The sequence below is a fragment of the Arthrobacter echini genome, assembly GCF_004803505.1.
Lineage (GTDB): Bacteria > Actinomycetota > Actinomycetes > Actinomycetales > Micrococcaceae > Arthrobacter_D > Arthrobacter_D echini.
This window is the reverse complement of record NZ_SSWH01000011.1, coordinates 1-56,900: the sequence shown is the minus strand read 5'-3', so window position 1 is coordinate 56,900 and position 56,900 is coordinate 1. Positions and strand designations below refer to the sequence as shown.

The following is a 56,900-nucleotide window of genomic DNA, read 5'->3' as shown; positions in this document are numbered from 1 at the left end:
CGTGGTGACGGTGCTCATCTGGCAGACCTCGCCCGTGCTCGGCGTCGTGGTGCTCATCGGCGTCCCCGTGTGCTGTGCCCTCCTGCTCTTCGTGGTGCGGCCCCTGCAGACGCGCCAGCGCGAGCAGCGCGAGGCCGCAGGGACCATGACGGCGGTCGGCGCTGACACCGTGGCCGGGCTGCGCGTGCTGCGCGGCATCGGCGGGGAGCACATCTTCGTGGACCGCTATCGCGTGAAGTCCGCGGCGACACGCGACTCCGGCATGCGGGTGGCACGCTCCCTCGCCGATCTGGAGGCCTCGCAGGTCTTCGTCGCCGGGACCTTCAGTGTGGTGTTCACCTGGGTGGGAGCCTCGCTGGTCATCGCGGAGGAGATCACACCCGGTGAGCTCGTGGCCCTGTACGGCTTCTCCATCTTCCTCATGACGCCCATCCGGGCGGCCGCGGACTCGGTGGCTCGCTTCATCCGCGCCCATGTCGGCGCCCGCAAGGTCATCGCGGTCCTCTCCGTCGACGCGAACGTCGCGGAGAGCACGGCTCCGGTCCCCGCTCCGCCGATCGGCTCTCCGCTGGTCGACGAACGCTCCGGCCTCGTTGTCGGACCCGGACTCCTGACCGCGGTGGTCTCCGGCGAACCCGCGGAATCGGCCGAGGTCCTCACGCGTCTCGGCCGCTTCGAGGACGGACCCGGTGCGCCCGCGGTCCGCTGGGGGTCTGCGGACCTGCGCCACGTGTCCCTGGCCGACATCCGCGACCGCATCGTGGTGAGCGAGGCGGCCCCGCAGCTCTTCAGCGGCCCACTGCGGCGCCAGCTCGACCCGCACGCGCAGCACGACGACGGCGCGATCCTCGCAGCCCTCGACGCGGCCAGCGCCCTGGACATCCTGGACGGCCTGGAGGGCGGCCTCGACCACGAGGCCACCGAGCGCGGGAGGAGCTTCTCGGGCGGCCAGCGCCAGCGCCTCGTCCTGGCCCGTGCCTATCTCACGGACGCGGAGAATCTCCTCCTGGTCGAACCGACCAGTGCCGTCGACGCGCACACCGAACAGCGCATCGCCTCCCGTCTGCCCTCCGTGCGGACGCGCCCGGGGCTGACCACCGCGATCGTCACGGCGAGCCCCCTGCTCCTGAGGACCATGGACACCGTGGTGTTCCTCGAGGACGGACTGGTGAGCGCCCAGGGCAGTCATCAGGAGCTCATGGAAAGCAGTGCCGCCTACCGGGACGTGGTGATCCGCAGTGAGTAGTACCACCGCGCTTCCCGTCGCGGACGCGCGATCGGTGCGCGGCGAGGCCGCCCGGCTGATCCGCCATCACCGGCGCGGCCTCGGCGTCGTCATCGCCCTGTACATCGGCTCGGCCGTGGCGGGGCTCGCCGGTCCGCTGCTGCTCGGAACCCTCATCGACGCCCTCTCCGCGGGCACCACCATGACGTTCGTCGCGCTCGTGTCGCTGGGCATGCTCGGCTTCCTCCTGGTGCAGGCGGTGCTCCGGCGCTACGCGGTCCGTTCGGGCATGGTCTTCGGTGAGCGCGTCTTCGCGCAACTGCGCGAGGACTTCATGCGGGACGTGACGGCGCTTCCGCTGTCCACCGTGGAGAAGGCCGGGACGGGCGATCTCGTGGCCCGCACCACGAACGACATCGACGCCGTGTCCCACACCGTGCGCTTCGGCGTCCCGCAGGTCGTCGTGTCGGTGGTGACCATCCTCCTCACCCTGGGGATCGCCGTCGTCACCTCTCCCGTCCTGTCCCTGGCCCTGCTCGTGGGCCTTCCGCTGCTGTGGGCGGTGACGCGCTGGTACCTCGCGCGCAGCGCCCGGGGCTACATGCGCGAGCGCGAGACGTACGCCGTGGTCAACGGAGCCATCACCGAGACCATCGAGGGTGCGCGGACCGTGGATGCGCTCGGCCTCGGTGCGCTGCGCCGCGAGGAGATCGACGCCGCCCTCACCAAGAGTTTCCAGGCGGAGCGCTACACGCTGTGGCTGCGGTCCATCCTCTTCCCGGCTGCGGACATCGCCTTCTGGCTGCCCGCTGCCGGAGTGCTGCTGTGGGGCGGGTGGCTCGCGGGCCAGGGCATCGTCACCCCGGGTGCGGTCGCCACCGTGGCACTGTTCGCAGTGCGACTGATCGATCCGGTGGATCTGCTCATCATGTGGACCGACGAGATCCAGGTCGGTGCCGCGTCACTCGCCAGGATCGTCGGCATCAAGGACGTGGAACCGGACCGCACGGCCACGGCGGCGGAGCCGGCCGACGACGACATCGTGGTCGCCGGCGCCAGCTACGCCTACCGCCCGGGTCACACTGTGCTGCACGGCGTCGATCTGACCCTGGTGCGCGGGGAACGCCTCGCCGTCGTCGGCCCCTCGGGTGCCGGGAAGTCCACACTGGGGCGCCTGATCGCGGGGATCCACCCGCCGACGTCGGGCACCGTCACGGTGGGAGGCGTGCCCCTCGTGGACCGCCCGCTCGACGACCTGCGCCGCGAGGTGGCTCTCGTCACGCAGGAGCACCACGTGTTCGTGGGATCGGTCTCGGACAACGTACGCCTGGGCCGCGCCGATGCGGCCGACGCCGAGATCGAGGATGCGCTGCGCAGCGTCGGTGCGCTCGACTGGGTCAAGCAGCTGCCCGAGGGGATGGGGACGGAGGTCGGCTCCGGCGCCCACGAACTGACCCCTGCCCAGGCCCAGGAGCTCGCCCTGGCACGGCTGATCCTCGCCGATCCGCACACGCTGGTGCTCGACGAGGCCACGTCCCTGATCGATCCGCAGGCCGCCCGGGACCTCGAGCGTTCGCTGAACGCGGTGCTGGAGGGCCGGACCGTCGTCGCGATCGCCCACCGCCTGCACACGGCGCACGACGCCGACCGGGTGGCCGTCGTGGAGCACGGCCGCATCATCGAACTCGGCTCCCACGAGGAGCTGATCCTTCTGGACGGAGCGTACGCCTCGCTGTGGAACTCGTGGCGGAGCGAGTGAACGCAGGCAACTGACCGAGTGAACTCCCCGCCGGGCTGCAGCGCCGCTGGACTACCGGTCCAGTGGTCTAGTGGTCGAAGAACACCAGGGAGGAATTGATCAGCTCGGCGATCACCTCGGCGTCGTGCGCCCGGCGCAGGGACTCGCGGAAGTTCTCCTTGAAGAGGCTGCGGGCGGTGGTGGCCAGCACTTCGAGGTGCTCGGAGAAGGACTGGGCCGGCGTGGCCATCAGGAGCACGAGGGTGGCCGGTCCGTCCACGGCGCCGAAGTCGATGCTGTAGCCGAAGCGGGTCACCCCCACGGCGATCGAGGTCCGGTTCACGTACTCGCTGCGCGCGTGCGGCAGACCGACGCCCCCGGGCAGTCCCGTGGCCAGCTGGTGCTCGCGTGCGTTGACCTGGCCGAGGAACCCGTCGAGGTCGGAGATACGCCCGGCCCGGTGGAGTCGCCCCGCGAGCTGGGCGGCGGCGTCCTTCCTGGAGTCCGCCTCCATCTCCAGGATCACGAGATCCGGGGTGGTGATCTCGACGTCGTAACGCTCGGGGAACGAATCACTCACTGTGTACCTTTCGAAGCAGGTTCCTCGGGTCCCTCGAGCTGATTCGGCCGGCCGGTCAGTCGAGCGAGGCGTAGGGCGAGAGGACCACTTCGACCCGCTGGAACTCCTTGAGGTCGGAGTAGCCAGCGGTGGCCATCGCACGGCGGAGTGCTCCGACGAGATTGGAGGTGCCGTTGGTGTGGTGGGACGGACCCCAGAGGACCTCCTGCAGCGGACCGACCGAACCGACATCGACGCGGTCGCCGCGCGGCAGCTCCCCGTGGTGGGCCTCCTGGCCCCAGTGCCAGCCCCTGCCGGGCGCCTCCTCGGCGCGCGCCAGGGCCGAGCCGAGCATGACGGCGTCGGCGCCCATGGCGATGGCTTTGACGATGTCCCCACTGGCGCCCATGCCGCCGTCGGCGATGACATGGACGTAGCGCCCCCCGGATTCGTCCAGGTAGTCCCGGCGGGCTCCTGCGACGTCGGCGATGGCCGAGGCCAGTGGCGAGTGGATGCCGAGCGCCCTGCGGGTCGTCGTCGTCGCTCCTCCCCCGAACCCGACAAGGACGCCGGCCGCGCCCGTGCGCATCAGGTGCAGTGCGGGCGTGTATCCGGCGGCCCCGCCGACGATCACGGGGACGTCGAGCTCGTAGATGAACGTCTTCAGGTCCAGGGGCTCCTCGTTCCTGGACACGTGCTCCGCGGAGACAGTGGTGCCGCGGATCACGAAGATGTCCACGCCGGCGGCGAGGACCGTGCGGTAGAACTGCTGGGTGCGCTGCGGGGTGAGCGAGCCGGCGACCGTCACTCCGGCCTCGCGGATCTCCGCGAGGCGGCTCGTGATGAGCTCGGCCCGGATGGGCGCCTCGTAGATCTCCTGCAGGCGACGCGTCGCCGCCGGGCTGAAGTTCTCGGTACCCAGGTCCGCGATCTCGTCCAGGACGGGCTGGGGGTCCTCGTAGCGGGTCCACAGCCCCTCGAGATTCAGCACACCCAGCCCCCCGAGCCTGCCCAGGGCGATCGCCGTGGCCGGGGACATCACCGAATCCATGGGAGCTGCAATGACCGGCATCTCGAACTGGTAGGCGTCGATCTGCCAGGACACCGAGACGTCGCGCGGATCGCGGGTGCGCCGGGACGGGACCACCGCCACGTCGTCCAGCGAATATGCCCTGCGCCCGCGCTTGGCCAGGCCGATCTCGATCTCGTAAGTCACTGCTCCAGATTAGCCCAGCGCCGGGTGCCGCATCGGCGGCGGCTGCGGTGGAGGCAGCGGGCCCGGCTTACCGGCCCGATCCCGCTCAGGCCTCCGGCAACTGGCTCTCGAACATGCGGTAGTACCGTCCCCGCAGTGCGACGAGCTCGCGGTGCGTACCCGATTCGACGATCCTGCCGTTCTCCAGCATGTACACGATGTCCGCCTTCTCGATCGTGGCGAGCCGGTGACTGATCGCGACGATGGTCCTCGAGCGGTCCGCGAAGAGCTGCGAGAAGATCCGGTTCTCCGCAAGGGCGTCGATGGCCGACGTCGGCTCGTCCATGACGATGAACGGCGCATTCCGGTAGAGGTTCCGTGCCATGGCCAGGCGCTGCCACTGCCCGCCGGAGAGCCCGCTGCCCTTCCGGCCGCGCGGATCCTCCATCCAGTTGCTGACGTAGTTCTCGAACCCGCTGGGCAGCTTCTCGATGAACTCGGCGGCCTCCGCATTCCGGGCGGCCTCGCGGATGCGGTCGTCGTCGCGGGGCCCGTGCACGTCGCCGAAGTAGATGTTGTTCGCGGCGGTCGCGAACTCGTAGCGCAGGAAGTCCTGGGACATCACCGCCAGGTGCTCGTGCCAGTCGTCGATGCGGATCCCGCGCAGATCGCGGCCGTCGAGCAGCACCGCTCCCTCGCTGGGCTGGTAGAGCCCCGCGAGGATCCGCACGAGGGTGGACTTCCCCGCGCCGTTCTCCCCGACGATCGCCACGTGCGTGCCCCGCTCGAACGCCATCGAGATCCCCTTGAGCACTTCCGCCTCGGAACCGGTGTAGGTGAAGTGGATGTCACGGAGCTCGACGGCGGACGGCGCGCCGTCCAGCCGGCCCGTGGCGGTGGTGGACAGCGGGAATTCCATGAACTGCTCGTAGTCCTTGAGATTGGCCAGGTCCTCGTCGATGGAGCTCAGGGACGAGACGAGACTGTTCGCCGTGGTCAGCGCCCGGCTGACGATCTGCTGGATGTAGAGGAACTGGCCCACCGGTTGCGCCCGCGCGACGATCTGGCCCACGACCCACACGAGAGCGAGCAGCTGGGCGCCGTACTGCAGTGCGTCGGCCAGGAGCTGCTTGGGGATGTAGCGCTTCTGGAAGTCGAGCCGGCGCTTCTCGTCGACGTCGCGCAGCTTGGAGCGCAGATTCATCAGATACCGGACGATCCCGTAGAGGCGCATCTCGGCGATGTTCTGCGGCTTCATGAGATTCGCCTCGATCATGCGCCGCTGCCTGCGGGAATCGACCTGGGTGTTCCAGTGCGCTATCTGCTCGCGGGAGAGCTTGAACTGCAGGTAGACGCTGGGGATGATCGCCACCAGGACGATCAGCGCGATCCACCAGCTGACCAGGAGCAGGGCTCCGATCGCGAGGACCACGGACACCAGTTGCGTGAAGATCGCCGCGATCCGATCCAGCACCCGCGCGTAGGAGTCCGAGAAGCGGCGCGCGCGGTCGTAGAGATCAACGGTCTCCTTGTCGTCGTAGCGCCAGAACTCCAGCGCCAGGAAGCGCTCGTACATGCGGTCCCCGACGATGGCGCCGACCCGGAAGCTCAGCACCTGCTGGATGTAGCGGTCCACGCTCGTGAAGGCTCCCCACAGCAGTCCCAGGACCACGGTGATGACCACGTAGACGATGGCCGACCGTCCGGCGTCGGCCTCACCCGCATAGGCGTTCGCGAGCGCCGTCGTCGTGAGGGCCGCGAAGTACGTGGTCACCAGGGGCAGCACCGCGGAGATGAGGGAGCCGCCGATCTTCATGGCGACCGCGCCCGGCGACGCCTTGGCGCTGACCGAGAGCACCTGCCCGACGGCGTGTGCGTACGGGCGGAGCCGGAGCTTGCGGCGGGCGGTGGCCTCGGGTTGGGTGAGTCCGCTCATGGCACACCTCCTTGTACGAGGACGTGTCTCACGAGCGTGCGGGGATGATTACTTGGAGCCGTAGTTGGGTGCCTCTACTGTCATCTGGATGTCGTGCGGGTGGGATTCCTTCAGGCCCGCGGCCGTGATGCGCACGAACTTGCCCTTGGCCTTGAGCTCGGGGATGGTGCGCGCGCCGGTGTAGAACATGGTCTGGCGCAGGCCGCCGACGAGCTGGTGGGCCACGGAGGCCAGCGGCCCGCGGTAGGCCACGCGCCCCTCGATGCCCTCGGGGATCAGCTTGTCGTCCCCGGCGACGTCGGCCTGGAAGTAACGGTCCTTGGAGTACGAGGTGTTCTTGCCCCGCGTCTGCATGGCACCGAGTGAGCCCATGCCGCGGTAGGTCTTGAACTGCTTCCCGTTGACGAAGACCAGCTCGCCCGGAGCCTCGGCCGATCCGGCCAGGAGGGACCCGAGCATCACGGTGTCGGCGCCTGCGACGAGGGCCTTGCCGATGTCCCCGGAGTACTGGAGCCCGCCGTCGGCGATCACCGGCACGCCAGCGGGGATGGCGGCCTTCGCGGACTCGTAGATCGCGGTGATCTGCGGGACACCCACGCCCGCCACGACGCGCGTGGTGCAGATGGAGCCCGGACCCACGCCCACCTTGATGCCGTCGGCGCCGGCGTCGATCAGCGCCTGTGCTCCTGCACGGGTGGCTGCCTGCCCGCCGATGATGTCGACGTGCGCTGCGGACTTCTCGCCCTTGAGGCGGGCGATCATCTCGAGGACGCCCGCGCTGTGCCCGTTGGCGGTATCGACGAAGAGGGCGTCCACACCGGCCTCGACCAGCGTCATGGCGCGCTCCCAGCCGTCGCCGAAGAAGCCCATGGCGGCCCCGACGCGGAGGCGCCCGTCGTCGTCCTTCGTCGAGAGCGGGTACTGCTCGGCCTTCGTGAAGTCCTTGACGGTGATCAGGCCGCGCAGGAGTCCCTCACCGTCCACGAGGGGGAGCTTCTCGATCTTGTTGGCCGCGAGGAGGCCGATGGCGTCGTCACCGCTGATACCCACCTGCCCGGTGATCAGCGGCATCGGCGTCATGACGGTGTGGACGAGTGTGCGGGGGAAGTCACTCTCGAGCACGAAGCGGGTGTCCCGGTTGGTGACGATGCCGAGGAGGCGGCCGTCGTCGTCGACCACGGGCAGGCCCGAGACGCGGTAGTGGCCGCACAGGGCGTCGAGCTCCTGGAGGGTGGCGTCGGGGCCGATGGTGAGCGGATTGGAGATCATGCCGGACTCGCTGCGCTTCACGCGGTCCACCTGGTCGGCCTGATCCTGGATCGAAAGGTTACGGTGGATGACGCCGAGCCCGCCCTGGCGCGCCATGGCCACGGCCATCCGCGACTCCGTCACGGTGTCCATCGCCGAGGACACCAGAGGAGTCCTGACGGTGATGCGCCGGGAGACGCGCGACGACGTGTCCGCCTCCGAGGGGATGACGTCGGTGTGTCCGGGCAGCAGCAGAACGTCGTCATACGTCAGACCGACGAATCCGAAAGGATCGTGGGTCTCGTTCTCGCCGAACTGCTCGCTCACTGCTGCGCCTCTTTCGATGGAGCCCGATCTGGGGAGGTGGTGCCCGATCCGGGTCGGTGGGGCCTGCGGCGCACTGCAGCCCGCCGGCCGTTTCATAGTAGAACGTCGGGCGGGGCCGCCCTATTTCCGCCGGTCCTCCGTGCCCCCGCAGAACCACGTACTCTAGAGAGGAGTATCTCCCGGCGGATACCCGGGACCATCCGAGCCCGATCGCCGGGTCCGCCGGCCTCGACGCCACACCGCTCGAGAGCCCCTGGCCCGCGTCGGCTCACCAACGAGAGAATTCTGATCTGTGAATAAACGACCTGCTGCACTGAAAGCACCACGGGAACTGGCCAAGGGAGCCATGCGCATCGTCGCACTCGGTGGGATCGGTGAGATCGGCAGAAACATGACCGTCTTCGAATTCGACGGCAAATTGCTGATCGTCGATTGCGGCGTCCTGTTCCCCGAGGACCACCAGCCCGGCATCAACGTCATCCTCCCCGATTTCTCCTACATCCGCGAGCGCCTCGACGACGTCGTCGCCGTGGTCCTGACCCACGGTCACGAGGATCACATCGGGGGCATCCCCTATCTCCTGAGGGAACGCGCGGACATCCCCCTGATCGGATCGCGGCTCACGCTGGCGTTCATCGAGGCGAAGCTCAAGGAGCACCGCATCACGCCGAAGACCATCCAGGTCAAGGAGGGCGACCGGCGCACCATCGAGGGCTTCGACCTGGAGTTCGTCGCCGTCAACCACTCCATCCCCGACAGCCTCGCCGTCGCCATCCGCACCGCGGCCGGCATGGTGCTGCACACGGGCGACTTCAAGATGGACCAGTTCCCCCTGGACCGGCGCATCACCGACCTCGGTGCCTTCGCACGTCTCGGCGCAGAGGGTGTGGACCTGTTCCTCACGGACTCGACGAACGCGGATGTCCCGGGTTTCACCACCTCGGAGAAGGACCTGGCCCCGGCCATCGACGCCGTGTTCCGTACGGCTCCGCGCCGCATCATCGTCTCGAGCTTCGCGAGCCACATCCACCGCATCCAGCAGATCATCGACACCGCGCACCGGCACAAGCGCAAGGTCGCGTTCGTGGGGCGGTCGATGGTGCGCAACATGACCATCGCCGCGGACCTGGGCTACCTGAACATCCCGCAGGGACTCCTCGTCGATTTCAGGAAGCTCGAGCGCAGCGACGACCACAAGGTGGTCCTCATCTGCACCGGCTCGCAGGGTGAGCCGATGGCAGCCCTGTCCCGGATGGCGAACAAGGACCATGCCATCCGGATCGCCGAGGGCGACACGGTGCTGCTGGCCAGTTCGCTGATCCCCGGCAACGAGAATGCCATCTACGGCATCATCAATGCGCTGACCGAGATCGGTGCGAACGTGGTGCACAAGGGCAACGCGAAGGTGCACGTCTCCGGGCATGCCAGCGCTGGCGAGCTTGCATACTGCTACAACATCGTCAAGCCCCGCAACGTGATGCCCGTGCACGGCGAGTGGCGGCACCTGCGCGCCAACTCGGAGATCGCCGTCTCCACCGGCGTCGATCCGCGCAACGTGGTCATCGCCCAGGACGGCGTGACCGTGGATCTGGCCCGCGGGCGCGCGACGCTCTCGGGCAAGGTGGATGCCGGTCTCGTGTTCGTCGACGGCGACAGCGTGGGTGGCATCACCGAGGAGGATCTGCGCGAGCGCCGCCGCCTGGCGGAGGAGGGCGTGGTCACGGTCCTGGCGATCATCGATCCTGACAACGGGGACATCGTCGAGCCGCCCGAGTTCTTCACCAAGGGCTTCTCCTGCTCGAACGAGGATCTGGATAAGGCCGGTGCCGCCGTCGAGAAGGCGCTGCGGGATGCGTCCTCGAATCGCCAGGGCGGCCGCAAGCAGGATCCGGAGGAGATCATCGAGCGGGCCACGGCCACCTGGATGCGCCGGTTCTACAATCGCCAGCCGGTGGTCACGGCGATCGTCGTCGACGCCTGACCCCCGGATCCCCCTGAACGCCCGTACTACCGGTGCCCCTCATCGAGGAGCACCGGTAGTACTGTTCTTCCGAGGACACGTCCGCGCCCCTTCGCCGGCGCCGGTCGATCAGCTGGATACGGGGGTATGTCAATGGCTCGACGGCTCTTCGGTGAGATCTCGCCGCTGACCTATCGGATCGCCATGGAACGGATGATCCTGCTGCGGCATCTGAGGAACCTCCGGCGCGGGAAGCAGCTCTCCAGCCGCCGCTTGCCCGAGCCACTGCCTGTCACGGTGTATCGGCACACGTCGCTGATCCGGCGCAAGCTCGGCAACGTGGACACGGAGCTGCAGGACAACAAAGCCGTCAGTCTGGGGCTGACGGCACCGAAGATCGACGGGATCGTCATCGCTCCCGGAGAACGCTTCTCCTTCTGGCACCTGGCCGGCCGGTGCTCCGTCAGGGAGGGGTACCGGGAGGGTATGACGATCAGCAACGGTAAGCCGGCGCGCGGAGTGGGCGGAGGGATGTGTCAGTTCACCAACCTGCTGCACTGGATGGTGCTGCACAGTCCGCTCACCGTGGTGGAGCATCACCACCACAACGGTCTCGATCTGTTCCCGGACTTCAATCGTCAGATTCCCTGGGGAACCGGCACCTCGATCGCCTTCAACTACCTCGACTACCAGGTGGAGAATCGAACGCCGTACACCTTCCAGTTCCGGACCTGGACCACGGACGAGCATCTCCGCGGGGAGCTGCGGGCCGACGCCGAGTTACCCATGAAGTTCCACATCCGGGAGCGTGACGCCTACTTCTACGAGAAGGACGGCGAGGTGTTCCGCCACAATCGTGTGTACCGTATCGAGCGCGACAAGCGGACCGGCGAGGAGGTTGCGGAGACCATGATCATGGAGAACGAGGGGCGGATCGCCTACGACCGGTCCCTGGTCCGTGCTGAGATCCTCCCCGCGAGGCCGGAGAGCACGCCGGTCTCCTGACTCCGGGTCCGGGCCTCGGTCTGGGCAGCGCGTCGTCGATCCCACACCTCGGGCCCCAACAGTGGGCAGGACCGGCCCCTCCCACTATTCGGACAGCGTCATTGGGATCGACGACGACACCGGCACGCAGATCCCCTCCGCTCCCACGACTCGAGCACCACCAGTGGGATCGGCGCCGACGGACGTGGTCCAGACATCCCTCACCCTCGACATCGTGCTTCGACGCCCAAGCCCAGCGTCCACACCGTGGCACCCGTCCCTGCGATCCCACTACTCAAGCCCCAACAGTGGGCAGGACCGGCCCCTCCCACTATTCGGACAGCGTCATTGGGATCGACGACGACATCGGCACGCAGATCCCCTCCGCTCCCACGACTCGAGCACCACCAGTGGGATCGACGACAACGCGGACGCGCTGATTTGCCCCGCTCCCACGACTCGAGCACCACCAGTGGGATCGGCGCGAGCACAACGCCACCACTATGCGTCATCCCACGACCGACCCCTCAACCAGGCGTCGATGAAGCCTGGAAGTCACCAGTACGCGGCCCCTTCCCACCGGTCGGCATCACCACGGGGATCAAGCGCAGCTCCGACGACGACGGGCACGGTGCTGCACCACTCGTCCTGAACGTCCTGCCTCGACGCCCGCAGCTCGGCATTCACGCAAGGGAACCGGTCCCGACAATCCCACTACCTAAATACCAGGAGTGGGCAGGACCGGCCCCTCCCACTACTCGAGGACCACCCATTGGGATCGACGACGCCGCCGGCCAGCAGATCCCCTCCGCTCCCACTACTCGAGCACCACCAGTGGGATCGACGACGACACCGACCCGCTGATCCGCCCCGCTCCCACTACTCGGGCCCCAACAGTGGGCAGGACCGCCCCCCTCCCACGACTCGAGCACCACCACTGGGATCGGCGACGACGCGGACCCGCTGATCCGCCCCGCTCCCACTATTCGGACAGCGTCATTGGGATCGACGACGACGCCGGCCAGCAGATCCCCTCCGCTCCCACGACTCGGCCGCTACCAGTGGGATCGGCCAGGAGCTCGCTGAAGACGGCCCTGAAGACAACAGCACCCCGGCTCCGAGGAACCGGGGTGCTGCCTGGATCTAACTACGCGGGACGAACCCGGGCGTCCTAGTGCGAGTGGCCGTGGCCCTCATCGTCGGATTCCTCGGGCTTCTCGACCACGAGGGTTTCCGTGGTGAGTACCAGCGCCGCGATGGAGGCGGCGTTGCGCAGAGCGGAGCGCGTGACCTTCACCGGGTCGATGATGCCGGCGTCCACGAGGTTCTCGTACTCGCCGGTCGCGGCGTTGAAGCCGTGACCGACCTCGAGATCGGAGACCCGGGAGACGACGACATAGCCCTCGTGGCCGGCGTTCTCCGCGATCCAGCGCAGTGGCTGGGCGAGCGCGCGACGTACGAGACCGATGGCCGTCGCGGCGTCGCCCTCGAGTGCGAGGACGTCGGAATCGGTGTCCAGCGCCTTGCCGGCGTGGACCAGAGCGGACCCGCCGCCTGCGACGATGCCCTCTTCGAGTGCTGCGCGCGTCGACGACACGGCGTCCTCGATGCGGTGCTTCTTCTCCTTGAGCTCCACCTCGGTGGCAGCGCCGACCTTGATGACGCCGATGCCTCCGGCGAGCTTCGCCAGACGCTCCTGGAGCTTTTCGCGGTCCCAGTCGGAATCGGTGCGCTCCACCTCGGCGCGGATCTGCGCCACACGGTCGGCGACGTCGGACTCGCTGCCCGTGCCGTCCACGATCGTGGTGGCGTCCTTGGTGACGGTGATCCGGCGAGCCGAACCCAGTACCTCGAGACCCACCTGGTCCAGCTTCAGACCGAGATCGGGCGAGACGACCTGCGCGCCCGTGAGCGTCGCGATGTCCTGCATCATGGCCTTACGGCGGTCACCGAAGCCAGGGGCCTTGACGGCGATGACGTTCAGGGTGCCGCGGATCTTGTTGACCACGAGGGTGGACAGTGCTTCGCCCTCGATGTCCTCGGCGATGATGAACAGCGGCTTGCCGGCCTGCAGCGCCTTCTCGAGCAGCGGCAGGAACTCCTGCAGCGAGGAGATCTTGCCGGAGTTGATGAGGATCAGCGCGTCCTCGAGGACGGCTTCCTGGCGCTCGGCGTCGGTCACGAAGTACGGCGAGAGGTAGCCCTTGTCGAACTGCATGCCCTCGGTGAGGACGAGCTCGGTCTGCGTGGTGGAGGACTCCTCGATGGTGATCACACCGTCCTTGCCGACCTTCTCGAAGGCCTCCGCCAGGAGATCGCCCACCTCGGTGCTCTGGGCGGAGATCGACGCGACGTTGGCCGTCTGCTGACCGACGACCTCGCGGGCGTTCTCCAGCAGGCGCTGGGCGACGGCCTCGACCGACACCTCGATGCCGTGCTTGAGCTGACCCGGGGCAGCACCGGCTGCCACGTTGCGCAGGCCCTCCTTGACCAGTGCCTGCGCCAGGACAGTTGCCGTGGTGGTGCCGTCACCGGCGACGTCGTTCGTCTTGGTCGCCACTTCCTTGGCCAGCTGCGCGCCGAGGTTCTCGTACGGGTCGTCGAGCTCGACCTCGCGGGCGATCGTGACGCCGTCGTTCGTGATGGTGGGAGCGCCCCACTGCTTGTCGAGCACGACGTTGCGTCCACGCGGACCGAGCGTCACCTTGACGGTGTCGGCGAGCTTGTCCACGCCGGCCTCGAGGGCACGGCGGGCGGCGTCGTTGAATTCCAACTGCTTTGCCATTGTTGATTCCTTTCAGGCTTGTGCAGCAAGAAAAACCCCGGCCACTGCGGCCGGGGCTTTCCTCATGGGTACTACTTGACGACGACGGCGAGAACGTCGCGGGCGGAGAGCACGAGGTACTCCTCGCCGCCGTTCTTGACCTCGGTTCCGCCGTACTTCGAGTAGATGACGACGTCGCCCTCGGAGACGTCGATGGGAACGCGGTTGCCGTTGTCATCGATGCGGCCCGGTCCCACGGCTACGACCTCGCCCTCCTGGGGCTTCTCCTTGGCCGTGTCCGGGATGACGAGACCTGAAGCAGTGGTCTGCTCGGCTTCGAGGGGGCGGACCACAATGCGATCCTCAAGGGGCTTGATAGAGACCGACACTCGGGCTCTCCTTTGCGTTCGATTCCAATGGATTGAAGGCCTTCGGGCTGGGCGCATACCGTCGTCGCGGTGCCGGTGAACGCGTCCCTCGCAGGCTGGCACCCACACGGAGCGAGTGCCAACTCCGACTGTATGCAACGGCTGGCACTCGGTCAAGGTGAGTGCCAACCGCCATCAGGCCCGACGACGGCGCACCAGGCCACCGCGGCGAAATACGTCATGATTCGTTTGCGTATTCCACCGCGCGCCTCTAGGTTCGAAGAAGTAAGGATCCCCTTACCTCGACCACCGGCCTCTCCGGCCCTTCTCCCTGGAGTCCTCCCATGGCCCATCTGCGCCCCACCGTCCTTGCCACCGCAGCCGCTGCAACCCTGGCCCTGTCCGCCTGCGGTGCCGGCGCGGATACCGCCGACGACGCTGCCGGCACCGCCTCCGCGGCGACCGTCAGTGTCGAACACGCCCAGGGCACCACGGAGGTACCGACGGAACCCGAGACGGTCTTCACCTTCGACCTCGGAGCCCTCGACACCCTCGATGCGCTCGGCGTGGAGGTCACCGGCGTCCCGCAGGGCACCCTTCCCGATCAGCTCTCGGACTACGACGGCGGCGACATCACCAATATCGGCTCCATGCTGGAACCCGACTTCGAGGCCATCGCCGCAGCGGAACCAGATCTGATCATCATCTCCGGCCGCGTCGCGGACTCCTACGACGAGCTCTCCGACATCGCCCCGACGATCGATCTGAGCGTGGACCCCGCTGCCCCGATGGAGAGCTTCGAGGACAACACCGAGTCGCTCGGTCGCATCTTCGGCGTCGAGGACGAGGTGACGGACCGCCTCGCAGCGCTCGAGAGCAAGATCGAAGCCACCAGGGAGGACGCCGCCTCGGCCGGGGATGCTCTCATCGTATTGACGAGCGCCGGCGAGGTCACCGCGTATGGAGCGGGTTCCCGCTTCGGTCTGATCCACGATGTCCTCGGGGTCACCCCCGCGGCCGACATCGCATCCGAGGGTCCTCACGGCGAGGCCGTGTCCTTCGAGTACATCGCGGACGTCGACCCGGCCCACCTGTTCGTGATCGACCGCGACGCCGCCATCGGCGACGCCGGCGCCGCAGCCTCCGCCGTCCTCGACAACGACCTCGTCAACGGCACCGAAGCTGCACAGAACGACGCCGTGACGTACCTCGACGCGGCGAGCTGGTACCTGATCGGCTACGGCCTCAACAACCTGGACGCGATGATCTCCGCCGTCGACGAGGCCGTCGCGGCGTAGTCCGCCACGGCGGACAACCGGCTGCCGGGATCGTCATGCCAGCTCTCCTCCACCGACCGCAGCGGTCACTGCAGCACCACCGCGCCAACCGACCGGCCGCCCTGTGGCTGGCGGGCGGCGCGGTGCTGCTGCTCGCCGTCGTCAGCCTGTTCATCGGCGTCTCCGCCGTCTCTCCGGCTGACCTGTTCTCCGGTGACCGGGACGCCTGGACGACCCTCCTGGTGAGCCGGGTCCCGCGTACGGTCGCGGTCGTCCTCGCCGGCGTCGCCCTGAGTATCGCCGGGTTCATCATGCAGCTCATGGCCCGCAACCGGTTCGTCGAACCCTCGACGGTCGGGACGGTGGAGTCCGCGACGGCGGGCATCCTCGTGGCGACGCTGTTCCTGCCCGGCGCCCCGATCGTGGTCAAGATGCTCATCGCCGCGGTCTTCGCGATGCTCGGCACGTCCCTCTTCCTGACCGTCCTGCGCCGTATCCCGCTGCGCACCACCCTGCTCGTCCCGCTCGTGGGCATCATGCTCGGTGGCGTCATCGCGGCGGTGACCACGTTCTTCGCCTACCGCTTCGATCTGCTGCAGACCCTCAACACGTGGATGATCGGCGACTTCTCCGGTCTGATCCGCGGCAGGTACGAGCTGCTCTGGATCGTGGCGGTGCTGGCCGTGGTCGGCTACATCTCCGCCGACCGCTTCACCGTCGCAGGCATGGGTGAGGAGTTCACCACCAATCTCGGTCTGAGCTACCGGAACACCATGAACCTGGGCCTGGTGCTCGTGAGCCTCATCAGCGCCGTCGTCGTCGTGGTGGTGGGCGCCATCCCCTTCCTCGGACTGATCATTCCCAATCTGGTGTCGCTGCTCATCGGCGACAACGTACGCCGGGCCGTTCCCTGGATCGCCGTCGTCGGCGCCGGGTTCGTCCTGGCCTGCGACATCATCGGCCGCGTCATCCGTTTCCCCTTCGAGGTACCGGTCGGCGTGATCGTCTCCGTCGTGGGCAGCGCGCTGTTCATCACCCTGCTCGTACGGAGGAACGCCGGTGCGCAGTAGATCCAGCACCCTGCCCATGGCACTCACGCAGTCCGTGAGGAAACCGGTAAGGTCCGTCCCGCCGTCGGTCTGGCTGGTGATCCTCGGAGTAGCCGCACTCGCGCTGATCATCGCCTTCATGGTCGTCGGCATCGAGGGAAGTCCCGCCTACGTGCTGCCCAGGCGCCTGAATCGCGTCGGGGCCATGGTGCTCGTCGCGATCGCGGTTGCCGTCTCCACGATCCTCTTCCAGACGGTGACGGGAAACCGGATCCTCACGCCGTCGATCATGGGACTCGATGCGCTCTACATCCTGATCCAGACCGCCCTGGTCTTCCTTCTCGGGGGCCAGGCGCTGCTCTCCCTGGGATCTCCCCTGCGGTTCGTCATCGAGGTAGCCCTCATGATCGGCTTCTCCTGGCTGCTCTACAGGTGGCTGTTCCTGGGAAGCGGCCGCAGCCTGCACCTGCTCCTGTTGGTGGGCATCGTGTTCGGGGTGTTCTTCCGCGGGGTCTCCACGCTGCTGCAGCGCCTCATGGACCCGAGCGAATTCATCATTCTGCAGGGCCTGTTCTTCGCGAGCTTCAACCGCGTGGACCCGACACTGCTGCTCCTCTCGGCCGTCGTGGTCGCAGGGCTGTGCATACCGGCGTGGCGACTGCGGCACCGCCTCGACGTGCTGGCACTGGGCCGCGACTCCGCGGTGAGTCTCGGCATCGACTACCGGCGCACGGTCACCCTCGTCCTCGTGATCTGCTCGGTCCTGGTGGCCGTCTCGACCGCACTGGTAGGACCCGTGACCTTCTTCGGGCTCCTGGTCTCCGCCCTGGCGTACCAGCTCTGCAACCGGTTCCACCACGCGGCCGTCCTTCCCATCGCGGTGCTCCTGGGCATCGTCGCGCTCGTCGGCGGCCAGCTCGTCCTCGAACAGGTCTTCGAGTTCGATACCGCGCTGAGCATCGTCATCGAGTTCGTCGGTGGCATCGTCTTCCTCGTCCTCCTCCTGAAAGGCCGTGTCCGATGATCAGCATCGACCATGTCACCAAACGCTACGGAGCCACCACGGTGGTCGACGACGTCAGCTGCCGCCTGCCCGGTGGTGGTGTGACCTCGATCATCGGGCCCAACGGTGCGGGCAAGTCGACGCTCCTGTCGATGATGAGCAGGCTCCTTCTCCCGGATGCAGGGCGCATCGAGGTGGCAGGACTCGATGTCGGCACCACCGCCGGCCAGAAACTGGCGAGGACCCTGTCGATCCTGCGGCAGGAGAACCAGCTCACCATCCGTCTCTCCGTGCGGGACCTCGTCGGGTTCGGCCGCTTCCCGCACAACAACGGCCGCCCCACACCCGAGGACCGCGACCACATCGAGCGCTCGCTGGACTACCTGGACCTGACCGACCTCGGCGACCGGTTCGTCGACGAGCTCTCCGGCGGCCAGCGGCAGCGGGCGTTCATCGCCATGGTCCTCGCGCAGGACACCGACTACATCCTGCTCGACGAGCCACTGAACAATCTCGATATGAGGCATTCCGTGGACATGATGCGCCTGCTGCGGGGCCTGGCGGACGACCTCGGGAAGACCGTGGTGCTCGTGATCCACGACGTGAACTTCGCCTCCTGCTACTCCGACGAGATCCTGGCCATGCGCGAGGGCGCACTGATCCACCAGGGCACGCCGGAGCAGATCATGACGCCGGAGGTGCTCCACGACATCTACGACGTCGACATCCAGGTGGAGCAGATCCGCGGCAACCGGATCGGTGTCTACTTCGCCTAGGCTGGCCCGATGTCATCGGAGAACATCGCGGCCGTCCTCAGCCCCGAGGGCTGGGCGCTGCTGAACTCACTCGGGCCGTACGACGAGTCCGGCAGCCTGCGACTCACCGAACAGCTCCGGAAGGCCGGGCACGCACCCGAGGTCATCGCCGCAGCCCTCACCCAGTCACGGCTCCGGGCGAAGGCGGCGGCCAAGTTCGGCCCGTTAGCCGAACGGATGGTGTTCACCGAAGCGGGCCTGGAGCAGGCCACCCGGCTCCAGGTGGCCGCCCGTCATGCGCGTCGCTTCGTCGACGCCGGGCTCCTGCGGATCGCCGATCTGGGCTGCGGCCTCGGCGCCGACAGCATGGCCCTGGCCACTCTCGACCGCGAGGTCACCGCCGTCGAACTCGACGAGACGACGGCCGCGGCGGCGACCCTGAATCTGCTGCCCTTCCCCAACGCGCGCGTGGTGAACGCCGACGCCGGCGCGGTGGACGTGTCCGAGTACGACGGCGTATGGCTGGACCCGGCACGGCGGAGGACGACGTCGTCGGGCACCTCCCGCCTCTTCGACCCCGAGGCCTTCTCGCCGCCGCTGTCCTTCGTGCAGGAGCTGGCCGGTACCGGCACACCCGTGGGCGTGAAGCTGGGTCCGGGCACGCCGCACGAGTCGATCCCCGCGGACTGCGAGGCGCAGTGGGTCTCGGTGGACGGTGTCGTCACCGAGGTGGCGCTGTGGTTCAACGCCCTGCGCCGCGAGGGCGTCCGCCGCGCCGCCCTGGTACTCGGCCCCCCGGGCGCGGCGGAGATGGTGTCGTCCGCCGACTTCGGAGACGGCCCGACGGCGGCGATCGGCGAACCGGAGGGCTATCTCTACGAGCCCGACGGCGCCGTCATCCGCGCCGAACTCGTCGCCGATCTCGCGGCGCAGCTCGACGGACACCTGCTGGACCCGAGGATCGCCTACATCTGCGCACCCTCGTACACGGCTACTCCGTTCGCCCGTGCCTACAGGATCCTCGAGGTGCGCCCCTTCAACCTCAAGGCCCTGAAGGCGTGGGTCCGCGCACAAGGGGTCGGGGTCCTCGACATCAAGAAGCGCGGCATCCCGCTCACGCCGGAGGAGGTGCGGGGCAAACTCCTGGCGGGACCGGGCAAGGGCCGAAGGAGGGCCACACTCGTGCTGACCCGAGTGGGGGACGAGCGGCTCGCGATCGTGGTCGAGCCCGTTCCTGCCGATTAGCCCGGCCTGCTGGGTCGCCCGGCCTGCTGGGTCGCCGGGCCACACATTCGCAGAGCCCGCAACACGCGGGGTCGATGTGCGGCTCCTGCAAGCCTGTTCGTAGACTCGAAGCAGACACGCAGGGATCAGATCAACGGAAGGCAGGTCCATGGCGGACACCACGAAGGACACGACAGCGCGGCACGGCGTCCTCTTCGACGTCGACGGCACACTCGTCGATTCCAACTATCTGCACACGATCGCGTGGTGGCAGTCCTTCCGCCGGTTCGGTCACGACGTCGCGATGGCCGAGATCCACCGGGCCATCGGCATGGGCGGGGACAAGCTCGTGGCGCACCTGCTGGGCGAGGACCGGGATGCCGACCAGGACGCCGAGATCGACTCCACGCACGGGGCCATCTTCTCCTCGTTCTGGCCTTCCCTGCGTGCTTTCGAGGGCGCCACCGAGCTCGTGCGCCGCTGCGCCGACGACGGCCTCGTCGTCGTCCTCGCCTCCTCGGCCTCCCAGGACGACCTCGACGCGAATCGCGCCGTCATCGACGCCGACGAGGCCATCACCGCCGCCACCACCACCGACGACGCCGAGAACAGCAAGCCCGCACCCGACATCCTCCAGGCCGCGCTCGACGCCGGCGGACTGGACGCGGCGAACGTCGTCTTCGTCGGCGATGCGGTCTGGGACGTCATCGCCGCCTCCGAGCTCGGCATCCCGACCATCGCGCTCGCCTCCGGTGGAACGAGTGAGGCCGAGCTCCGTGACGCCGGCGCCGTCGAGGTGTACAAGGACATCCGGGCTCTGCTCGACGGGTTCGACGACGGCGCCCTGCACGCACTGACGTCCCCGAGCGAAGCCGCCTGACCCGGCACGAGCGGCAATCTGCACAATCAGCAGTCGGCACGAGCAGCAGCATGCGCAGTCGGTAGTCAACGCGAGAAGCAGGAGCCGGGCGGGTCGATGGGCAGGAAACAGACCGGATCACGCGGCACACCGGCCCTCGCCGCGCTGACCGCGGCGCAGGTGCCCTTCACCGAACGGCCGTATACGCACGAGGAGGGTGCGCCGTCCTACGGTCTCGAAGCCGCCGCGGCGCTCGGCGTCGACCCTGTCCGCGTCTTCAAGACCCTGATGACCAGCGTGGACGGAGCACTGGCGTGCGCCGTCGTGCCCGTCGACGGGTCGCTCGACCTGAAGGCCCTCGCCGCCGTGCTCGGCGGACGGAAGGCCGCGCTGGCCGATCCCGCGGTGGCCGAGCGTCGGACGGGCTACGTGCTCGGCGGGATCTCCCCCATCGGGCAGCGCCAGCGCTCCCCCGTCGTCGTCGACGTGTCCGTCCTCGACCATGCCACGGTCCTCGTCTCCGGCGGCCGGCGGGGCCTGGACATCGAACTCGCACCCACGGATCTGCTCGCCGTCACCGGTGCGCGGCTCGCGGCGATCGCCGGTCCATAGCGGGCGCGGGCCGCGGGGTAGGGTGACCGGCGTGAAGCTCACCGAAGGGACCCTCCCACCGCTCGCCGAAGCCCTCGCGCTCTACGACGCCGTCGGCTGGAGCGCCTACACGCGCGATCCGGGTCGTCTCCAGCGCAGCCTCGCCGGCTCGCATCTCGTGCTGACGGTGCGCGACGACGACGGCTCACTGCTGGGGCTGGCGAGGACGGTCTCCGACGACGAGTCCGTCTGCTACCTCCAGGACATCCTCGTGCACCCCGACGCCAGGCGCCGCGGCGTGGGCCGGGCGCTGGTCCTCCATGTGCAGGAGCGCTACCGCCACTGCATGTTCATCGCCCTGAGCACCGATGCCGACTCGACGGCCGATGCCGCCCTGTCCCACCCGTTCTATCGGTCCCTGGGCTTCAGTCCCCACCCGGAGCTGGGACTGGCCGCTTTCGGCTACCGGCCCTGACGCTGCACGGTACTACCCGGGCGCTGAAGGATCCTCGCGCCAGGAGTCGCCGATCTGCACGGCCCGGCCCGAGACGGTCACTCCACCGGCTTCGGGGATCGCCACGGTGATGACCGAGGGCCGCCCGACGTCGGACCCCTGGTGCACCGTGAGCACCGCGGGTGACGTGAGCTCGCCGCGGTCCCGGAGGTACGCCCCGAGGGCTGCCGCGGCGGATCCGGTCGCGGGATCCTCGCGGACACCACCGGGCGGGAACGGATTGCGAGCCTCGAAGACCTCCGGCGCGAGCCGGTGGACGACGGCGATGGTCGCGCCCCAGCCCTGCTCGGCCATGAAAGTCTTGAGCCCGTCGTAGTCGTAGTCGAGGGCGTGAAGCACGGCGGAGCTCTGCACGGGCACGATCGGATGGACATTGCCGGCGAAGGCGAGCATCACCGGCAGTCCGGTGGACAGGTCTGCTTCGTCCAGCCGCAGGTGCCTGAGCAGGTCGGCCCGGACGGCGTCGTCGATCTCCCCCACCCACGGCTCGACCGTGACGAGCGAGGCGACCAGACCGTCCCCGATCCGCTCCGTCGTGAGCTCGAGCTGCCCCGCCGGTGTGGCCAGGATAAGGGTCCCGGGCCCCTCGCGTTCGGCGAGCGCGACGCCGGTGGCGATGGTGGCGTGCCCGCAGAACGGAATCTCGGATTCGGGTGCGAAATAGCGGACCGAGGCGTGGCCGGGACTCCGGTCGGTGAGGAACGCACTCTCGGCGTACCCGAGATCGGCGGCGATGGCCTGCATCCGGGCCGGCGTGAGCGGTCCGGCGTCGAGGACCACACCGGCGGGGTTGCCGCCGTCGGGGGTGTCGGTGAACGCTGTGTAGAGGAGGATCTCCATGCGGAGATGCTACCGGCGTCAGTCCGCAGGTCCGGAGCTCTCCAGCAGGGCCGGATCTCCGGGCCTGGTATTGGTCCTCCGGTTGATCAGCCATGTGATGAACCAGAGCACCACGCCGATGAGCATGAGGCCGCCGGCAATCTGGTACTGGATGACGTCGCGTCCCACCCAGGGTCCGGCGAGGAACGCGCACAGGATGGCAGCGACGATCGGCATGGGCCCTGGCGAGGTGAAGAAGACCTTCCTGTTCGGGTCGCGCTTGCGCCGCAGCACCACGCAGGCGATGTTCACCACCGTGAAGACGCACAGGAGCAAAAAGGCCGTGGTACCCGAGAGATTGGCCACGATGTTGCTGTCCGGATCGCTCGTGACGTAGATGATCAGGCCGAGGGCGAGCACGGTGGAGAAGGCGATGCCGGCCCAGGGTGTCAGCCGCACCGGCAGGACCCTCCCGAGCGGGCGGGGCAGGATCCCCTGCCGGGCCATCCCGTAGATCAGCCGGCTGGCCATGAGCATATTGATCAGGGCCGTGTTGGCCACGGCGAAGACCGCCAGGAACGGGAAGATCCGCTCGATCGGGAAGCCCGGGGAGCCCTTCTGCACCACCTCGAGCAGTGCGGCACCCTCGGACTCACGGATGCTCTCCAGCTCGGTGGGGCTCAGCACCGTGACCACGGAGATGGCGACCAGCATGTAGAAGACGACGGCGATCCCGAGTCCCGTCAGCATGGTGCGTGGGAAGATCCGCTCGGGGTTCTGGGTCTCCTCCACCATGTTGACCGAGTCCTCGAAGCCGACCATCGCGAAGAAGGCGATGGAGGTCGCGGCGGTCACCGCGAGGAACAGGCCCTTGTCCTGTTGGTCCGAGAACACGAAGATCTCGCCGATGTTGCCGTTGCCCTGCGCCATCGCGTAGAAGCCGACACCGATCACGATGCACAGTGCCGTCATCTCGACCAGCGTCAGCACCACGTTGAACTTGACGCTCTCCCCGACGCCGCGCAGATTGATGACGGCGAGCAGCAGCATGAAACCCAGCGCCACAAGGGTGATCACGCCCTGCCCGGGCGCGTCCAGCCAGCCGTTGACCTCGAGCCCGCCGAAGAAGTTCTGGGCCAGGACGTTCGCCGACGTGGACGCGCTGGTGATCCCGGAGCACACCACGGCGAACGCGACCAGGAACGTGACGAAGTGGATGCCGAATGCCTTGTGCGTGTACAGCGCGGCGCCGGCGGCCTGGGGGTACTGCGTGACGAGTTCCAGATAGGACAGCGCCGTCATGGTCGCCACGATGAACGCGAGCAGGAACGGGAGCCAGACGATCCCTCCGACCGTCCCCGCCATGGTCCCGGTGACGGCGTACACCCCTGCTCCGAGGATGTCCCCGACGATGAACAGCAGCAGCAGCTTCGGTCCCAGGACCCGTTTGAGCTCCGGTTGAGCGGTGGTGGTCGGTGCGTCGGACGCCCGTTCGGCGGAAGTGCTCATGCTGTCCCTCCCTGGGTTTCCACCACACTGTGGACCCGTTCGGCCCGCTTGGCAAGAGAGCTACCTCGGTATGTGCCGATCGGCAGGTCCGCTACCGGCGCGAGAACTTCCCCGCTGCCCGGACCTGCTCGGGCGTGGGCCTGATGCTCGTGTAGAGGACGAACTGCTCCTCGGCCTGCAGGGCTACCACCTCCGCACCCGTGATCACCGGTTTCCCTGTCTCCCGCGCCGCGATGACGAGCGGCGTCTCCGAGGGGGAGGCGACGACGTCGAACACCACGCGGGCGGCGTCAATGGCGTGCTGCGGGAAGGCGACGACGTCGGCGTCGTCACCCGTCATGCCCAGCGGCGTCACGTTGATGAGCAGATCCGCCGCCGGCTCCTCCACCTCCGCCTGCCACGCAAAGCCGTACTGCCCGGCGAGCGCGCGGCCGGTGCGCTCGTTGCGGGCAACGATCCGGACCCGATCGAAGCCGGCATCGCGCAGTGCTGCGACGACGGCCTTGGCCATCCCCCCGGAGCCGCGGACGAGCACCGAATGCGTGGCCGGAACGGCGTGCCCACGCAGCAGGCGTGCCACCGCGAGGTAGTCGGTGTTGTAGGCGGTGAGGACGCCGTCGTCGTTCACGATGGTGTTGACGGAGTCGATGGCCTGCGCGGACGGATCCAGGCGGTCCACCAGGGCGATCACGTCCTCCTTGAACGGCATCGAGATGGCGCAGCCACGGATACCGAGCCCGCGCACACCGGTGATGGCCGCCGGCAGGTCCGTGGTGGTGAAGGCCTTGTAGATGTAGTTCAGGCCCAGCTCCTCGTAGAGATAGTTGTGGAAGCGCGTGCCGATGTCGGTCGGCCGCGCGGCCAGGGAGATGCACAGGGTCATGTCTTTGTTCAGAATGGGCACGCGCCCATTCTGCCCTGACACTGTATTCGTGCATCGCCGTGACCCTGTGACATCCGGGCGACGCAGGACCCTCATGACCGCAGGGCCTCACTACACTTGACCTCGGTCCTCCCCCGCGACGGCGCACTCCAGAGGCCTTATCCTTCCGTCCGTACAGTCCAGGAGTACACCGGTGACCATTGATTTCGCGCAGTCTGCCCAGTCGACCCTCGGTGTCGAATGGGAACTCGCCCTGGTGGACCGTTACAACGGAGAACTGGTCTCCGTTGCGGACCAGGTGCTCCGCGGAGTCAGCGCGAACCATCCGGAAATGCAGGAGGACGAGGAACACCCGCACATCAAGCAGGAACTCCTGCTGAACACCGTGGAACTCGTCACCGGCGTCTGCACCACGGTCGGTGAGGCCAAGGAGGATCTCGCCCGCTCGCTCGCCGCAGTCCGTGAGGTCACCGATCCGATGGGAGTGGAGCTGTTCTGCGCGGGTTCGCACCCCTTCAGCGCGCCGCGCGCCCAGCAGGTGACGAATCGCGAACGCTACGCGAAACTGATCGACCGCACGCAGTGGTGGGGGAAGCAGATGGTCATCTACGGCGTGCACGTCCACGTGGGTCTCGACCGGCGCGACAAGGCGCTGCCGGTGGTCGACGGTCTGCTGAACTACGTGCCGCACTTCCAGGCGCTCTCGGCGTCGTCGCCGTTCTGGGGCGGTGAGGACACCGGCTACGCCTCGCAGCGGGCCCTCATGTTCCAGCAGTTGCCCACCGCCGGTCTTCCCTTCCACTTCGACGACTGGGCCGGCTACGAGTCCTACGTGCAGGACATGTCCACCACCGGGGTGATCGACTCCGTCAGCGAGATCCGCTGGGACATCCGGCCGGTCCCGAATCTCGGCACGGTGGAGATGCGGGTGTGCGACGGTCTCTCGACACTGCAGGACGTGGGTGCGGTGGCCGCCCTGACCCAGTGCCTGGTCCAGGAGTTCTCCGACACGCTCGACGCCGGCGGGGTGATCCCCACCATGCAGCCCTGGCACATCCAGGAGAACAAGTGGCGGGCCGCGCGGTACGGCCTCGACGCAATCATCATCCTCGACGCCGCCGGTAACGAACAGCTCGTCACCGACCACCTCGCCGAGGTCCTCACCCGGCTGGAGCCCATTGCCCGCAGGCTCGGCTGCAGCAGGGAGCTCGCGGACGTCGAGGCGATCATGCAGCGCGGCGCCGGGTATCAGCGCCAGCGTCGCGTCGCGGAGGAGAACGACGGCGACCTCCGCGCCGTCGTGCTCGACATGGTGCAGCAGCTGCGCGCCTAGTTGTTCACAGTCATCTCACACTGTCGTAGCCGGCGTACTCTCTTCCTCCGCTGACGGCTCGTCCAGGTACCTGTTCGCCACCAGGATCCACGTGACGGCGACGACGAGCAGCACCCCTCCGATGGCAACGACAGTGAGAGTGGTGCTCGCATCCGCACCAGCCCCGATCACCGGGTTGGCAGCGATTCCCACGAGGCTTCCGATGGAACTCGCGACGTTCAGCACGGTGGCCCGGCGACCTCTGGGAATCACCCGGTTGGCGACAGCTGTGGTGATCGGCCCGCGTGCATTCATGCCGAGCACCACGAGGACGAAACCGAGGATCACCAGCGGCGCCTGCGGCGTCGCCATGAGGATGAAGCCGACAACGCCGAAGCTCATGGCGACGAACAGGGCGTACTTCCGCCCGAGGGCATGCTCGATCCTGCCGGCATGGTGGTTGTAAAGCGCGGCCACGAGTTGAGCCCCGCCTCCGATGACGCCCCAGACCGCAACGGGTATTTCAGCCTGCGAGAAAAGTGGCTGATTCAGTGTGAACACCGCGTTGAAGAGCACGAACGAGGCGCTCGACGCCACCGCGACGTAGAGGAGTATCGGCGTGGTGAACAGAACGCGGATACCCGTCGCAAGGTGTGTGAGAGCAGACTCCAGTTCCTGCTCGGCGTCCTCGGGCTCCGGCAGCTGGGACGGCAGGAAGCAGGCAGCGGCGGCGGCGAGGACTGCGGCCGTTGCAGCAGCTACTGCCGGCCAGCCGATATCGATCTCTGCCAGAAGCCCGCCGACGACGGCGGCGCCTACCCCCGCGATCAGGTCGAGCGAGCTCAGCTGTCCGTAGACACCGACCGATGCTCTGTCGGCATCGGGGCCGAGGGAGTCATAAATGTACGCCTCCTGCACGCCGGTGAGCATGGCGATGCCGGCGCCGCTGATCGCGAAGGAAACTGCGAATCCGACGAACGAACCACTGGACGCGAACAGTATTTCGGCTACCGCGTTCAGGACGAACCCGGCGATGATCACGAAGCGGCGGTCGATCCGGTCCGCGACGAGGCCGGCCGGTATCTCCGTGAGCATGATGGTCGCGACGAGGATGCTCTCGAAGATGAAGATGTCCGACAACGACTGGCCTCGGTCCATGAGGAACAGTGCGCTGACCGGGACGTAGAAGCTCAGCCCCGCAGCTGTCGTCGAGATCGCCAGAGGTGCGAGGGCCCGGTTTCCCCAGACGTTTCGCCAGGCGGACGTGGTGGAACTCATCGGTCGACCTCATCGTCGGTACGGACTGGATGGTAGTGAGTTCAGTGGCGGTGGGCCGGTGCCTGAAGGTTCTAGGCAACGAAGATGCAGAACGGGTGACCGGCCGGATCCGCATGGACGTACAGCGGTTCCTCGGCCAGCCCTCGCACGTCGGTGGTATCCAGGACCGTGTGGAGGAACTGCGGGTAGTCGGGCATCCACCGAGACTAGTAATCAGGAGAACCCTGCGCCAGTGGTGCGCTCCTTGGTCGGGGTCGCGGCGTGTGCAAGCATGAGCTGTGACCAGCATTGACGACGAGTCCACGCAGAAAACGCAGCCGCGAACGGTGAGCATCGAAATGGCCGAGGGTTCGCTACCCGGCTACCTGTGGCTCCCGGATTCGGGGCACGGCCCGGGGCTGGTGCTGTGCCAGGAGATCTTCGGGGTCAGCGAGTACATCCGGGATCGCGCGGCCGACCTGGCAGATCTGGGCTATGTGGTTCTGGCACCGGAGTTCTACCACCGCCTTCCAGCGCAGAGCGTGGACGAGACTCGCGACGACTTCCTGCAGCAGGCCCTGGCCCTGGCCGGTGAGGTGGACTGGGAAACGGCGGTCGGCGAGGGCGTTGCGGCGCTGGAGTGGTTGAGCGGCCAGGACGACGTCGTGGGGAACCCCGGCCTGATCGGTTTCTGTTTCGGTGGTGGGTTGGCGTTCGCCATCGCCGCCGAGGGCGATCCCTCGACGCTGGTCAGCTATTACGGTTCGGCGCTGCCGGGGCTGCTCGGGCTGGCGGATCGGGTCCGGTGTCCTCAGCTGCATCACTTCGGTGAGTCGGACAGCTACATCGCCGCTGATCAGGTCGCAGCGATCGAGGAAGCTGTGACGGCTGGAGGGAAGACGGAATTCCACACCTATCCCGGCGCCGATCACGCCTTCGACAATCCCCACCCGCAGTTCCATCACGCGACTGCCTCGGCGGCAGCCTGGTCGCGGACGGTGGAGTTCCTCTCCCGTACGCTTCCCTGACCAGTCAGCCCACGCAGGACACAGCGCATCGCAGGTCGTCAGGCGCAGATCAGCTGCGCTGGGAGGTCCTGTCCCGGAACCAGTGGATGAGCTCGCGCAGGGTCGTGATGGATCGCTGTGCGTCGTCGTCGCCCTCGATGTCGGACAGTGAGGTGCGGAAGCCGGGGATCTCGTCGATGCTCACGTCGGAGGCCGGCTCGAACGCCATGGTCCAGTCGGGGAAGTGGCGCTCGTCGATCGTCTCCTGGAAGAGGATGCGCACGTCGAGGTGCCTCGGATCGGCTGCAATGATCGACATGCGTTCGCGCAGGACGTCGCTCGGGCCCTCGATGACCTGGAGGAACTGTCCGCTGCGGTAGAGCAGCACGCCGGTCAGGTCGGCGTCGGCGTTGTTCCTCCGGCTCAGTGCCAGCAGGTCACCGAGTTCCCCGTCGCCGAACGGGTGGGCCGCACTGCTCGCGTACACGATCGACAGCAGGTCCCGGGAAAAGGTGCTCACACGCCCAATGTACCGACCGTGGGCAGGACCAGGGACAGCTTGTTCTGCCGGACCAGCACGCAACGGGATGGCACCGAAGCACTCCCTGCACGGCACAATGGTGGTGGACCTGGCGGAACCGGCAACGAGACGAGGACGTTCGATGGAGAATCTTGCAGGGGTCGGAGTCAGCCCCGGACGCGTGATCGGCCCCGTCCGACACATGCCGAAAGCAGTCGGTGAACCTCCCGCCGACGAACGCAACGACTCTCCGGAGGCAGCGAACGACGCCCTCCTGGCGGCGTCGAAGACTGTCCAGGAAGAGCTCGAGCGCAGGGCCGGTGCCGCCACGGGCAACGCCAAAGCGGTTCTGCAGGCCACCTCCCTCATGGCCGCGGACCCCATGCTGCTGAAGTCCGCGAAGAAGCTCATCGACAGGGGTGCCTCGGCGGAACGAGCCGCGTGGGAGGCAGGGGCCTCCGTCGCCGAGATGCTGCACAATCTCGGCGGCTACATGGCCGAGCGCACCGCCGATGTCCTCGATGTGCGCTCCCGGATCGTGGCAGAGCTGCGCGGGCTGCCCGCCCCCGGCATCCCGTCCTCCGATACGCCGTTCGTCCTCGTCGCCGAGGATCTGGCTCCCGCCGACACGGCGACCCTCGACCCCGCCCTGGTCCTCGCCCTCGTCACCTCCGGTGGCGGGCCGCAGTCCCACACGGCGATCATCGCCCGCTCCCTGGGGCTGCCCGCCGTCGTCGCAGCGTCCGGCGTGGAGCGGATCGAGGAGGGCACCTCCGTCTTCGTCGACGGCGCCGCCGGCACCATCTCCCTCGATCCGGGCGCCGACGAGGAAGCCGCAGCAGCGGCGTACCGGGCGGCAGCGGCGGCACTCACGGTGTTCGACGGCGACGGCGTCACGGCCGACGGGCACAAGGTCCCACTCCTCGCCAACGTCGGCGGAGCCAGGGACGCCGTGCAGGCCGCCGAGGCGAACGCGCAGGGTGTGGGCCTGCTGCGCACGGAGTTCTGCTTCCTCGGACGCGACACCGAGCCGACCGCCGAGGAACAGGTCGAGGCCTACCGGGGGGTCTTCGACGCGTTCCCCGGCCAGAAGGTCGTGGTGCGCACCCTGGACGCCGGCGCGGACAAGCCCCTGCCGTTCCTCACCGACACCACCGAACCCAACCCCGCCCTCGGCGTCCGCGGGTACCGCACCGATCTCACCTCACCGGGCGTCCTCGAGCGCCAGCTGGCGGCCATCGCCGACGCCGCCGCGCAGGCCAGCGCCGACGTCTGGGTCATGGCGCCCATGATCTCCACCGCCCAGGAGGCTGCGGACTTCGCCGCGCTGTGCGCCGCCGCCGGCCTGCGCACTCCCGGCGTCATGGTGGAGGTGCCCTCGGCCGCCCTGACCGCGGAGGCGATCCTCGGTGAGGTCTCCTTCGCGAGCCTGGGCACCAACGACCTCACGCAGTACACCATGGCCGCCGACCGTCAGCTCGGCTCCCTGGCCGCCCTCAACAACTCGTGGCAACCCGCTCTCCTGCGCATGGTGCACCTCACGGTCGAGGGCTCCACCGCCGAGGGCCACGCCAAACCCGTGGGTGTCTGCGGCGAAGCGGCCGCGGACCCGGCCCTCGCCGTCGTGCTCGTCGGCCTCGGGATCTCGACCCTGTCCATGACCCCGCGCGCGCTGGCCGCGGTGGGTGCCGTGCTGAACAGCGTGACACTCGCCGACGCCCAGCGGATCGCAGGCATCGCACTCGCCGCACCGACAGCTACCGAGGCCCGGGCACGCACCCGCGCCGAACTGCCGATCCTCGACACACTCGGCCTGTAACCGCCAGAACCAGCCGGCGCCAGAGCTACTTGCGCCGGGCCTGACCCGCAGCGGCCAGCTGCAGCCTCAAATCACCGACGACGGCGAGCAGCGCGTCCCGGCCGAGGACGTCCGCGCGCGGATCGGGGCGCCGGAAGAGCAGCACAGGCTCCCTGGGTGTGTCGAGCTCGACGACGTCGGTCCCGGCGACCGCGGGCGCGCGGCCGTGATCCCCCGCGCTCCACTCGAGCGTGAGGGTCGGTTCGATCCGCACGATCTCGTCGTCCACCTCGTGGAACTGCTCGGCCTGCCCTGCACCGGTCAGGACCGCATCCCCGATGGCCGCCAGGTACACCGGATCGGCGACGGCGTCGTAGACCCACCGCTGACCGAGCACAGGATGATCGATGGTCCCGATCAGGTACTCCTCCAGCTCGGCGACCGGCTCACCGCGGTAGGCCAGGGGCACCTGCAGGAGGGTCTCGCCGTCCCTGAGCAGCAGGGTCTCCACTCCCACCTCCCCGGCAGGATCATCGAAGCGATACGCCGCGATCTGCTCCGGGGCGCTGACACCCCTGGCCCAGGGCTGACCCGGCAGCCAGGGCAGGAGCACGTCCACTTTGGAGGGGCTCAGGGCTACGTCGTAGATGAAGGCCATGCTGCCCAGCCTAGGCGCAACGGGCCCGCACGTCGTGGGGCGGAAGCACGTCCAGCTGAATGTCGGCCCGCGCACATACCCTCGCCCCATGGCAGAACGACCGGGCTGGCACGGCATCCCACCCAGCACCGACAGGTACGTCCCTCCGCTGCAGCTCGACGTTCCCACGCGCCGGGTCATCCTGCCGCAGCGCTCCCCCGCGCTGTGGGTGGAGCTCCACTACCCGGACGGATCGACTCGCACCATGAAGGGCTTCGCGATGGCCTGGACCGCCACCGCCGTCCTGGCGCAGTGGATCGAGTACTCGCGGGCCCGTGAGGCATGGGTGGCTGCCTCGGCCTGCCGCCGTCGCGTGCTGGCGACGCCTGCCTGAGCGCACCGCTGACCATCCTCCCTCCGACGGGACGCGACTACGCCCGCCCTCGTACAGTGGCGGGATGGACCAATCGACTGAGCACGCGGTTCCGGGTACGCATGCCTAGCGCGGCCGGGTGGCACGGACTGCCCCCGACGGCCCACGAGTTCGTCCCGCCCGTGCAGCTCCCGGCTCCGACCGAGGGCGTCACCGAGTCCGTCGCCCCCGCGCCGGCCCTGTGGGTCGAGCTGGAGTACCCGAACGGTTCCCGGCAGAGAGTGCGCGGCTTCGCCATGGCATGGACCAGGACCGCTGTGCTCGCGCAGTGGATCGAGTTCTCGATCGCCCGGGAAGCCTGGGTCCGCGCCGATCAGTGCACCCGGCGCGAGATCCCCAACTCCGCCCCGGGTACCTGACCGGTACCGTGCGCCGGTACGCCGGTAGCATCGCCCTATGGACGCGCGTACTGAAGCAGTCGAGGTGGTCCGGCGCTACTGGTCGTCGGTATGGAGCAGGGACTGGGACGGCGTGGGGCGGACACTCGCCGACGACGTCGAGGTCTTCTGGCCCGTGACCCGGGAAATCATCCGGGGACGCGACAACATGGTCGCGGTGAACTCCCAGTACCCCAATGGGTGGAGCATCGACGTCCTGAACGCCTACGACGCCGGCGACGTGGTGATCTCCGAGGTCCAGGTGCCGCAGGAGGATGTGGGGATCTTCCGCGTCGTGTCCCTCTGGACGGTAATCGACGGCGTCATCACCTCGGGGCGCGAGTACTGGACCCTGTACGGCGGCGAGGAAGGCGCCGACTGGCGCCGTCGCTACACCGACGTCGGCGACCTGCCCTCCTGAGTGTGTTCCCGTGCCAGATGCTCAGGTCGGCTACATTGGGTTCGATGAGTGAGAATCACAGTTCGGACCTGTATGACGCCGTCAATAGCTGGGGTCCGATCGGTGACTTTTTCCTCGAGCTCCTCACCATGACGCCTGGCGCGCGCGTGCTGGACCTCGGTTGTGGAACAGGTCGCATAACACTCGCTGCGGCTGAGGCCGGGTGCCAGGTGATGGGCGTCGATCCCAACCCGACCTCCCTCCGCGCTGCTCGAGCCAAACCCGGCGCCGATCGGGTGCGGTGGGTCGATGGAACATCCCGAATGATTCCTCCCGATGCCCGTTTCGATGCCGCGATCATGTCCTCCAATGTCGCCCAGGAAATGCTCGACGACGCCGAACTCGCCCGGACCTTCAGCGATATCGCCTCTCACCTCGCCCCCGGCGGTCGCCTTGCCTTCGATTCACGCGATCCCGAAGCTCGCGGCTGGGAGGCCTGGACCAAAGAGCGCAGCCATCGCATCGTGAACCTGCCCGAGGGCGAAGAGGAACACTGGTACCGGACCACGCACGTCGATGAGGAAGCCGGCGTGGTGGACTTCTGTGCCCACGACATCACTCCTGACGGGCATGAGCAGGTCGAGTGTCAGCCACTGCGGTTCAGGTCCGAGGGTCACCTCCGCCTCATGCTCGAGGACGCGGGGCTGGAGGTCGAGAACATCTTCGGCGGATATCAGGGCGAACCGGCAGGGCACGGAACCGGAGCGCTCGTCGTCATCGCCTTCCGCCCCTGATCCGACGGTCCTACGGGCGTAACGGGTGAGGATTTCTTCGCGGTCTTCGTGATAGCGGCGATGGCCGCTACGGCGGCGACTATCCAGACTGACGAGAGCAGTTCCATCCACCAGGGGCCCTGACCCTGGATCGTGCCGTAATACAGGAGGCTCATCGTCAGCGAGGACACCAGGAAGAGCACGTACAGCGCTACGGCTCCTTGTCGCATCCGACGCGTAACGTGCGCCGGTGTTGGGTGTGGGGGAAGGGCCAGCGAGGGCAGGAGGAGAATGAACCACACCCAGTGGTGGAACCAACTGATCGGTGAAATCATCAGCATGACTGTTGAAACAACTCCTATGGCCGCCACGGTCTCGCTCGATGCCAGGAGCCTGCGTGTAGCGACGTAGCCGCAAAGGATCGTTCCTACTGACAAGACGATCCACACGAGGGTTGCGCCGTCGTCGGCCAAGCCCAGGCGCTGGCTGAAAGCCCTCAGTGTCACCGAGTACATGTCCTCGTCATTGCCGACCCTGCTGGTGCTGAAAAGGCCCTCGGTCCAGAAGTACCTGGAGCCTTCCACCGTGATGAGGAACCCTGTTGCTACGGTCGCGGCGAAGCCCGTGGCCATCCAGATCAGTGCTTTCCAGTCGCGTTGGGCCAGGAAGAACAATCCCATTGCCAGGGGAGTGAGTTTTATACCCGCCACCAGTCCTGTCAGCAGACCTCAAGGAAGAATGCGTCCAGTGGTGCGAAGCAGGTCCAGGAGGATGACAGCCATCAGGACCGCGTTGATCTGCCCGAAGGATATGCCTTCTCGCCATGGACCGGAGAAGCCGACGAGGAAGACCATCGCTCCTACGAGCGCCGCGTGGCGCCATGAGGATTGTTGACGCAGGAAGGCGTTCAGCCGCGGTGTCCTGGTGATGACGAGATGCCCGACGACCAACATGGACACGATCAGTACACCCGTATGAAGAACTGCTCCGACTCCGGCTGGGATTACCGCATACGGGAGAAAGAACAGCACCGCGAACGGCGGATAGGTGAACGGCAGCCACGAGGAACCAGCGACATGCCAGAGCTCCCGGTCGTAGAGTCCGGTCGATCCCTCGAGCCCGAGGTACGCCCCGGCACCAGCCCTGTACACGTTGAAGTCGAGGCTGTGGATGAAGGAGATCCACCACACCAGAGCACATGCCGCCACCACGAGGACAAGGGTCAAACGAGAATGAAGCAACGGGAACCGAAAGGACATCCTTTCAGCCTAGGGCCCTGACGCATCGGCCTGTGTGGGTGGCGAGTATGTTCCTGCGTAGCAGCATGGCATCGATCAACGAGGCGGAGCGGGACATCGCCGAAGCTGTTTCCCTCCGTTCCGGTCCGCGGGCTGATCGGTACCCGGTTAACGTGACCGACGGGAATTTCCGCGGCTCACGGTGGTGCGACTTCGTCTGAGGCGCGAAACCGCAATGCGGACGTACAACTCCCCCGCTTTTCCATACTCCGTGCTTGCGCCGACGCGACGAAGGCTCACCGCAGAAGGATTCATTCGGAAGTAGCAATTGTAGTTCCCTGGTGAAAGCGCATCACGGGTCCCCTTTCGCCTTCCGCCCATATCGAGGAGTGGCGGCTCTCTCTGCCCGCTTCTCGGATGAGATACGTGACGAGGGCGAGGTCCTGTCCCAAGGGGTAGAACGTCCATTCGTCCGCGACCGGTACGTCGTGCTCTGCTTCGTCTGCGAGGGCGGCGACGATCTCGCTACGCGTCCACCGATTGCCAGAACGGCCGATCTCGACAAAGTCTGGATGCAGGAGTTCTTCTACTCTGGTCGGATCATGGCGAACTGCTGATGTCAGTAGCTCCTCTTCTGCCGCCCGAATGGTGTCATAATCCATTCGATCAGCCTGGCATATCGCGGTAGTCAGCGACGACGTTGTAACGGCCAGGTAGAACGGGACACGCCTATGGTTGGTCGTGGTCAATCCCGACGGTCATTGCTGAAACGCCTGAGGGCGTCGTAGCACTCGTGGCTCACGGGAACGCCGCCGAAGAAGCCCGGGCGAAGGGCCTCAGACCTCCGGCAGGACCACACTCGTGACCGGCAGCGACGGGTTCGTCCCGAAGGCGATCCCGCTCGGGCTCCGGCCACTGCGCACGAGCTGCGCGCCGAGCGCCGCGACCATCGCGCCGTTGTCCGTGCACAGCGAGATCGGCGGCACGGTCAGTGTGATCCCCGCCGCGGCGCACCGCTCCTGCGCCAGCTCGCGCAGCCGCCGGTTCGCCGCCACACCGCCGCCGAGCAGCAGATCGGTGATGCCGTGCTCCTGGCAGGCGAGGACGGCCTTGGACGTGACCACGTCGACCACCGCTTCCTGGAACGAGGCCGCGATGTCCGCCACCGGCACCTCGCGGCCCGCCGCCTCGTACTGCTCCACGGAGCGGGCCACCGCCGTCTTGAGTCCGCTGAAGGACCAGTCGTAGCGGTGCGGCCCCGGTTCCTCCGCCGTACCCATGTACTTCGGCTGCGAGAGCCCGCGGGGGAACCGGATGGCCTTCGGATCACCGTCGGCCGCGACGCGGTCGATCGCCGGGCCACCGGGGTATCCGAGACCGAGGATGCGCGCCGTCTTGTCGTAGGCCTCACCGGCGGCGTCGTCGATCGTGGAACCCAGCAGTTCGACGTCGCCCGCGATGTCCACGACACGCAGGATCTCGGTGTGGCCGCCGGAGACCAGCAGTGCGCCGAGCGCCGGAGGAAGCCCGTCGGCGGGCGCTCGTCCGATCAGTCCGACCCCCACGTGCGCCACGAGATGATTGATCGCGAACAGCGGCTTCCCCGTCGCGACGGCGAGCGCCTTCGCGGCGGCCACGCCGACCATGAGCGCGCCGGAGAGTCCCGGACCTGCCGTGACCGCGATGGCGTCGACGTCCTCGAGAGAGACATCGGCCTCCGCGAGCGCTGCCTGCAGTGTCGGTACGAATGCCTCGAGGTGCGCGCGCGAGGCGATCTCGGGGATCACGCCGCCGAATCGCACGTGCTCGTCCATCGACGAGGACACGGTGTTGGTCAGCAGCTGCGTTCCACGCACGACGCCGACGCCGGTCTCGTCGCACGAGGACTCGATCCCAAGGATCAGCGGTTCTGTTGCGGTCACGATACCTCTCCTGACTCCGCCGACAGCACCAGTTGCATGACCCAGGCATCGACGCCGTCGCGGTAGTACTTCTTCCTGATGTGGATCTTCCTGAAGCCGTAGCGCGTATAGAGTTCCTGCGCCCGGGGATTGTCGGCCCGCACCTCGAGCATCACAGAGGCTGCTCCCCTGCGGCGCGCCTCCCCGAGCAGCTCTGTGAGCATGGCGCGGCCCATGCCCTGCCCCTCGAAGCGCGGCAGCACTCCGATGGTCTGGATGTCCGCCGTCGTATCGATGACCATGAGACCGGCGTAGCCCACGATCCGGCCGTCGACCTCCACCACGATGTAGCGTCTGGTGTCCGGCTGGAAGAATTCGGAGTAGAACAGCTCCAGCGGCCAGGCGTCGGTGGGGAACAGCTCGTTCTCCAGCGTCCCGATGGTCTCGATGTCCTCGTAGGCGAGGTCCCGCAGGACGAAACTCACGCCGTCGCCCGCTTCCGCGGACCCGGTACCTGCGCGTCGGACTCCCGCAGATACAGCGGCGAGGTGTCCAGCAATGCCCGACCCGCGAGCAGCCGGGCGTGGGCGACGCGCCCCAGGGAGGCGGCATCGGGGTCCGACGTCGTGAAGCCGGGCACGCCGGCGAGATCCTCCGGGTACAGGCTCGCCGAACGCCCGACGACGGGACGGCCAGACGGCAGTCCCGCGGCCGGACCGACGTGCGGGCCGTCCAGGAGCTCCGGCAGCACGGCGCCCTCCGCGGGCGCGCGATATGCGGCCCAGTAGATCTCGCCGCGGCGCGCATCCGTCCCGACGAGGAACTCCGAGGCAGGTTCCGTGGCGCCGCGCGTCACCGCGTCGAAGGCCAGCGCGTCCAGGCTCATCACACCGTGCAGTCTCACGCCCCAGGCGAAGCCGAGCGTCCGCGCAGTCATCAGCCCGGCACGCAACCCGGTGAAGGGCCCCGGACCCACACCTGCGATGATCGCGTCGAGGTCGGTGCCCGCCACCCCGGCGTCGGCGAGGATCCGCCGCACGGCGGGAGCGAGGACCTCGGCGTGCGAGCGCGTGTCGGCGCTGGCGAACCGGCCGACGACGACGTCGTCCTGCAGGAGCGCAACGGTGGCCGCGGCGGAGGTGTCGAGGGCGAGGAGAAGCACCCGGCAATTCTAGTCGAGTGGCAATGCAGGCGGCCCTCCGCGCCAGCGCTCGCCGAAGCCTGCGAGGGTGATGCTGCGCACCTCGTCCTCGCCGTCGTCGCTGAACTCGGTGACCGGCTCCGCTGCATCTGCCGGTCCGGCAGGCCCGGTTCCGCCGGTACCTCGTGGGCGGGCGATATCGATGTGCAGCCTGCTACCGCTCAAGTGCTCCACGCGATCGGTGCCCCACTCGACCACCGTGACGTTGCCGGGCATGGTCGCCTCGAGATCGAGGTCGTCGACGGCCGCGGCGCTCTCGAGGCGATACGCGTCCACGTGGATGAGGCCCGGTCCTCGACCGGTGGAGGAGTGCTGGCGGACGAGGACGAAGGTGGGCGAGATGATGCGGTCCACCACCCCCAGGCCGAGCCCCAGCCCCTGTGTGAAGGTGGTCTTGCCGGCGCCGAGGTCCCCCGCCAGGACCAGGAGGTCACCGGGCCGGAGGGCTGGTGCCAGACGCGCGGCGAAGGTCTTCAGCTCGTCAGCCGAGCCGATCTGGCGCACCTGGGACCACTCAGGCGAGCTCGTCATCGCCCGCTCCGGCATCGTCGGGTGCACTGGCCCCGGAAGGGGAGCCGATGCCGGCCGTATCGTTTCCGGCGTCGTCCGCGCCGTCGACATGGAGATGCACGCGCTCCACGCGTCCGCTGATCCGCGTGACGATCTCGTAGTTGATGGTCTGCGCGGCGGCGGCCCAGTCCTCCACGGCCGGAGCCCGCCCTCCACCGAACAGCACCGCCCGCTTGCCCAGCGGGCTCTCGGAGGAATCGACCAGCCCTGGGGTGCCGAGATCGATGACGAGCTGGTCCATGGCGATCCGCCCCACCACCGGATAGATCCGCTCCCCCACGAGGACGGGCGCGCCGGTCGCGATGCGGGGCACGCCGTCGCCGTACCCGACGGGAATGAGCCCGAGTGTGGTGGCCTCCTGCGTGCGATAGGCGTGCCCGTAGGAGACGCCCTGCCCCTTCGGCACTTCCTTGCACGTGGAGATCACGGTGCTGAACGTCATGACGGGCTTCAGACCGAGATCGGCGGACCCCTGGTCCGCGAACGGCGAGAGACCGTAGATCCCGAGGCCCACGCGCACGAGATCGAAGTGGCAGTCGGGCCGGGAGAAGGTGGCGGGCGTGTTGGCCAGGTGGCGGATCTCGACGTCGATCCCCGCGTTCTCGGCGGCAGCGACGGCCTCGCGGAACAGCTCGAGCTGCCGGTCGGTCTCCGGGCGGGTGGGTTCGTCGGCCACCGCGAGATGGGAGAAGACGCCGACGACGCGGATCACGCCCTCGTCCTGGTAGCCCACGGCACGGCTGAGCAGCTCGTCCCACTTCTCCGCCGGGCAGCCGTTGCGCCCCAGCCCGGTGTCGATCTTCAGGTGCACGATCGCCGGGCGCTCCAGTTCGCGCGCTGCGGCCACCACGTGATCGAGCTCCCAGCCGGAAATGCCGAGGTCCAGGCCGTTCTCCACTCCGGCGACGAAGTCCGAGTGCGGCGTGTGGAGCCAGGAGAGGATCGGGGCTTCGATGCCCGCCCTGCGCAGCTCCACGCCCTCGCTGATATGGGCGACACCGAGCCAGGCTGCTCCTGCTTCGAGCGCAGCCCGGGCCACCGGTACGGCTCCGTGGCCATAGGCATCGGCCTTGACGACGGCCATGACGCGCGCAGGGTGGGCGATGTCGCGGAGATGCCCGACATTGTGCCGAAGGGCATCGAGGTCGATCTCCACGGAGCGCTCGGGAAAGGTCACCCGCCCCATTCTGCCAGCTCGGTTGGAACCCCCGCAGAACCGCTATCCGCACGGGCTGGGCCGCGCTACGCGGCTGACAACCGCCCACGTGCGCTACTGTCGGATTCGACGTCCGAGGAAGAGAGTAGTGCCATGCAGAAGATGTCCCTGACAGCGCTCGCGCGGCGCCACCTCGACACCGCGCGTGAGAGTACGAGCGGTCGCAGTGCGAGCACGGTGTACGGCGGGCACGAACATGTCCTGCGCCAGACGATGATCGCCCTGCGCGCCGGATCCTCGCTTAACGAGCACGAGAATCCCGGCGATGCCACCGTGCAGGTGCTCAGCGGACGGGTACGTCTCGTCGCGGGACAGGACGAGTGGGAAGGCTCGGCCGGAGACTTCCTGATCGTGCCGGAACGCCGGCACTCCCTGGAGGCCGACGAGGACTCGGTGGTCCTGCTGTCGGTGGCCAAGCGCTCGTAGGCTCCGCCAACGCACGCAGAACGGCTTCACTCCTCCGGGGCACCGGACCTGAGGGGGCTGTCGGACTCGACGGCGAACTCGTCGATGCTGCGTAGTTCCTCCGGCGTGAAAATTAGATTCTGCGTGGCGGCCACGCTGTCCTCGAGCTGACGGACACTCGAGGCACCGATGAGCGCCGACGTCACCGGTGTGCCCTTCAGCTGATCCCGCAGCACCCAGGCGAGGGCCAGCTGCGCGAGGCTCTGACCCCGCTCCTGCGCAATGCGGTTCAACCCTCGGACGCGATCGAGATTGTCCTGCGACAGCTGGTCCGTGGAGAGGGATTTGCCGGCGGCAGCACGCGAATCAGCCGGTACGCCGTGAAGGTACTTGTCGGTGAGCAGACCCTGGGCCAGCGGTGAGAAGGCTATGGACCCGGCGCCGACGCTCTCGAGTGCCTCGAACAGGTTCGGCTCCCCGTTCTCGGTCCAGCGGTTGAGCATCGAGTAGGACGGCTGATGGATCAGCAGAGGTGTGCCGAGATCCGCGAGGATGGCCGCCGCCTGCAGGGTGCTTTCGGGTGAGTAGGACGAGATCCCGGCGTACAGTGCGCGTCCGGACCGCACCGCCGTGTCGAGTGCGCCCATCGTCTCCTCGAGGGGTGTGCCGGGATCCGGTCGGTGACTGTAGAAGATGTCGACGTAGTCCAGCCCGAGACGCTCCAGGGACTGATCGAGGCTGGCCAGCAGGTACTTGCGGGAGCCGAAATTCCCGTACGGTCCGGGCCACATGTCGTGGCCGGCCTTGGTGGAGATGACGAGTTCATCCCGGAAGGGCCGGAAATCCTCCCGGAGGTGGCGCCCGAAGTTCGTCTCCGCGCTGCCGTAGGGAGGCCCGTAGTTATTCGCGAGATCGAAATGCGTCACCCCGAGGTCGAACGCCCGGCGGAGGATCCCACGCTGCGTCGCGAAGGCTCTGTCGTCCCCGAAGTTGTGCCACAGTCCCAGCGAGATGGCCGGTAGCTGAAGACCGCTGCTTCCCACCCGCCGGTACGACATCTGCTCATAGCGATTCTCTGCGGGGTGATAGGTCATCTGCTCATCCTAGGCAGAGCCAGGGGTTGTCTTCCGTGGTCGGGCAAGATCAGACTCACGCTATCGGGTTCCTGACAACCCGCGTCCTCGCTGAGGAAGCTCTTTGACCGGGGTAAGTGGTGATGTTACGTTTCCAGCACATGCAGGGTCCGTTCCTCGACCGAAAAGTCGAGGACCCAGCGCTTCCGTCGTTGTAGTAGAACCTGGAGCATTACATGTTTCTGAGCATCCACGAGCAGGAACGATTGATGATCTTCACCGCGGGAAAACTCGCCCTGGAACGGAAAGCCAGGGGTGTCCTCCTGAATCTTCCGGAAGCGACGGCAATCATCACTTCCTATCTCCTGGAGGGAGCGAGGGACGGTGAATCGGTGGCGGATCTGATGGACTCCGGCCGCCATGTGCTCTCCCGCGCGGACGTCATGGAAGGTATTCCTGAGATGATCGCGCAGGTCCAGGTCGAGGCGACCTTTCCGGATGGAACCAAGCTCGTGACAGTTACGGACCCTATTCAATGAGTGACAAGTCCAGCAATCCCTTCTTCAATCCCGATCTCTCCGAGACAGAACTCTCGACGACCGGGCACCCCTCCGATCATCCGGGCAAGGACTACTCCGGGGATTCCGACTCCGGGAAGAAGGTCGGAAAACGACGGAGCGGTTCCTCGAGTCCCAGCGAGCCGCGACGCCCGGGGACCAACGAACGCCAGGCACCAAGGCGTAAAACGCCGCCGCCCGGCGATCCGCAGGAACCGGTGGTCCCAGGTGAGCTCTTCCTCGCAGACGGCGATATCGATATCAACGTCGGCCTCGAGGTGACAACCATCCGTGTGGAAAATGTTGCCGATCGCCCAGTGCAGATCGGATCTCACTTCCATTTCGCCGAAGTGAACACGGGTCTGGAATTCGACAGGGACGCGGCCTGGGGAAAGAGGCTCAATGTTCTTTCGGGAGGTGCGATGAGATTCGAACCCGGCGCAGCCGAGGAAGTAGAACTCGTCCCTATCAGGGGAGACCGCATCATTTACGGACTGCGCGGGCTATGTGGAGGGAAACTCGATGACCAGGATCGATAGAGCCGAGTATGTGGCGTCCTACGGGCCCACGACCGGGGATTGCATCCGGCTCGCCGATACGAATCTCCTGATCGAGGTCGAGGAGGACCGCTGCTCGGGCGGAGACGAGGTCGTCTTCGGTGGAGGCAAGTCGATCCGCGAGTCGATGGGTCAGTCCCGCGCCACGCGCGCCGAGGGAACACCCGACCTGATCATCACGGGCGCCGTGATCCTCGATCACTGGGGCATCATCAAAGCCGATGTCGGCATCCGGGACGGTCGCTTCGTCGCCCTCGGAAAGGCCGGCAACCCCGAGACCATGGATGGTGTCCACCCGGATCTCGTCATCGGCCCCTCGACGGAGGTCATGTCGGGCAACGGGTTGATCATGACAGCGGGCACCATCGACACGCATGTGCACTTCGTCGGGCCCGACATGCTGGAAGTGGGACTGGCAGCCGGCACCACGACCGTCGTCGGCGGTGGAACCGGACCCACCGAGGGATCGAAAGCAACGCTGGCCACTCCTGGCTCCTGGTGGATGGAACGCATGCTCGAGGGCTTCGATCCGTGGCCGGTCAACGTCCTGTTCCTCGGACGCGGCAACACCGTGTCCAGGGAAGCGATGTGGGAGCAGTTGCGCGGCGGCGTCGGCGGGTTCAAGATCCACGAGGACTGGGGCGCAACGCCATCCGTGATCGATGCGGCCCTGAAGGTGGCCGATGAGAGCGGCGTCCAGGTGGCCATCCACTCCGACACCCTCAACGAGGCGGGTTTCGTCGAGGACATGCTCCGGGCTGTGAACGGACGGACCTTCCACTCGTACCACACGGAGGGAGCCGGTGGCGGCCACGCCCCCGACATCATCCGCATTGCCGGTGAGCGCAACGTCCTGCCGGCGTCCACGAATCCGACCAGGCCGTTCACTGTCAACACTGTCGACGAGCACCTGGACATGGTGATGGTGGCCCACCATCTCAACCCCCAGGTTCCCAACGACCTCGCCTTCGCCGAGAGCAGGGTGCGCGCCGGAACGATCGCGGCGGAGGATGTCCTCCAGGATCTGGGGGCGCTGTCCATCATGTCCTCCGATGCCCAGGCCATGGGTCGCATCGGGGAAGTGGTCATCCGGACCTGGCAGACCGCTCACCAGATGAAGAAGCTCCGCGGTTCACTCCCCGGAGACGGCAAGGCCGACAATCATCGGGCCAGGCGTTACGTCGCCAAATACACGATCTGCCCGGCTGTGGCGCATGGTCTGGACCATGAGATCGGATCCATCGAGGCGGGTAAGATGGCAGACTTCGTACTCTGGCAGCCGGCCCTCTTCGGGGTGAGGCCGACAGCTGTCTTCAAGGGCGGCGTAGCAGCTGTTGCGGCGCTGGGAGATCCGAACGCTTCCATTCCGACCCCGCAACCAGTACTGGAGCGCCTGGGTTTCAACTCGCACAGCCCGGCTGCAGCGGCAACAAGTGTCGCCTTCGTGTCGGACATCGCCATCGAGGACAAGCTGGCGGACAGACTGAACATCCAGCGGCAGCTCGTGGCCATACAGAACACCCGGGGGCGCACCAAGGAGGATCTGCCGGAGAACACGGCGATGCCACATATCGAGGTGAACCCCGACACGTACGGTGTGAAAGTCGACGGCGAGCTCATCGAGCACGAGCCTGCGGAGAAGCTGCCCATGACACAGCGGTACTTCCTGTTCTGATGTCGGACACTCTCAATGACAGCCCACGCACGCTTCCGTCCGACCCGTCGATGACGGCGGACGCCGGCGGAGAGGCGTGGGAGTCGATCGCATCGCTCAGGAGCATGTCGGCGCTCATGCTGTTGATCGACGGTCGGTTCCCCGCTGGTGGTCATGCACACTCCGGGGGATTCGAGGCAGCTGCAGCCAATGAGAAGGTCACCGACATAGCCTCCATGGAGCAGTTCCTCCTGGGTCGGCTGCACACCACCGGGCTCGTCGCGGCAGCGTTCGCCGGCTCATCCTGCCTCTCCTTCGGTCGCGCGGCACGCATGAGCGACGAGATCGGCCACGCCGCATTCTCCGAGAGCCTCGCCGCCCTGGACGCCGAGTTCGACGCGCGCACACCCTCCCCTGTCCTGAGAGTGGTGTCCCGTCGTCTGGGCAGGCAGTTGGTCCGAGCCGGGCGACGTATCTGGCCGCACCCGCTGGTGGAGGAACTGGCTCGCCTACCCGGCCAGGGAGTGCACCAGCCCATTGCCTTCGGGGTCGTGGCGGGCGCTGCAGGCCAACCCCCCGTTCTCGCGGCGACGGCGGCCGCGCAGGAATCCATCACAGGCCCTGCAACCGCTTCGGTGCGGCTGCTGGGGCTGGACCCCTTCGAGGTGAATGCATTGCTGGCGAGACTGGCCGACGACGTCGCCACCGTCGGCGCAGGTGGGTTCGCCGCCGCATCCTCGTCGCCCGCAGACCTACCGGCCAGCGCCGGCTATCTCATCGACATATCCGCAGAAGTACACGCAACCTGGGAGGTACGACTCTTTGCAAGCTAATCAGCCCCACGTCCACAACCACGATCACGATCACGACATCTCACACCTGCTCGAACCCAGCCACGAAGGCGCGAACACACTTCAGGCCACTCCAGCACACATCCACGTCGACGAGGAGGAGCCGATCACCCGACAGCCGAAGCAGGCCCTGCGGATCGGCATCGGCGGCCCTGTGGGCTCCGGAAAGACAGCCCTCGTGGCCGCGCTCTGCAAGACCCTGAGCAAGGACCTGGCGCTGGCGGTGGTGACCAACGACATCTACACGACGGAAGACGCGGACTTCCTCCTGCGGCACGGCGTGCTCCCTGCAGACCGCGTCACGGCCGTGGAAACCGGCGCCTGCCCCCACACGGCGATCCGTGATGACATCTCCACGAATCTCGAGGCCATCGAGGAGCTGGAGGAGAAGCTGCCTCCACTGGATCTCATTCTGGTGGAAAGTGGCGGGGACAACCTGACGGCGACGTTCAGCCGGGGCCTGATCCACCAGCAGATCTTCGTCATCGACGTAGCCGGCGGTGACAAGGTTCCGCGTAAGGGTGGTCCCGGGGTGACGACGTCGGACCTCCTGGTCATCAACAAGACGGACCTCGCCTCTCACGTCAACGCAGATCTGGACGTTATGGATCGCGACGCGAAGGCCAAGCGCGGAGACCTCCCCGTGCTCTTCACCTCTCTCACGCAGGACCCGGCCGCAACCTCGGTGGCAGCCTGGGTGAAGGAGAAACTCAGCGAACACACTCACTGATGCGCTCACACGCTGTTCTCGATATCGGTAGTTCGCAGACCACGCAGGGCGTGACCCGTTCGATCATCGAGCGTATGCGCTCGCAGGGTGCACTGGTTCTCCGTCCCACCAAGGAGGTCCTGCCCGGCTGGTCGGCGCAGTGGAACGTTCCCGGGACCAAACCGGTCATGGTCAGGATCGTTGCAGGCGCAGCCGGGCCTCTGGGTGGGGATCAGCTTCGCCTGGAGGTCACGGTCGGCAAGGGCGCGTTCCTGATGCTCGGAGCGGCTGCTGCGAATCTCGTCCTACCGGGCGTGCATGGTGAGCAGTCGCGCAGCGACGTGTCCATCACGGTAGCGGAGGGCGGAACGCTGATCTGGAACCCCGGTCTGCAGATCGCGGCCCGGAACTGTCATCACACGACGCTCAGCACCATCGATCTCGCGGCCGGAGCCCGGCTGTATGCAAGGGAGGAGATCGCGCTGGGACGGTTCGGCGAGGAGCCTGGACGGTTCCGCCAGCGAATGCGGGTGATCCGTGACGGAAAACCTGTCTACGACCAGGAACTCGCCATCGGCTCAGGGGCACCCGGCTGGAACAGCGCGGCAGTGACCGGAAACCGTCGTTCGCTCGGCACGATCGTCATTGTCGATCCGCAGAGAGCAGCGCTACCTCAGAGTCAGGCGATGGTGGCGGATACTGCAGTCATGGAACTGTCGGACGAAGCGACTCTGATCTCCAGCCTTGCACCCGACGCCATCGAACTCGGCAGAAGACTCGATGCCGCGTTCAACGGACTCCTGGCAGATGCGTAGAACGACCGCCGACCCGTCATCGGTCGTCAGTTCTTGTCCGACGCCTCCTGCTCGGGCTCGTCGTCCGGTTCCACGATCACCGGGCCGCCGTCGTCCTTCCACCTGTGGATCTGCTTCTCCGGCACGGGGGCGGTGGCGTCCTGATCCTTGTTCTCCATGCTTCCATGCTAGAGGTGCACCTGTACTGCAGCAAGGACGGCCGTAGCGTCCTTCCCGACCCGACCTCGGTGATCTCGATCGATTAGTCTTGGCATGCCCTGCCGGAACCGCCGTTACGGGCCCATCCAACGCTTAAGAAGGACTTGAATGTCGTCGACACGAATGACGCACGGGAGACGAGTGATCGTGGGTACCGTAGCCTCGTCGCTCCTCCTCATGTCAACCCTCACCTCCTGTTCCTCGTCCGACGAGGACCGGACCGGCGCGATCGCCGTCGGGGAGAACGGAGCGGTGGGCTCCGTCAATCTCCTCGGCGTGCTCCTCGTCGCCGCTGCTGAAGGGGAGCCTGCCCGCCTCCTGGGAACTCTGGAGAACGAATCGGATCAATCCGTCGAGGTCACGATCACCGACGACGACGACGAAGTAGTCATCACTGTCGAGCCCGACGAGCAGCTCTCCCTGCTGCACAACGAGACGATCATCGACACCGCCGACGACGCTCCGGGCGCGAACACGACCATCACCGTCGCTACGAGCGACGACACGACGGATCTGCTCGTGCCCGTGCTCGACGGAACACTCGACCAATACCGGCCCTATGTTCCGGAGTGATGCACCGGGGGCCGCAGGGTCGACGTCGTGAGGATCGGTGCGGGACGAAGGTGGTCATGACACCACAGCAGTGAGGACTTGGTCACCGGCCACGGTGCTGCCCTGCAACGACACTGTCGCTCGGACGGGCCGGCATCCTTGTTCGGGCCCATCCGTCACCGGGAACGAGAGCGCTGAAGGCCGGCATCGGGGCCCGGACCGGGTGATGTCAGTCATCCCTGTGCGAGCCCGTTCGAGAAAGCAGTCCACCGATGAGAAGCACCGGATTCGACGCACGGCCGGCCGGGCAACGTCGCGCTGATCCGCTCGGGCGGTCCCGCCGTCGCGGCAGGAACACGGCCTGGGTATCGGCCCTCTGCCTGCTGCTCATGGTGAGTCTGGTCCTGGCCGTTGCCCTGGGGCCGGTCACGGTCGCCCCTGGGACTGTCGCCGAACTGCTGCTCTCCCACCTGGGTCGGCTTCCCCGCAGGGAGACACTGGACTCGACGGCGTCGGCCATCGTGTGGGATGTCCGACTGCCGCGGGCGCTCCTGGGTGCCGCTGTTGGTGCGGGTCTGGCCATGTGTGGCGCGGCGCTCCAGGCGATGGTCCGGAACATGCTGGCGGATCCCTACCTGTTGGGGATCAATTCGGGAGCGTCCAGTGGCGCTGCAGCCATGATCCTCTTCGGGGTCGGGCTGGGCGTCGGCGAACATGCTCTGTCCGTGAGTGCTTTCGCCGGCGCCCTGGTTGCATCCCTGCTCGTATATCTCGTGGCGCGCTCTGCCGGACGAGTGACCTCCATGAGACTGCTCCTCGCAGGAGTGGCGATCGGCTACGCCCTGACAGCCGTCACGAGCTTCTTGATCTTCGCCTCGGGCTCCACCGAAGGAGCCCGGTCCGTCATGTTCTGGCTCCTCGGTTCCCTCGCCCTGGCCAAGTGGGGAAGCCCACTGGGGGTGGTGGTGGTCGTGGTCCTGTTCACCGGAGCACTTCTGAGCTGGTGGGGACGTCGGCTCGATGCCCTGGCCATCGGGGACGAGACAGCACACATCCTGGGTATCTCTCCGGCCCGGTTCCGCACCCAGCTGCTGGTGGTCGTTTCACTGTGCATCGGCGTGGTGGTCGCCGCCTCCGGCAGTATCGGCTTCGTGGGCCTGGTGGTCCCACACCTCGCCCGCCGTCTCGTAGGCGCGGCCCACGTGTGGGCCGTTCCGGTATCGGGCCTCCTGGGTGGCATCTTCCTGGTGTGGGCTGACCTCGTTGCCAGAACCCTGCTACAGCCACAGGAGCTGCCCATCGGGATAATCACCGCTTTCATCGGTGCACCCTTCCTGCTCTACCTGATCCGTCGCATGCATCCGGGGTCCTGACGACCGCATGAACCACGAACACGACCAGATCCACCGACCTAGGAGTACCGTGAAGAAGTTCTCTGTCCTTTCGCTCGCCCTCGCGAGCACTCTGTCGCTGGCACTTGCGGGATGCTCGAGCGCCGCAGGCCCTGACGAAGCTGCCACTGATGAATCAGGGGAATACCCGCTGACCATCATGAACTGCGGCAAGGAGGTCATCCTGGCTGCGCCTCCGGAACGGGTCGTCCTGCTCGACAGCTCACCCGTCACCTTCCTGCATCTTCTCGATGTCATGGACAGGGTCGTGGCCCGGGCCGGTACCTACCCTTCCGAGTACTACGATGCCGACACCCAGGCCGAGATCGATCGCATTCCACTACTGACCGACAAACTGGACACCTCCGGCCACCTGCAGATCTCCCAGGAGGTCGTGATGGCCCAGGAACCGGACCTGGTCCTGGGCACGGCTGAGGGCATGAACCGCGAGACGCTCGCAGCCTCCGGTATTCCCCTGTTGGAGGAGCCTTCCTTCTGTCCCGATCCTCCGAGCGATGCCGACTTCGCCGACATCGGCGACCAGATGGAAACCTATGCGCGAGCCTTCGGGATGGAGGAGCGAGGAATCGAGCTGGCACAGGAACTCGACGACCGCGTACAGGAGATCTCCCTCTCGGTCCCCGAGGGCGAGAAGCGGACCGCCGCCGTGCTCTACCCGACCGTCGGCGGCGGCGTGACCTATGCCTACGGCACCGGATCGATGGCTCACCCTCAGCTGGAAGCGGCGGGATTCACCAACGTCTTCGCCGACGAGGACCAGCGAGTCTTCGAGGTCAGCAGGGAAGAGCTGATCGGCCGGGACCCTGATGTGCTGATCCTTCTGCACTCGGCAGGAGACCCGACAGAGATCTCCAGCGCCATCACCTCCCTGAGGGGCGCGCAGTCCATCACGGCGGTTGCGAATGACGACGTGATGGTTCAATTGTTCAATTTCACCGAGCCGGCCTCTCCGCTGTCCATCCTTGGTCTGGAACACATCATCGAACGATTCGAGCAGTGATATCCGGCTCCGCGATATCCTTCGCCTACGGGAGCCGGACGGTTCTCGACAGTGTGGATGTGAGCGTCCGGCACGGAGAAGTGCTGGGGCTCGTGGGTCCCAACGGCAGCGGCAAGACCACGCTCCTGCGGACCCTGTACGGTTCATTGGTTCCGACAACCGGGACCGTGTACCTGGACGCGTCCACCCTGCAGGAGCTGACCGCTCGACAGGTAGCACAGACCGTCTCGGTCGTCGTGCAGGAGACTCCCGGCGATCTTCCTCTGCTGGTGTCCGACATGGTCCTCCTGGGCAGGACGCCGTACAGGAGAACCTCGGGCCGGAGTGCGGAGAGCGACGAAGAGATCGCCGCTGATGCTCTCGAGCGGGTCGGAATGCTGGCATCAGCGACAAAGGGCTTCGACGAGCTCTCCGGTGGAGAGCGACAAAGAGTACTGATTGCCCGGGCCCTGGCCCAGCAGACGACCCACCTTCTTCTGGACGAACCGACCAATCACCTCGACGTGCGCTATCAGCACGAGGTCCTGGACCTCGTGCGGAGCCTGGCCCGAAGCAGCAATCACGCCGTCGCCGTGATCCTCCATGACCTGAATCTTGCTGCGACCTATTGCGACAGGCTCCTACTTCTGGACCATGGCCGAGTAGTCGCCGCAGGAACGCCGTCGGAGGTCCTCGTCAAAGAACATCTCGAACCGGTCTACCATATCGACGTTCGGCGCCTCGAGCTCGACGACGGCTTCCAGCTGGTGTTCCGCGCCGCTCCCGGCCGGGACCGCCAACTCCGGAACACCGATGCGGTCGACCCAGGACGCCGCACGACGTTGCGGCCCTGAGCCACGTCGTACCGGGCGAACAAGCAGGGACTGGCTCAGTAGCGGAAGATGGCGGAGACGCTACTGTCGGGGTCGGCGCCGTCCGACGTCGCGTGGACCAGGCCACCATTGTTCATCGTTGCCACGGCGGCGGCCTCGATCTGCTCGCACTCGGCGTACCGCTGGTCCTCCCCCAGCAGCACGATGGCATGTGGATCATCGGTCTCCTGCTCCCAGCACCACGGATCCGCCTGGACGAACAGGGTGTCGACCCGGCCGTTCACGGCTGCCTCCTGGACGTCGTCCAACTCACTCGATGCCCGTCCCGTTCCCACCAGTTCCCGGAACTGCTCGACCAGTCGGGATCTGTCATCGGTCAACTGCTGCTCGATGAGCGGCCACGCGAACTGGTGCAGCTCCTCCTTCGAGAGCGGATCGGCGTTGCGGAGCACGGCCTCGTCGAGAACCTGCTGATAGTCGGTGATGCCGCGATACGCGGTCACGATGGGCTCGAGCCCTGCGAGCACCAGCTTCGTTCCGTCGTCCCCCAGTTCTGCCCGCAGACCCGTGTTCAGCTCTCGCAGGAAACTGATCATCTCGTCCCGCTTGTAGTCCTTGTCCGAGGCTCCATGGCCGAAGAACACCGCAGAGCCGGACCCGGCGCTCGCCGGTCGGGTCATCGTGTCGGAGCGGGGATCGGGATCCTCCACGACCTCGCGCAGCGCCGTGGGCACATCGCCCAGCTCGACGTCGTCGATCGAATGGCGGTCGGCGCGGAACAGGCGGGTATTCTGCTGGCTCAGGGCCAGGAGGAGGAACTGCTCGTTGCCCGTCAGGAGCCTCAGTGCCGGTCCGAGCACCAGGCGGTCGCCGATGGTGGCGAGCTCGGGAACACTGGCCGGCACACGGTAGCTGCGATGCCATCCCGGACGCAGGAACAGTGCCACCCCCTCACGCATGTGCTGCCACGCCCAGGAGTCGTCCTGCAGTGCCTGGGCCGGTGCGAGCAACTCTTCGACGTCACTGCTCCTCATGCGCTCCGAGAGCTTCTCCCGGACCGCGCTGAGCAGATTCTTCCAGCGCAGCTGATCAGCGCGGGATTCGTCCCCGGAACGGTGGGTCGGCATGAACATCGAAATCTGTACTGCGGCTGGGTCAGCCTCTGTCAGGAGGGGTAGATCGGCACCGGTCATCGTATCCACTATGGTCTCCTCATTGCTGGTCAACCAGCGATCGGGCGTGCATTGCCATCACGTCTCAGCCAATCCCGGATCGGTGCCACCGTCCAGAGCAGAAGGTCCTTGGTCCTCGACGGTAGCGTGAGTGCCGTGAACGCTACCGAGAAGCTCTACTCCCTGCTGCTGAAGCGGGACGCGGACGCGGAGCGGACTCTGCCCGACGACGTGCGCCGCAATGTACCGCGCAATGGGCTGCGTCTGGTGGCGGCCAATGCTCTGCAGTCCTCCGGCGACCAGACGGTGAACGCCTCGACGGTGCTGCCATGGCTCTTCGACGCCCTCGGCGTCCCCCCGGCCCTGACAGGCGTGCTCGTCCCCATCCGCGAATCCGGGTCGATGCTGCCGCAGGCCTTCCTGACTCCGCTGGTTCTGCGCGTCCGTCAGCGGAAGGGGGTCTTCATCACCGGAGCGCTCGTCCAGGCGGTATCGGTGGCGCTCATGGCGGCAACAGCTGCCTTCGGCAGTGGTCTGGTTGCCGGGCTCACCATCGTGGCGCTGCTGGCCGTGTTCTCGCTGGGCAGGTGCCTGTGCTCCATCTCCTCCAAGGACGTGCAGGGCCGGACCGTGCCCAAGGGCAATCGCGGTCAGATCAACGGCCTGGCGACGACGGCCTCCGGGCTGGTGGCGATCACCCTGGGACTGGGCATCCGGTTCCTCGGCGACCAGGAGGTGGACGCCGGTCAGCTCGCCTGGCTGCTGGCGGGCGGTGCCGTGCTCTGGGTCCTGGTGGCTGTTCTCTACAGCGGTATCCGTGAGCCGGCGGGTGAGGCACAACCCGTGCGTGAGCCCGGCGACGTAGAGGGCTGGTTCGGCCGGACCATCGCCCTGCTGCGTGAGGACCGTGACTTCCGGCGCTTCGTCGTCGTGCGCAGCTTCCTGCTGGTCTCCGCACTGAGCCCGCCCTTCGTGGTGGCGCTGTCGGTCGATTCGGGCAGCGACGGCCTCGCGGGTCTGGGCGGCTTCATCATAGCGTCCGGTCTGGCCGCGCTGCTGGGCGGACGCCTCTTCGGCCGGCTGGCCGACAGGTCGAGCCGGACGCTGATGACGGCCGGCGCCGGAACTGCCTCGGGCATCATCATCGTGCTGGTGGTGATCGTGTCCCTGCCCGGCTTCTCCGGCGACACGACCACCGGTTCGCTGGTCTTCATCGGCAGCTATCTCCTGCTGACCCTGATGCACACCGGTGTCCGGGTGGCGCGCAAGACCTACATCGTCGACCTGGCCGAGGGTGATCGGCGCACCACCTACGTGGCGGTGTCGAACTCGGCGATGGGACTCGTGCTGCTCGTCGTCGGCGGGATCAGCTCCCTGCTGGCGATCCTCGGTATCGTCTGGGCGCTCGGGTTCCTCGCGCTCATGGGACTGGTGGGAGTGTTCGCCGGCGCCCGGCTGCCCGAGGTCTCCCGCCGGTAGTCAGCGGGCCTGCTCGACGACGAGGGCGCCATGGGGTGGCAGCGTGACCTTGTCCGCGAGGAACTCCACACCGTCCACCGTGGACAGCAGCACGTCGGCCTCCGTGCCCGCCACGGGTACGGAGGACGCTTCGTCGCCGAGATTCAGCGCGACGGCGGTGCTGCCGCGCCGCAGCAGGAGCCAGCGGCCCGCCTCGTCGAACTCCACCGCGATGCTGCCGAAGTCCGCCTCACGCAGATCGGGGCGTTCCGCACGGAGCCGGATGAGGTCCCGGTACGTGGACAGCAGCTCGGCGTGGCTCCCCTGCTCCAGCTCCGCCCAGTCCAGCTTCGCCGAGCGGAAGGTCCCAGGATCCTGCGGGTTCGGAACATCCTCCGCGCGCCAGCCCATGCGCTCGAACTCCCTGAGCCGGCCCTCCGCCGTCGCCCTGCCCAGCTCCGGCTCGGGGTGGGAGGTGAAGAACGGCCACGGGGTCGAGGCGCCGTACTCCTCGCCCATGAACAGCATCGGTGTGAAGGGGCCGAGGATGTTCAGGACGGCAGCCTGCGCGAGCTGGGCGGGCTCCAGCGTGGCGCTGAGGCGATCCCCCGCTGCCCGGTTGCCGATCTGGTCGTGGTTCTGCGTGCAGACCACGAGCTGCAGGGGGCTCACCTGCTCGGCATCGATGGGACGGCCGTGATGGCGTTCCCTGAAGGACGAGTAGGTCCCGTTGTGGAAGAAGCCGGCCTCGAGAACCTTCGCGAGCGCACCGACCGAGTTGAAATCGTGATAGTAGCCCTCCGTCTCCCCCGTCAGGTTCACGTGCACCGCGTGGTGGAAGTCGTCGCTCCACTGCCCCGCGAGCCCGTAGCCACCCCTCTCGCGCGAGGTGATGAGCCGCGGATCGTTGAGGTCGGACTCGGCGATGAGGAACAGGGGCTTGCCCAGCTCGGCGGCGCACTGGTCGGTGCGGGCGCCGAACTCCTCGAGGATGTGGACGGCTCGCTCGTCGTGGAGGGCGTGGACGGCGTCCAGGCGGAGTCCGTCCACGTGGTAGTCGCGGAACCACATCAGCAGATTCCCGATGACGTACTCGCGCACCTCGTCCGACTGCGGGCCGTCGAGATTCAGGGAGTCGCCCCAGGTGTTGGCCATGCCCTCGGTGAGGTACGGGCCGAAGAGACCCAGGTAGTTACCGCTCGGCCCGAGGTGGTTGTACACCACGTCCTGGATGACGCCGAGGCCGTGACGGTGGGCCGCGTCGACGAAGCGCTGGTAGGCGGCCGGACCGCCGTAGCTCTCCTGCACGGCGTACCAGAGCACGCCGTCGTACCCCCAGTTGTGGGTACCGTTGAAGGCGTTGACGGGGAGCAGTTCCACGTACTGCACGCCGAGGTCCGCGAGGTGGCCGAGCCTGTCGATCGCGGCATCGAGCGTTCCCTCGGGTGTGAAGGTGCCCAGGTGCAGCTCGTAGATGACCCCGCCGTCCAGGCCCGGCGAGCTCCAGGACCCGTCCTGCCAGTCGTGCTCCAGAGGGTCGAAGGTTTGCGAGAGCCCGTGGACTCCATCCGGCTGCCGGCGTGAGCGTGGATCGGGTACCGGGGTGTCGGCCCCGTTCACCAGGTAGCCGTAGGACAGATCAGACGACGACGCCGGCGCCCCGACAGCGTGCCACCAGCCGCCCTCCTGCTGCGTCATGGGGTACTCGGTACCCTCCACCACCAGGGTGAGCGCGTCGGCGCGCGGCGCCCACACATCGAATGGATTCCTCATGCTGCGTCCTCCTGGACCAGTAGTGCGACGGGGAAGGTGGCGAAGACCTCGGCCGCGCGGACGGTACATCCACCGACGGAGGCGCCGGTCAGTGCGCAGGTGTAGGTGCCGGCCGGAAGCTCGATCGTCGTGTCACCCCAGCCGCCGCGCGCGGCGAGTCCATGGGGCAGACGCGTGAGCAGCGTGATGGCACCCCCGCGGTCGAAGGCGAAGACGTGATCCGCGCCGTCGCCGGATGCCGTGATGGCCGTGTAACCCGTGAACAGCTCCGGGCGGTCCCGGCGCAGCTTCAGGGCACGCGCGACGACGAGCAGCTTGGCGTGGGCGTCGGCGCCCACTTCGGGGAGCTCCCCGAAGTCGATGTCCGTCAGCACCTGCCGGCGCGCCTCGTAGTCGACCTCGCGCCGATTGTCCGGATCCACGAGGGACGTGTCCCAGAACTCCGTGCCCTGGTAGACGTCCGGCACGCCCGGCATGGAGAGCTGCAGCAGCTTCTGGGCGAGCGAGTTGGACCAGCCGGCCTCCCGGATGCGCTCGACCGTGTCCGTGACGAGTGCTGCCACGGCGTCGTCGTCGAACGCCGCGTCCACGGCGGCGTGCATGCCCCGCTCGAAGTCCTCGTCGGGTGCAGTCCAGTGCGTGCTGAGATCCGCCTCGCGCGATGCCTTCTCGGCGTACGCGTGCGCCCGCTCCCTGCTCAACGGCCACGCGCCGATCAGCGACTGCCACAGCAGGGGCGCGAACGTGGCGTCCCCGACGGGCGCGAGCTCCTCGAGCCGCTCGAGGATCCCCGTCCAGTCCCCGGCGAGTTCGGACAGGACGGAGATGCGCGCCCGGGTGTCCTCGCTGCGCTTGGTGTCGTGGGTGCTGAGCGTGGTCATGGCCAGCGGGTTCACGGTCTGACGCTCGAGCAACCGGCGGTGGAGCTCCAGCGGATCGATCGAGAAGATGCTCGGATCAGCTCCCACCTCGTTGAGGGAGACCAACCGGGAGTACCGGTAGAAGGCCGTGTCCTCCACGCCCTTCGCCATCACCATTCCCGAGGTCTGCTGGAAGCGCCGCGCCAGTTCGGTCATTTCCCCGGGCCCTTCCAGGAGGGGATTCAGGAGGGGGTGGAGCGTCGAGACCGCGTCGGCGAGATCCGGTCGTCGGACCTGCGCATCACGCACGGCGTCGGCGAGGTACTCGGCGCCGCCGGGCAGATAGCTGCGGTAGACGGGGAAGCAGGTGAGCAGCTCAGCGATCGCGTCTGCCGCGATGCCGGCGTCGAGTCCGGCCTCGGCAGGGACGAGACGGGCGAGGCGCAGCACCTCGGAGCGGAGGATCCCGTCGGCGATGCCACGCTTGGTGTGATGCGTCAGTTCATGGAACGGGTCCACCGGCACCGTCGCGGTGAGCGCGTGCTCCCCGGCCGGATCCGTGAAGAGCCTATCGGTCTCCGCGAGGGCGTCGTAGCCCGTGGTGCCGGCGGTGGCCCAGTCCGCCGGCAGCGTCTCCCCGGGTTCGAGGATCTTCTCCACGAGGACGTAGGCGCCACCGGTCAGCGTCCGCAGCTGCGCCAGGTAGCCCTCCGGATCGGCGAGACCGTCCGGGTGGTCGATCCGCAGTCCGTCGACGAGCCCGTCGTCGAACCACCGCTTCACTTCCGAGTGGCTCTCCTCGAACACCCATGGAACCTCCACCCGCAGCCCGGCGAGTGTGTTGACGCCGAAGAAACGCCGGTAGTTCAGCTCGCTGTCAGCACGCCGCCAGTTGACCAGTTCGTAGTGTTGCCGTGCGTGCACGTCGACCGCGGAGTCCCCGGGGTGGGCCGTGCCCTCGGCGATCGGGTACCGGTTGTCGTAGTAGTGCAGCTCGCCGTCCGAGAGGCTCAGCTGTGCCAGCTCGTCCTCACCGTCCCCGAGCACGGGGACCCGCAGGCGCCCGCTCCCGGCATCCCAGTCGACGTCGAAGGCCTCCGCCATGCGTGAACCTCGGCCCTCCTTCAGGAGCTGCCACCACCACGGATTGTCGCTCGGCGTCTGGATACCCATGTGATTGGGGACGATGTCCACGAGCACGCCCATACCAGCGGTCCGTGCCGCCTCGCTGAGTGCGGCGAGGCCGTCCGGACCGCCGCGCGCCGGATCCACCGCGGAGGGATCGGTCATGTCGTAACCGTGGTCCGATCCCTTCTCGGCGGTCAGGATCGGCGAGAGGTACACCCAGTCCACCCCGAGATCGTGCAGATAGGGCACGAGCGCTGCCGCGTCATGCAGATCGAACTCGTCGCGGATCTGCAGTCGGTAGGTCGATGTCGGTGTCAGCACGTGGGGAGTCCTCCTCGGACGGTGGTATGGGCGTGCGGTGGCGCTAGGGCCAATGCCGTGTAGTTAAGCGGAGGGCGGGGTGGTCAAGGAAGCTCGGTGTTGGGCGTGTCGCCGCTGGTGAGGCAACGGAACTCCGGTAAAGAGGGCATCGACTAGAACACTTCTC

General features: G+C 67.3%; 55 protein-coding genes and 1 pseudogene (1 of these 56 running past the window's edge). 31 read left to right on the top strand and 25 right to left on the bottom strand.

The features are described from left to right. Positions 1-1,246, top strand: partial view of an ABC transporter transmembrane domain-containing protein gene (locus tag E8P82_RS12205; RefSeq protein WP_136455228.1) — the 3' portion only. The gene continues 473 nt to the left of window position 1, outside the view; the window shows 1,246 of its 1,719 coding nt (coding positions 474-1,719); its start codon lies off the left edge, out of view; it ends in the stop codon at positions 1,244-1,246. Further along, complete coding sequence (locus E8P82_RS12200) at positions 1,239-2,984, top strand: ABC transporter ATP-binding protein (protein WP_136455227.1); 1,746 nt, start codon at positions 1,239-1,241, stop codon at positions 2,982-2,984. The genes E8P82_RS12205 and E8P82_RS12200 overlap by 8 nt, the downstream gene beginning before the upstream one ends. Before the next feature lie 67 nt (positions 2,985-3,051). On the opposite strand, the gene E8P82_RS12195 is transcribed toward E8P82_RS12200, so the two are convergent. From E8P82_RS12195 to guaB, 4 genes are all read right to left on the bottom strand, one after another. Then, positions 3,052-3,543 carry a PTS sugar transporter subunit IIA gene (locus E8P82_RS12195; RefSeq protein ID WP_136455225.1) on the bottom strand — a complete coding sequence of 164 codons (492 nt, stop codon included), beginning with the start codon at positions 3,541-3,543 and terminating at the stop codon, positions 3,052-3,054. Between the two features lie 55 nt (positions 3,544-3,598). Then, entirely contained in the window at positions 3,599-4,738 is a 1,140-nt protein-coding gene (locus E8P82_RS12190) for a GuaB3 family IMP dehydrogenase-related protein (protein WP_136455223.1), read from the bottom strand. An 85-nt stretch (positions 4,739-4,823) separates the two neighbouring features. Then, positions 4,824-6,653: an ABC transporter ATP-binding protein gene (locus E8P82_RS12185; RefSeq protein WP_136455222.1), complete on the bottom strand. Its 1,830-nt coding sequence runs from the start codon at positions 6,651-6,653 to the stop codon at positions 4,824-4,826. 48 nt (positions 6,654-6,701) lie between these two features. Beyond that, positions 6,702-8,228 carry an IMP dehydrogenase gene (guaB, locus tag E8P82_RS12180; protein WP_136455220.1) on the bottom strand — a complete coding sequence of 509 codons (1,527 nt, stop codon included), beginning with the start codon at positions 8,226-8,228 and terminating at the stop codon, positions 6,702-6,704. A gap of 346 nt (positions 8,229-8,574) precedes the next feature. On the opposite strand from guaB, the gene E8P82_RS12175 reads away from it, so the two are divergent. Continuing rightward, positions 8,575-10,209, top strand: a complete 1,635-nt coding sequence (locus E8P82_RS12175) for a ribonuclease J (protein WP_136455287.1) — start codon at positions 8,575-8,577, stop codon at positions 10,207-10,209. 126 nt (positions 10,210-10,335) lie between these two features. Next, positions 10,336-11,193, top strand: coding sequence for a VanW family protein (locus E8P82_RS12170; protein WP_246021330.1), 858 nt, complete (start codon positions 10,336-10,338; stop codon positions 11,191-11,193). A 1,150-nt stretch (positions 11,194-12,343) separates the two neighbouring features. On the opposite strand, the gene groL is transcribed toward E8P82_RS12170, so the two are convergent. Together groL and groES are read right to left on the bottom strand one after the other, a co-directional pair. After that, positions 12,344-13,957: a chaperonin GroEL gene (gene groL, locus E8P82_RS12165; protein WP_136455218.1), complete on the bottom strand. Its 1,614-nt coding sequence runs from the start codon at positions 13,955-13,957 to the stop codon at positions 12,344-12,346. 71 nt (positions 13,958-14,028) lie between these two features. Further along, a complete protein-coding gene (gene groES / locus E8P82_RS12160; protein WP_136455217.1) occupies positions 14,029-14,325 on the bottom strand; it encodes a co-chaperone GroES in 297 nt (98 codons plus the stop codon). A 323-nt stretch (positions 14,326-14,648) separates the two neighbouring features. On the opposite strand from groES, the gene E8P82_RS12155 reads away from it, so the two are divergent. The 8 genes from E8P82_RS12155 (at position 14,649) to E8P82_RS12120 (ending at position 21,537) form a co-directional block, all read left to right on the top strand. Then, positions 14,649-15,602: a siderophore ABC transporter substrate-binding protein gene (locus tag E8P82_RS12155; RefSeq protein ID WP_136455215.1), complete on the top strand. Its 954-nt coding sequence runs from the start codon at positions 14,649-14,651 to the stop codon at positions 15,600-15,602. Positions 15,603-15,637: 35 nt separating this feature from the next. Then, positions 15,638-16,651, top strand: a complete 1,014-nt coding sequence (locus tag E8P82_RS12150; protein WP_136455213.1) for an ABC transporter permease — start codon at positions 15,638-15,640, stop codon at positions 16,649-16,651. Beyond that, positions 16,641-17,654, top strand: a complete 1,014-nt coding sequence (locus tag E8P82_RS12145) for an iron chelate uptake ABC transporter family permease subunit (RefSeq protein WP_246021328.1) — start codon at positions 16,641-16,643, stop codon at positions 17,652-17,654. The genes E8P82_RS12150 and E8P82_RS12145 overlap by 11 nt, the downstream gene beginning before the upstream one ends. Next, on the top strand, positions 17,651-18,409 hold the full coding sequence (locus E8P82_RS12140; RefSeq protein WP_136455212.1) for an iron ABC transporter ATP-binding protein: 759 nt from the start codon (positions 17,651-17,653) through the stop codon (positions 18,407-18,409). Before E8P82_RS12145 ends, E8P82_RS12140 begins: the two co-directional genes overlap by 4 nt. Positions 18,410-18,418: 9 nt before the next feature. Further along, positions 18,419-19,633 carry a THUMP-like domain-containing protein gene (locus E8P82_RS12135; protein WP_136455210.1) on the top strand — a complete coding sequence of 405 codons (1,215 nt, stop codon included), beginning with the start codon at positions 18,419-18,421 and terminating at the stop codon, positions 19,631-19,633. Positions 19,634-19,781: 148 nt separating this feature from the next. Next, positions 19,782-20,492, top strand: coding sequence for an HAD family hydrolase (locus tag E8P82_RS12130; RefSeq protein WP_136455209.1), 711 nt, complete (start codon positions 19,782-19,784; stop codon positions 20,490-20,492). Positions 20,493-20,588: 96 nt separating this feature from the next. Then, entirely contained in the window at positions 20,589-21,083 is a 495-nt protein-coding gene (gene ybaK, locus E8P82_RS12125; RefSeq protein ID WP_136455207.1) for a Cys-tRNA(Pro) deacylase, read from the top strand. 31 nt (positions 21,084-21,114) lie between these two features. Continuing rightward, entirely contained in the window at positions 21,115-21,537 is a 423-nt protein-coding gene (locus tag E8P82_RS12120; protein ID WP_246021326.1) for a GNAT family N-acetyltransferase, read from the top strand. A 12-nt stretch (positions 21,538-21,549) separates the two neighbouring features. Here E8P82_RS12120 and E8P82_RS12115 read toward each other — a convergent pair whose 3' ends face one another. From E8P82_RS12115 to E8P82_RS12105, 3 genes are all read right to left on the bottom strand, one after another. After that, entirely contained in the window at positions 21,550-22,416 is an 867-nt protein-coding gene (locus tag E8P82_RS12115) for a PhzF family phenazine biosynthesis protein (RefSeq protein WP_136455204.1), read from the bottom strand. Positions 22,417-22,434: 18 nt separating this feature from the next. Next, the gene (locus E8P82_RS12110; protein ID WP_136455202.1) at positions 22,435-23,904 is read right to left on the bottom strand and encodes an APC family permease; all 1,470 of its coding nucleotides are present in this window, start codon (positions 23,902-23,904) and stop codon (positions 22,435-22,437) included. Between the two features lie 91 nt (positions 23,905-23,995). Then, on the bottom strand, positions 23,996-24,808 hold the full coding sequence (locus tag E8P82_RS12105) for a shikimate 5-dehydrogenase (protein WP_281275801.1): 813 nt from the start codon (positions 24,806-24,808) through the stop codon (positions 23,996-23,998). A 172-nt stretch (positions 24,809-24,980) separates the two neighbouring features. Between E8P82_RS12105 and E8P82_RS12100 the strand changes: the two genes are divergently transcribed. Beyond that, entirely contained in the window at positions 24,981-26,120 is a 1,140-nt protein-coding gene (locus E8P82_RS12100) for a glutamate--cysteine ligase (protein WP_136455201.1), read from the top strand. A 15-nt stretch (positions 26,121-26,135) separates the two neighbouring features. On the opposite strand, the gene E8P82_RS12095 is transcribed toward E8P82_RS12100, so the two are convergent. Then, positions 26,136-27,377 (bottom strand): MFS transporter, encoded by a 1,242-nt coding sequence (locus E8P82_RS12095; RefSeq protein ID WP_246021324.1) that lies wholly within the window; start codon positions 27,375-27,377, stop codon positions 26,136-26,138. Between the two features lie 71 nt (positions 27,378-27,448). Further along, positions 27,449-27,574: a hypothetical protein gene (locus E8P82_RS15420; protein ID WP_281275800.1), complete on the bottom strand. Its 126-nt coding sequence runs from the start codon at positions 27,572-27,574 to the stop codon at positions 27,449-27,451. An 81-nt stretch (positions 27,575-27,655) separates the two neighbouring features. On the opposite strand from E8P82_RS15420, the gene E8P82_RS12085 reads away from it, so the two are divergent. Then, positions 27,656-28,384 carry a dienelactone hydrolase family protein gene (locus E8P82_RS12085; RefSeq protein WP_246021322.1) on the top strand — a complete coding sequence of 243 codons (729 nt, stop codon included), beginning with the start codon at positions 27,656-27,658 and terminating at the stop codon, positions 28,382-28,384. Between the two features lie 49 nt (positions 28,385-28,433). On the opposite strand, the gene E8P82_RS12080 is transcribed toward E8P82_RS12085, so the two are convergent. Then, on the bottom strand, positions 28,434-28,883 hold the full coding sequence (locus E8P82_RS12080) for a BLUF domain-containing protein (RefSeq protein WP_168796571.1): 450 nt from the start codon (positions 28,881-28,883) through the stop codon (positions 28,434-28,436). A 142-nt stretch (positions 28,884-29,025) separates the two neighbouring features. Here E8P82_RS12080 and ptsP point away from each other — a divergent pair, with 142 nt between their 5' ends. Further along, positions 29,026-30,702, top strand: a complete 1,677-nt coding sequence (ptsP, locus tag E8P82_RS12075; protein WP_136455197.1) for a phosphoenolpyruvate--protein phosphotransferase — start codon at positions 29,026-29,028, stop codon at positions 30,700-30,702. A gap of 25 nt (positions 30,703-30,727) precedes the next feature. Here ptsP and E8P82_RS12070 read toward each other — a convergent pair whose 3' ends face one another. After that, positions 30,728-31,339 (bottom strand): maltokinase N-terminal cap-like domain-containing protein, encoded by a 612-nt coding sequence (locus tag E8P82_RS12070; RefSeq protein WP_136455195.1) that lies wholly within the window; start codon positions 31,337-31,339, stop codon positions 30,728-30,730. An 88-nt stretch (positions 31,340-31,427) separates the two neighbouring features. Here E8P82_RS12070 and E8P82_RS12065 point away from each other — a divergent pair, with 88 nt between their 5' ends. The 4 genes from E8P82_RS12065 (at position 31,428) to E8P82_RS12050 (ending at position 33,322) form a co-directional block, all read left to right on the top strand. Beyond that, the gene (locus tag E8P82_RS12065) at positions 31,428-31,712 is read left to right on the top strand and encodes a hypothetical protein (RefSeq protein ID WP_136455194.1); all 285 of its coding nucleotides are present in this window, start codon (positions 31,428-31,430) and stop codon (positions 31,710-31,712) included. 101 nt (positions 31,713-31,813) lie between these two features. After that, on the top strand, positions 31,814-32,110 hold the full coding sequence (locus tag E8P82_RS12060; RefSeq protein WP_136455192.1) for a hypothetical protein: 297 nt from the start codon (positions 31,814-31,816) through the stop codon (positions 32,108-32,110). Positions 32,111-32,147: 37 nt separating this feature from the next. Further along, positions 32,148-32,549, top strand: coding sequence for a nuclear transport factor 2 family protein (locus E8P82_RS12055; RefSeq protein ID WP_136455191.1), 402 nt, complete (start codon positions 32,148-32,150; stop codon positions 32,547-32,549). Between the two features lie 44 nt (positions 32,550-32,593). Continuing rightward, the gene (locus E8P82_RS12050; RefSeq protein ID WP_168796570.1) at positions 32,594-33,322 is read left to right on the top strand and encodes a class I SAM-dependent methyltransferase; all 729 of its coding nucleotides are present in this window, start codon (positions 32,594-32,596) and stop codon (positions 33,320-33,322) included. On the opposite strand, the pseudogene E8P82_RS15325 reads toward E8P82_RS12050, so the two are convergent. The 7 genes and pseudogenes from E8P82_RS15325 to alr form a co-directional block, all read right to left on the bottom strand. After that, positions 33,262-34,560: pseudogene (locus E8P82_RS15325) on the bottom strand (glycosyltransferase 87 family protein). The gene E8P82_RS12050 and the pseudogene E8P82_RS15325 sit on opposite strands and share 61 nt — an antisense overlap. Positions 34,561-34,850: 290 nt before the next feature. Continuing rightward, a complete protein-coding gene (locus E8P82_RS12035; protein WP_136455185.1) occupies positions 34,851-35,201 on the bottom strand; it encodes a nuclear transport factor 2 family protein in 351 nt (116 codons plus the stop codon). Between the two features lie 174 nt (positions 35,202-35,375). Continuing rightward, complete coding sequence (gene tsaD, locus E8P82_RS12030) at positions 35,376-36,461, bottom strand: tRNA (adenosine(37)-N6)-threonylcarbamoyltransferase complex transferase subunit TsaD (protein WP_136455183.1); 1,086 nt, start codon at positions 36,459-36,461, stop codon at positions 35,376-35,378. Then, positions 36,458-36,925 (bottom strand): ribosomal protein S18-alanine N-acetyltransferase, encoded by a 468-nt coding sequence (gene rimI, locus E8P82_RS12025; RefSeq protein WP_136455181.1) that lies wholly within the window; start codon positions 36,923-36,925, stop codon positions 36,458-36,460. The genes tsaD and rimI overlap by 4 nt, the downstream gene beginning before the upstream one ends. Then, entirely contained in the window at positions 36,922-37,602 is a 681-nt protein-coding gene (gene tsaB / locus E8P82_RS12020) for a tRNA (adenosine(37)-N6)-threonylcarbamoyltransferase complex dimerization subunit type 1 TsaB (RefSeq protein ID WP_136455179.1), read from the bottom strand. Before tsaB ends, rimI begins: the two co-directional genes overlap by 4 nt. A gap of 9 nt (positions 37,603-37,611) precedes the next feature. Next, on the bottom strand, positions 37,612-38,172 hold the full coding sequence (gene tsaE, locus E8P82_RS12015; RefSeq protein WP_136455178.1) for a tRNA (adenosine(37)-N6)-threonylcarbamoyltransferase complex ATPase subunit type 1 TsaE: 561 nt from the start codon (positions 38,170-38,172) through the stop codon (positions 37,612-37,614). Beyond that, on the bottom strand, positions 38,156-39,397 hold the full coding sequence (gene alr / locus E8P82_RS12010) for an alanine racemase (RefSeq protein WP_136455176.1): 1,242 nt from the start codon (positions 39,395-39,397) through the stop codon (positions 38,156-38,158). The genes tsaE and alr overlap by 17 nt, the downstream gene beginning before the upstream one ends. A gap of 123 nt (positions 39,398-39,520) precedes the next feature. Here alr and E8P82_RS12005 point away from each other — a divergent pair, with 123 nt between their 5' ends. Then, positions 39,521-39,853 carry a cupin domain-containing protein gene (locus tag E8P82_RS12005; RefSeq protein ID WP_136455175.1) on the top strand — a complete coding sequence of 111 codons (333 nt, stop codon included), beginning with the start codon at positions 39,521-39,523 and terminating at the stop codon, positions 39,851-39,853. 26 nt (positions 39,854-39,879) lie between these two features. Here the strand turns inward: E8P82_RS12005 and mgrA are convergent, their stop codons facing one another. Continuing rightward, positions 39,880-40,926: an L-glyceraldehyde 3-phosphate reductase gene (gene mgrA / locus E8P82_RS12000; RefSeq protein ID WP_136455173.1), complete on the bottom strand. Its 1,047-nt coding sequence runs from the start codon at positions 40,924-40,926 to the stop codon at positions 39,880-39,882. Between the two features lie 215 nt (positions 40,927-41,141). Between mgrA and E8P82_RS11995 the strand changes: the two genes are divergently transcribed. Genes E8P82_RS11995 through E8P82_RS11970 form a run of 6 tightly spaced genes read left to right on the top strand, consistent with a single transcriptional unit; the run spans position 41,142 to position 46,048 of the window. After that, positions 41,142-41,444, top strand: a complete 303-nt coding sequence (locus E8P82_RS11995) for an urease subunit gamma (protein WP_136455172.1) — start codon at positions 41,142-41,144, stop codon at positions 41,442-41,444. Then, positions 41,441-42,001 carry an urease subunit beta gene (locus E8P82_RS15200; protein ID WP_211096871.1) on the top strand — a complete coding sequence of 187 codons (561 nt, stop codon included), beginning with the start codon at positions 41,441-41,443 and terminating at the stop codon, positions 41,999-42,001. Before E8P82_RS11995 ends, E8P82_RS15200 begins: the two co-directional genes overlap by 4 nt. After that, entirely contained in the window at positions 41,985-43,694 is a 1,710-nt protein-coding gene (locus E8P82_RS11985; protein ID WP_136455170.1) for an urease subunit alpha, read from the top strand. The genes E8P82_RS15200 and E8P82_RS11985 overlap by 17 nt, the downstream gene beginning before the upstream one ends. Next, positions 43,694-44,506 carry an urease accessory protein UreF gene (locus E8P82_RS15320; RefSeq protein ID WP_246021320.1) on the top strand — a complete coding sequence of 271 codons (813 nt, stop codon included), beginning with the start codon at positions 43,694-43,696 and terminating at the stop codon, positions 44,504-44,506. The genes E8P82_RS11985 and E8P82_RS15320 overlap by 1 nt, the downstream gene beginning before the upstream one ends. After that, entirely contained in the window at positions 44,496-45,254 is a 759-nt protein-coding gene (gene ureG / locus E8P82_RS11975) for an urease accessory protein UreG (RefSeq protein WP_281275799.1), read from the top strand. The genes E8P82_RS15320 and ureG overlap by 11 nt, the downstream gene beginning before the upstream one ends. After that, a complete protein-coding gene (locus E8P82_RS11970; protein WP_136455168.1) occupies positions 45,254-46,048 on the top strand; it encodes an urease accessory protein UreD in 795 nt (264 codons plus the stop codon). Before ureG ends, E8P82_RS11970 begins: the two co-directional genes overlap by 1 nt. 26 nt (positions 46,049-46,074) lie before the next feature. Here E8P82_RS11970 and E8P82_RS15415 read toward each other — a convergent pair whose 3' ends face one another. Then, the gene (locus tag E8P82_RS15415; RefSeq protein WP_281275798.1) at positions 46,075-46,206 is read right to left on the bottom strand and encodes a hypothetical protein; all 132 of its coding nucleotides are present in this window, start codon (positions 46,204-46,206) and stop codon (positions 46,075-46,077) included. 217 nt (positions 46,207-46,423) lie between these two features. On the opposite strand from E8P82_RS15415, the gene E8P82_RS11965 reads away from it, so the two are divergent. The 4 genes from E8P82_RS11965 to E8P82_RS11950 all read left to right on the top strand — a co-directional run bounded on the left by E8P82_RS11965 (position 46,424) and on the right by E8P82_RS11950 (position 50,043). Further along, the gene (locus tag E8P82_RS11965; protein WP_136455166.1) at positions 46,424-46,819 is read left to right on the top strand and encodes a hypothetical protein; all 396 of its coding nucleotides are present in this window, start codon (positions 46,424-46,426) and stop codon (positions 46,817-46,819) included. 251 nt (positions 46,820-47,070) lie between these two features. Next, positions 47,071-48,171 (top strand): FecCD family ABC transporter permease, encoded by a 1,101-nt coding sequence (locus E8P82_RS11960; protein ID WP_136455165.1) that lies wholly within the window; start codon positions 47,071-47,073, stop codon positions 48,169-48,171. A gap of 49 nt (positions 48,172-48,220) precedes the next feature. Continuing rightward, complete coding sequence (locus tag E8P82_RS11955) at positions 48,221-49,210, top strand: ABC transporter substrate-binding protein (RefSeq protein ID WP_246021318.1); 990 nt, start codon at positions 48,221-48,223, stop codon at positions 49,208-49,210. Next, complete coding sequence (locus tag E8P82_RS11950; protein WP_136455161.1) at positions 49,207-50,043, top strand: ABC transporter ATP-binding protein; 837 nt, start codon at positions 49,207-49,209, stop codon at positions 50,041-50,043. The genes E8P82_RS11955 and E8P82_RS11950 overlap by 4 nt, the downstream gene beginning before the upstream one ends. A gap of 35 nt (positions 50,044-50,078) precedes the next feature. Here the strand turns inward: E8P82_RS11950 and E8P82_RS11945 are convergent, their stop codons facing one another. Then, positions 50,079-51,149: a baeRF3 domain-containing protein gene (locus E8P82_RS11945; protein ID WP_136455160.1), complete on the bottom strand. Its 1,071-nt coding sequence runs from the start codon at positions 51,147-51,149 to the stop codon at positions 50,079-50,081. A 201-nt stretch (positions 51,150-51,350) separates the two neighbouring features. Between E8P82_RS11945 and E8P82_RS11940 the strand changes: the two genes are divergently transcribed. Continuing rightward, on the top strand, positions 51,351-52,673 hold the full coding sequence (locus tag E8P82_RS11940; RefSeq protein WP_136455158.1) for an MFS transporter: 1,323 nt from the start codon (positions 51,351-51,353) through the stop codon (positions 52,671-52,673). On the opposite strand, the gene treZ is transcribed toward E8P82_RS11940, so the two are convergent. Together treZ and treY are read right to left on the bottom strand one after the other, a co-directional pair. Next, positions 52,674-54,425 carry a malto-oligosyltrehalose trehalohydrolase gene (gene treZ / locus E8P82_RS11935; RefSeq protein ID WP_136455157.1) on the bottom strand — a complete coding sequence of 584 codons (1,752 nt, stop codon included), beginning with the start codon at positions 54,423-54,425 and terminating at the stop codon, positions 52,674-52,676. Then, positions 54,422-56,734 carry a malto-oligosyltrehalose synthase gene (treY, locus tag E8P82_RS11930; protein WP_136455155.1) on the bottom strand — a complete coding sequence of 771 codons (2,313 nt, stop codon included), beginning with the start codon at positions 56,732-56,734 and terminating at the stop codon, positions 54,422-54,424. The genes treZ and treY overlap by 4 nt, the downstream gene beginning before the upstream one ends. Between the last annotated feature and the right edge of the window lie 166 nt (positions 56,735-56,900).

Bases quoted from the DNA above. Each gene is read 5' to 3' on its own strand.
- E8P82_RS12060 (WP_136455192.1), top strand. From the start codon at position 31,814: ATGCCTAGCGCGGCCGGGTGGCACGGACTGCCCCCGACGGCCCACGAG.
- E8P82_RS12035 (WP_136455185.1), bottom strand. From the start codon at position 35,201: ATGGATTATGACACCATTCGGGCGGCAGAAGAGGAGCTACTGACATCA.
- mgrA (WP_136455173.1), bottom strand. From the start codon at position 40,926: ATGACCTATCACCCCGCAGAGAATCGCTATGAGCAGATGTCGTACCGG.
- groL (WP_136455218.1), bottom strand. From the start codon at position 13,957: ATGGCAAAGCAGTTGGAATTCAACGACGCCGCCCGCCGTGCCCTCGAG.
- E8P82_RS12150 (WP_136455213.1), top strand. From the start codon at position 15,638: ATGCCAGCTCTCCTCCACCGACCGCAGCGGTCACTGCAGCACCACCGC.
- E8P82_RS12005 (WP_136455175.1), top strand. From the start codon at position 39,521: ATGCAGAAGATGTCCCTGACAGCGCTCGCGCGGCGCCACCTCGACACC.
- ybaK (WP_136455207.1), top strand. From the start codon at position 20,589: ATGGGCAGGAAACAGACCGGATCACGCGGCACACCGGCCCTCGCCGCG.
- E8P82_RS12135 (WP_136455210.1), top strand. From the start codon at position 18,419: ATGTCATCGGAGAACATCGCGGCCGTCCTCAGCCCCGAGGGCTGGGCG.
- E8P82_RS12070 (WP_136455195.1), bottom strand. From the start codon at position 31,339: ATGGCCTTCATCTACGACGTAGCCCTGAGCCCCTCCAAAGTGGACGTG.
- E8P82_RS12140 (WP_136455212.1), top strand. From the start codon at position 17,651: ATGATCAGCATCGACCATGTCACCAAACGCTACGGAGCCACCACGGTG.
- E8P82_RS12130 (WP_136455209.1), top strand. From the start codon at position 19,782: ATGGCGGACACCACGAAGGACACGACAGCGCGGCACGGCGTCCTCTTC.
- E8P82_RS12065 (WP_136455194.1), top strand. From the start codon at position 31,428: ATGGCAGAACGACCGGGCTGGCACGGCATCCCACCCAGCACCGACAGG.
- E8P82_RS12155 (WP_136455215.1), top strand. From the start codon at position 14,649: ATGGCCCATCTGCGCCCCACCGTCCTTGCCACCGCAGCCGCTGCAACC.
- E8P82_RS11945 (WP_136455160.1), bottom strand. From the start codon at position 51,149: ATGCCGACCCACCGTTCCGGGGACGAATCCCGCGCTGATCAGCTGCGC.
- E8P82_RS11965 (WP_136455166.1), top strand. From the start codon at position 46,424: ATGTCAACCCTCACCTCCTGTTCCTCGTCCGACGAGGACCGGACCGGC.
- E8P82_RS11995 (WP_136455172.1), top strand. From the start codon at position 41,142: ATGTTTCTGAGCATCCACGAGCAGGAACGATTGATGATCTTCACCGCG.
- E8P82_RS15420 (WP_281275800.1), bottom strand. From the start codon at position 27,574: ATGCCCGACTACCCGCAGTTCCTCCACACGGTCCTGGATACCACCGAC.
- E8P82_RS12175 (WP_136455287.1), top strand. From the start codon at position 8,575: ATGCGCATCGTCGCACTCGGTGGGATCGGTGAGATCGGCAGAAACATG.
- E8P82_RS12115 (WP_136455204.1), bottom strand. From the start codon at position 22,416: ATGGAGATCCTCCTCTACACAGCGTTCACCGACACCCCCGACGGCGGC.
- tsaE (WP_136455178.1), bottom strand. From the start codon at position 38,172: ATGACGAGCTCGCCTGAGTGGTCCCAGGTGCGCCAGATCGGCTCGGCT.
- E8P82_RS12110 (WP_136455202.1), bottom strand. From the start codon at position 23,904: ATGAGCACTTCCGCCGAACGGGCGTCCGACGCACCGACCACCACCGCT.
- E8P82_RS11985 (WP_136455170.1), top strand. From the start codon at position 41,985: ATGACCAGGATCGATAGAGCCGAGTATGTGGCGTCCTACGGGCCCACG.
- E8P82_RS12055 (WP_136455191.1), top strand. From the start codon at position 32,148: ATGGACGCGCGTACTGAAGCAGTCGAGGTGGTCCGGCGCTACTGGTCG.
- treZ (WP_136455157.1), bottom strand. From the start codon at position 54,425: ATGAGGAATCCATTCGATGTGTGGGCGCCGCGCGCCGACGCGCTCACC.
- E8P82_RS15200 (WP_211096871.1), top strand. From the start codon at position 41,441: ATGAGTGACAAGTCCAGCAATCCCTTCTTCAATCCCGATCTCTCCGAG.
- E8P82_RS12050 (WP_168796570.1), top strand. From the start codon at position 32,594: ATGAGTGAGAATCACAGTTCGGACCTGTATGACGCCGTCAATAGCTGG.
- E8P82_RS12185 (WP_136455222.1), bottom strand. From the start codon at position 6,653: ATGAGCGGACTCACCCAACCCGAGGCCACCGCCCGCCGCAAGCTCCGG.
- E8P82_RS12095 (WP_246021324.1), bottom strand. From the start codon at position 27,377: ATGAGTTCCACCACGTCCGCCTGGCGAAACGTCTGGGGAAACCGGGCC.
- E8P82_RS12170 (WP_246021330.1), top strand. From the start codon at position 10,336: ATGTCAATGGCTCGACGGCTCTTCGGTGAGATCTCGCCGCTGACCTAT.
- E8P82_RS11970 (WP_136455168.1), top strand. From the start codon at position 45,254: ATGCGCTCACACGCTGTTCTCGATATCGGTAGTTCGCAGACCACGCAG.
- E8P82_RS15415 (WP_281275798.1), bottom strand. From the start codon at position 46,206: ATGGAGAACAAGGATCAGGACGCCACCGCCCCCGTGCCGGAGAAGCAG.
- E8P82_RS11960 (WP_136455165.1), top strand. From the start codon at position 47,071: ATGAGAAGCACCGGATTCGACGCACGGCCGGCCGGGCAACGTCGCGCT.
- alr (WP_136455176.1), bottom strand. From the start codon at position 39,397: ATGGGGCGGGTGACCTTTCCCGAGCGCTCCGTGGAGATCGACCTCGAT.
- E8P82_RS15320 (WP_246021320.1), top strand. From the start codon at position 43,694: ATGTCGGACACTCTCAATGACAGCCCACGCACGCTTCCGTCCGACCCG.
- ptsP (WP_136455197.1), top strand. From the start codon at position 29,026: ATGGAGAATCTTGCAGGGGTCGGAGTCAGCCCCGGACGCGTGATCGGC.